The organism is Parabacteroides sp. AF17-28, assembly GCF_003479205.1.
Taxonomy (GTDB): Bacteria; Bacteroidota; Bacteroidia; order Bacteroidales; family Tannerellaceae; genus Parabacteroides; species Parabacteroides acidifaciens.
In genome coordinates, this window is sequence record NZ_QUGV01000006.1 from 115343 (window position 1) to 173013 (window position 57671).

Below are 57671 nucleotides of genomic sequence, written 5' to 3' on the forward strand. Positions count from 1 at the left end.
GTCGGCACCCAGGCACGCATCCTCTACCAGGATGCCGAGGGAAGACTGAATATCGCCCTCCGCTTCAACCGCATGGTGCGCGATGGGGAAGTGGGGCCGATTATGCTCGGACGCGACCATCATGATGTGAGCGGGACGGATTCGCCTTTCCGGGAAACGTCCAATATATACGACGGCAGCAACGTCATGGCCGATATGGCTGTACAATGCTTTGCCGGGAATGCGGCGCGAGGTATGAGCCTTGTTGCCCTTCATAACGGCGGCGGGGTTGGCATCGGAAAGGCGATAAACGGTGGTTTCGGTATGGTGCTCGACGGAAGCGGGCGGGTGGATGAAATACTCCGCTCCGCCATGATCTGGGATGTGATGGGAGGTGTGGCACGCCGTTCGTGGGCCCGTAATCCGAATGCCTTGTCCACCAGTGCCGCCTTTAATGAGAAGTATGACGGCGGTTATCATATCACCTTGCCTTTTATCCCGAAAGAAGATTTAATTCAACATATTGTACGTACCTCTTTAAAACACAAATCATGAGTACTTGGAGCAAAATAATGGAATGTGTCCCCAACTTCAGTGAGGGAAGAGATCTGGCGAAAATAGAGAAGATCGTAGACAAGTTTCGCGCCAAAGCCGGTGTAAAGCTATTGGATTATAGCAACGACGAAGATCACAACCGCTTGGTTGTGACAGTAGTCGGCGAGCCGGAAGCGTTGAAGGACGCCCTGTTGGAAGCAGTCGGGCAGGCTGTGGAACTGATAGACCTGACAAAACATTCAGGGCAGCATCCCCGGATGGGAGCGGTCGATGTCGTTCCTTTCATCCCGATCCGGGGCTGTACGATGGACGAAGCGATTGCGCTCTCTAAGGAAGTCGGCGAGAAGGTCGCCGCCCTCTATCATGTTCCTGTCTTCCTCTATGAGAAGTCCGCTTCGGCTCCCCACCGTGAGAACTTGGCGGCTATCCGTAAAGGGGAGTTCGAGGGAATGGAAGAGAAGATCAGGTTGCCGGAGTGGAAACCCGATTTTGGCCCTGCCGAACGGCATCCGACAGCCGGAACAGTTGCGATCGGCGCCCGTATGCCGTTAGTGGCTTACAACGTCAATTTAGGTACGGCAAATTTAGAAATAGCAAGCAGTATTGCAAAGAAGATACGTTTTATCGGCGGCGGCCTCCGCTATTGTAAGGCGATGGGAGTGGAGCTGAAGGAACGCGGCATTGTGCAGGTTTCGATCAACATGACCGACTATACCCGCACAGCCCTTTACCGTGCTTTCGAGCTGGTGCGCATCGAAGCTCGCCGTTACGGGGTTCCGGTTGTCGGAAGTGAGATTATCGGGCTGGTCCCGATGGAAGCGTTGATCGACACGGCTTCCTATTATTTGGGACTGGAAGACTTTTCAATGAATCAGGTGTTGGAAGCCAGAATAATGGAATAGGTATGGACGACGAAAAGATATTGATACGGAACGCCTCGCAGGTGGTGACCTGTTCCGGATTCGAGGCTAAGAAAGGCGCGGCCATGTCCGATGTCGGTGTGATTGAAGACGGGGCGGTAGCCGTCTCGGGTGGCCTGATCACGCATGTAGGGCCGACCGAAGAGGTCATGAAACAGATCGATGCGTCGGAGTATCTGGAGGTAGACGCTTCCGGACGTGCGCTGCTTCCCGGCTTTGTGGACAGCCATACGCATTTCGTTTTTGGCGGTTATCGCGAGGAAGAGTTCTCCTGGCGGATGAAAGGCGATAGCTATATGTCGATTATGGAACGGGGCGGCGGTATCGTCAATACGATGAATGCCACCAGACAGGCCAGTTACGACGACCTCTTCGGAGATGCGTACGACCGCCTCGACACGATGATGGATATGGGTGTTACCACCGTCGAAGGGAAGAGCGGATACGGGCTGGACCTGGCGACTGAGCTTATCCAGCTCCGGATCATGAAGGAACTGAACGACGAACATCCGCTGGATGTTGTCTCTACTTTTTTAGGGGCGCATGCTGTTCCTCCCGAATTTGCAGGACGCACGGATGCGTATGTCGATTACATAATAGAAGAAGTGTTGCCGCATATCCGCGAAGAACATTCCGTGACTTTCTGCGATGTCTTTTGCGAACAGGGCGTTTTCTCGATCGAGCAAAGCGAACGTCTGCTGAATGCAGCCCGTACACACCGTTTCAAACTGAAGCTCCATGCCGACGAGATCGTCTCTTTCGGAGGAGCCGAGCTGGCTGCCCGGTTGAAAGCCGTCAGTGCCGATCATCTGTTGCACATCTCTGATAACGGCATCAAGCGGTTGGCGCGTTCCGGCACGATTGCGACATTGTTGCCGCTTACCGCCTTCTCGCTGAACGAACCGTATGCCCCGGGACGGCAGATGATAGATGCCGGCTGTGCCGTTGCGTTGGCTTCCGACCTGAACCCCGGAAGCTGTTTCTCCTGTTCGATCCCGCTATTGTTCGCTCTGGCGTGTATCCAAATGAAGCTTTCTCCCGAAGAGGCCTTGACCGCACTTACGATTAACGGAGCGGCTGCTTTGGGACGGGCCAAGAAGATCGGTAGTATCGATGTGGGAAAGAAAGCGGATATGATTCTGCTGAAGTTCCCTTCTTATAAGTTTTTGCCTTATCATGTAGGCATGAACCTGGTAGATACAGTGATCAAAGACGGTGTTCTTTATATCGTATGATAGAATTGGTATTAAATCATCATTTACCAATGAAATGAAAATAGGATAAAATGTTTAATCTTAAATAAAAACACAATGCTTGCAGAATTGACAATTAAAGGATTCCTGGCCGAAACGGCAGGTAGCGCACCGGTTCCGGGTGGCGGAAGTATTTCAGCCCTTAACGGGGCAATCGCAGCCGCTTTGGCTGAGATGGTGGCAAACCTGACGATCGGCAAGAAGAAATATGCCGATGTGGAAGGCCAGATGAAGACAATAGCGACGGAAGCGGCCATTATCCGTGAACGCTTGATCCGTGATATCGATCGCGACAGCGAGGCTTATGATCGCGTGTTCGCCGCTTTCAAACTCCCGAAAGAGACGGAGGAAGAAAAGGCTGAACGCAGCCGGGTGATCCAGGATGCCACGAAAGAGGCCGCAATGGTTCCGATGCAAGTGGCAGAAGAGGTCGGATCGGTGATGGAAACGATTATATATGTAGCCCATAAAGGTAACCGGAATGCCGTGACAGACGCCTGTGTGGCGATGATGGCAGCGCGAACCTGCGTACTGGGTGCCTTGCTGAATGTCCGGATCAACCTTACATCTATTCAGGATGAAGAGTTTGTCAAACGGATGTCTGAGAAGGCCGACCATCTGGAAGCGGAGGCAATCCGGATCGAGAAGAAGTTGCTGGATTGGGTGAGGGAACAGTTGTAAGTTGAAAATTGAAAGTTAAAAGTTGAGAGTTATGGGAAATGTACATTATGTGGGAGCAGAGCCGCTGACGTTCGAACGTATCGAAGAGATACTGACCGGAAATATGAAGCTGGAACTGACCCCGGAAGTGAAGGAGCGCATCCAGCGTTGCCGCGATTATCTGGATAGGAAGATCGAGACGCAGCGCGAACCCTTGTACGGCATTACGACGGGTTTCGGTTCTCTGTGCAACAAAAACATTTCGCCCGACGAACTCAGCACCTTGCAGGAGAATCTGGTGAAGAGCCATGCTTGCAGTGTGGGAGACGAGGTGAGTCCGGTGATTGTCCGCCTGATGATGCTGTTGAAGGCACATGCCCTGTCGTTGGGGCATAGCGGCGTACAGGTGATAACGGTGCAGCGCATACTCGACTTCTTTAATAATGACGTGCTCCCGATCGTCTATGACCGGGGCTCGCTCGGTGCATCCGGCGACTTGGCTCCTTTGGCGAATCTATTCCTTCCGCTTATCGGAGTGGGGGATGTTTATTATAAAGGAAAGAAAAGGGAGGCGATCAGTGTCTTGGACGAGTTCGCCTGGAAACCGGTCAAATTGAAGAGTAAAGAGGGGTTAGCGTTGTTGAACGGCACGCAGTTTATGAGTGCCAACGGGGTGTTTGCCCTGATGCGTGCTTTTGCCGTGTCGAAGCGGGCGGATCTGATCGCCGCTTTGTCGCTCGAGGCTTTCGACGGACGGATCGATCCGTTTATGGATTGCATCCAGCAGATGCGTCCTCATCCGGGACAGATCGAGACGGGCGACGCTTTTCGTGAGATACTGGAGGGCAGCGAACTGATCGACCGACCGAAGGAGCATGTGCAGGACCCGTATTCGTTCCGTTGCATCCCGCAGGTACATGGGGCGACGAAAGATGCGATCCGTTATGTCTCCGGTGTGCTGCTGACCGAGATTAACTCCGTGACCGACAATCCGACAATCTTCCCGGAAGAGGACAAGATTATCTCCGGCGGTAACTTTCATGGCCAGCCGTTGGCTATCTCGTTCGATTTTCTGGCAATCGCACTTGCCGAGTTAGGAAATATCTCCGAACGCCGTGTGGCACAGTTGATCATGGGGCTTCGCGGCTTGCCCGAATTTTTGGTGGCGAATCCCGGTCTCAACTCCGGCTTTATGATCCCGCAGTATGCGGCTGCCAGCATGGTGAGCCAGAACAAGATGTACTGCTATGCCGCCAGCAGCGACTCGATCGTGTCGAGTAACGGACAGGAAGACCATGTGAGTATGGGAGCCAATGCCGCGACCAAGCTCTTTAAGATCATGGATAACCTGGATCATATCCTCGCTATCGAACTGATGAACGCCGCACAGGGCATCGAGTTCCGCCGCCCGGCACGCACATCCCCGATATTGGAAAAGTTCCTGAAGGCTTATCGCAAAGAAGTCCCGTTTATAGACGAGGATATTATCATGTATCCGGAGATACACCGGACTGTCGCCTTCCTCAGGCGCTACACTCTTTGAATTATGAATCATGAATTGTGAATTATGAATTATGAATTAATACCGCTTGTCGCCATAATTCATAATTCACAGTTCATAAATCCTTTCATTTCTTTGTCACAACCACCCGCTGTGTCGGGTCCAGATGTTCGTTGCGATAGTCGATTTGCTTGACAACGTTTTCTGCTAATTCCTGGAATGCTCTGCCCGTGATGCTGTCCGGGTTGAGGGCAACAGGCTTGCCGCTGTCGCCGCCTTCGCAGATGCTCTGTACGATAGGGATCTGTCCTAACAGCGGGATGTTTAGCTCTTCGGCTAAGCGTTTGCCGCCTTCCTTTCCGAACAGGTAATATTTGTTTTCCGGCAGTTCGGCAGGCGTGAACCAGGACATGTTTTCGACCAGGCCCAATACCGGCACGTTGATCTTTTCTCCCATAAACATGCTGATTCCTTTGCGGGCGTCTGCCAACGCGACTTCCTGCGGTGTACTGACTACGATGGCACCGGTGATCGCCAGTGTCTGTACCATTGTCAGATGTATATCGCTTGTTCCCGGCGGCAGGTCGATCAGGAAATAATCCAGGTCGCCCCAGTTGGCATCGCCGATCAACTGTTTCAGTGCATTGCTTGCCATTGCGCCGCGCCACAGAACGGCATCTTCCTTATTGACGAAGAAACCGATGGAGAGTAGCTTCACACCGTAGTTGGCGGCCGGCTCGATCAGTTCGCGGTTACCCACTTCCACCATATAGGGGCGGGCTTCTTCCACATTGAACATCTTAGGCTGTGAAGGACCGAAGATATCGGCATCCAACAACCCGACCTTATAGCCTTGCAGGGCCAATGCGACAGCCAGGTTTGCGGCAACCGTACTTTTGCCTACGCCTCCCTTGCCGGAAGATACGGCAATGATGTTCTTGACTTCCGGCAGCAGCTTGTCCGGTTCAGGACGTGCTAACTGTTTAGCCTCTACCGTGATATTGCCTTTGATCTCGACCTCTTCGCCTACATACGTGAGGATCGCTGTTTCGGCTGCTTTGACTACCGACTTGATAAACGGATCGTTCGGCTTCTCGAAAAGGAGCGAGAAGCTCACCTTGTTGCCGTCAATCCGTATGTTGTCTTCTACCATGCCCATTGAAACCAGGTCTTTCCCTGTTCCCGGGTAACGCACCTTTGCCAGTGCGTCCATGATTAGTTTGGGATATATTGCCATGTTGGGAATTATGAATTATGAGTTATGAATTATACTTTATTTGCCGGAGGCTAATGCGCTCCGCTTGCTGCGGTTGAAGCTGCGGTAGGGATCGTATTCGATCTCCACTTCCGGTTCGACCAGTTGCTCCCGTTCTTCACAAACAAACTTGATGTATTTGATGTTCAGGCCGCGGTCCAGCCATTGCTGTTCGTAATACGTTTTGATAGAGAGGATATCGTCTACCAGGTCCGAATGATAGAGGTCGTCGGTGCTGAACAGGACAGGATAGTGGTTCGCCTTTACCATTTCCGCGGTGTAGGTGTACATGAAGTTGCTGTCTGTTTTCAGGTGGACGATGCCGTCGCCGGCTAATATCTCGCGGTACATCTTCATAAAGCGGGTGGAAGTAAGGCGTTTGTTCACCTTTTTCATTTGCGGATCAGGGAAGGTCAGCCATATCTCAGCCACCTCTCCGGCTGCAAAAAAGCTGGCGATCAGTTCGATGCTGGTACGCAGGAACGCCACGTTCGTCATGCCTGCTTCAAGCGACTCTTTTGCTCCCGTCCACATACGTGCGCCTTTGATATCGACACCGATAAAGTTCTTCTCCGAAAACAATCTGCCGAGGCCGACCGTATATTCGCCTTTCCCGCAACCGAGTTCAAGCACGATCGGATTGTTATTCTTAAAGAACTGTTCATGCCAATGTCCCTTCAGCTCGAAACCCTTTTCCTGAAGAACGGCAAACGGATATTGAAATACATGGGGATAAGCCGCCATGTCGTCAAACTTTGCTAATTTATTCTTTCCCATGCTGCAAAGATAATACTTTATTTTTTCGGGATGACAAATCCTACAGGGTTGCGTGGTTTATCCAATTGTTTTTGTTTGGATGCCATTTCGTTTAATATATCATAGATATCAGCGATCTGAAGGTTCGTATCAAGCATAAACTGATCCAGTTGCTTTTTTATTTCCGCATAGCCTGTTGTCAGTTCGCGAAGCATGACAAAGGCCCGCATGATGCCGATATTGATTTCAATTGCTTTTTTGCTTTTTAGGATAGAAGACAACATCGCTACTCCCTGTTCGGTAAAAGCGAAAGGTAGACTACTCCCTAAATTGTAATTGGGGGGTATCACAGATTGTGATACCCCTATGTGTATCATTTCGTTAGCCTCTTTATTTGTTAACTGGAACATAAAATCCGGAGGAAACCGGTCCATATTTCGGCGAACAGCTTGTTTTAGAGCTCTGTTTTCAACTTCATATAGTTCGGCAAGATGAAAGTCTATCATCACTCTATATCCCCTGATCTCGAAAATCTTTTGTTGTATTAGTTGTAATTCCATAGCTAAGATTGTTTATTGTTAATGGATTGACAAATATAAGGAAATCTATCGGAAATCAAAGGAAGACTTATCACTTTTTATCCATCTTTGCGATGTACTCGCCGAAGAATATATCCCGGTAGTTGTTGTGAATAGGAGGGTGATAAGAATGAATAAAATTGTACGGAGCATAAGTATCTTTTTTATGATTATGCGGCGAAGATACGCTTGGAAAGAAACTCCTTTTCCTTTTATAGACGAAACCGCTTTTCCGGTAGATGGAATTATCTCTGCCGTCGACGAGTGTTCGGGAGGGGGCTTATTGTATAAAACGTATTTTCCCGGTTCGAAAGACATCTGAAACAAAACAAATGTTAATCCGCTTTTTTGACCTCAAAAAGGGACTTTTTCCTCTTTTTTGAGTGTTTTCCCAAATTACGACCGTCTTCTTTGCCATTACGACCGTGCTAATGTGTAGTGCACTCGGCACCTCGCGAAGATTAGCACGGTCGTAATGGCGATTTGGACGGTCGTAATTGAAAAGAGGCCCGTCTAAAGGCCAAAAAAGCACCTAAATTTCCTTGCGATATTTGGAACGCCGTCCGTTTTATTTTCAAATATTCGATTCTCCGGGAGTTAAGGTTTATCACTTTGACGGCGTTTCCGGTTTGCAATAATCAAATTGTATGCTTTTCGGAACGGGCTGCGCACCTCGTTTTTTCTATTGTCAGAAAGGGAAGTTTAAATCGTGAAAAGAGTCAATCCAAAATCGATCAAGATTTCGGACGAAATAGAAAAACGGCCGAAAAGGGGGTTATTGTCTTTTTCTTTATTTGTAGAAGGTTCAAAATTTGGCAGAACTGAACTATCCCGTTCCCGCGTCGGAGCGCGGGAACGGGATAGCTCACTTTTTCTTAGCTGTGAATGCTACCCCGTAACCTTTTGTGCGTATAAAATAAAAAAGAGATACTCTTGTGAAGTATCTCTCTTTTCTGCTCTTCCTCTTGGACTTGAACCAAGGACCCTCTGATTAACAGTCAGATGCTCTAACCAACTGAGCTAAGGAAGAATATGTCTTTTTCAGTCTTTCCCGATGTCTTTTCGCTCTTCCTCTTGGACTTGAACCAAGGACCCTCTGATTAACAGTCAGATGCTCTAACCAACTGAGCTAAGGAAGAAAATATGTCTTTTTCGGTCTTTCCCGATGTCTTTTGCTCTTCCTCTTGGACTTGAACCAAGGACCCTCTGATTAACAGTCAGATGCTCTAACCAACTGAGCTAAGGAAGAATTTATCCTTCATTTTCGGGCTTCTTATACCCCTTTCTGAAAATGCTCTGCAAAAGTAGAGGTTCTTTTTGAAATATGCAATATCTTTGCGAAAAAAAATAGAAAAAATGAATACGATTGGATTAGGAAATGCTTTGGTCGACGTACTGTTGAGGCTGAAGAACGACGATGTACTGGCAGAAGTCGGTATACAAAAAGGGGCAATGGATATGATTAATCAGGAACAGATGGTCAAAATCCGTAAATCACAGGAAGGGCTGGAGCGCAGCCAGGCGCCGGGCGGTTCGGTTTGTAACACGATGCGGGCGATGGCTATTCTCGGGGCGAAATCCGGATTTATCGGTAAAATCGGTTCCGATTCTGTCGGCGAATATTATGAAGAGGCTTTGAAGAAGGCGGGAGTTACCCCTTATTTTGCCAAGACGAACGGTATCTCCGGCAGTTGCACGGTCCTGATCTCACCCGACGGCGAGCGTACGATGGGTACATTCCTCGGCCCGGCTCCGACGATCACGCCCGATGAGATTACGGAAGAGATGCTGTCGGCCTACCAATGTATTTATATAGAAGGTTACCTGTTGGTGAACGAAGAACTGGTTCGTACGACTATGCAGAAGGCGAAGAAGTTAGGACTGAAAGTGGCGCTCGACCTATCCAACTTCAATATCGTGAATGCTTTTCGCGGATTGTTGGAAGATATTATTCCTAAATATGTAGATATTCTTTTCTCCAATGAGAGCGAAGCCGAAGCCTTTACCGGACTGAAAGCGCAGGAAGCGGTAAAGGTTCTTTCCGAACAGGTGGAAATTTCTTTAGTGACTTTAGGCAAAGAAGGTGCGCTGGTCGGTAGCAAAGGACAGATCATCGCTGTCCCGGCGGAAGGCGGAAAGCCTGTCGATACGACCGGGGCGGGCGACCATTTTGCCGCCGGATTCCTTTACGGGCAGTCTGTCGGTGCAACATTGGAACAATCCGCCCGTATCGGTTCGCTCCTGGCGGGCTATATAATTGATGTAATCGGTGCGCAGATTCCGGATGATAAATGGGGACAAATAAAGTTAAAAGTAAATAGTATATTGGCCTGACAAGCGTTTATTATATACATTTACGTCGTTAATTAACTAAATATTCTATGTGTAAACAACGAGAGAAAATAATAGCTCTTATCGCTTTTCTGTTTCTGTTTGGAGGGATGATCCCCGGACAGGCGCAGCAAGATAACCGTTTCGAGGTGAGTAAAAACCTGGATATCTTTAACGCTCTGGTGAAAGAGGTGGAAATGTTTTACGTGGATTCAGTCGACGTGGAGAAGACAGTGCGTCGCGGCATCGATGCCATGTTGGGAGGCTTGGACCCTTATACGGAATACTATCCCGAACAGGAAATGGATAAGCTGAAATTCATGACGACCGGCGAATACGGCGGTATCGGTTCCTATATCCGTGAACGGAAAGAGGGAGGTGTCTATATTATCGAACCGTTTGAAGGTATGCCGGCGGCTCTGGCCGGGTTGAAGGCGGGTGACCGCATTTTAGCTGTCGATACGGTAGACGTGACGAACAAATCGTCGGACGAGGTGAGCGCCCTGCTGAAAGGTGTTCCCAATACGAAGATGGTATTGAAGATACAAAGTCCTTACGATAAGAAACCCCGCCAGGTGGAACTGGTTCGCAAGCAGATTCTGGAAAACCAGGTTACTTACTATGGCGTCCGGGGAGATGGCGTAGGCTATATTTATCTGAAAGGATTTACCGATAAGAGCGCGCAGGAAGTAAAGAATGCGTTGGAGGATTTGAAAAAGAATCATCATATCAAGTCGCTCGTACTGGACTTGCGTAACAATGGCGGCGGCCTGTTGGAAAGTGCCACGCAGATTGTCGGAATGTTCGTCCCGAAAGGGAAAGAGGTCGTTTCGACAAAAGGCAAGATCAGCCAGTGGGATCGTACTTATCGTACGCCCAATGAACCGCTCGACACGGTTATGCCGATGGCTGTCCTGATTAACGGAGGTTCTGCCTCTGCCGCCGAGATCGTTTCGGGTTCTTTGCAGGATATGGACCGCGCCGTGTTGATCGGACAGCGTTCTTTTGGAAAGGGACTTGTGCAGTCGCCCCGCGAACTTCCGTACAACGGAAGCGTAAAGGTGACGATGAGTAAATACTACATCCCCAGCGGACGTTGCATCCAGCAGCTGGACTATACGCACCGGAATGCCGACGGAAGTGTCGGCGCTATCCCCGACAGCCTGACTTCGGTATTCTATACTTCCAAAGGACGCCCTGTACGCGACGGTGGCGGTATCACTCCCGATTTCAAGATCGAGGAACCGGAAACGCCGACGATGATGTATTATCTGGTCACCGACTTCGTGCTGACGGACTTTGTCGCGCATTGGTCGCAAAAGCATAAGACTATCGCCCCAGCCGAGGACTTTGAAGTGACCGACGAAGATTTCGAGGCTTTCAAACAATATGCCAAAGAAAAGAACTTCACTTATGACCGGCAGAGTGAAAAGCTGTTGAAGAATCTGAAGGAAGTGGCAAAGTTCGAAGGATATATGGACAGCGATTCAACGATCTTCGATACGTTGGATGCAAAACTCACTCCGGACCTGGAACGTGATTTCGACCGCAACAAGGAACAGATCAAGAAGCTCTTGGCTTCCGAGATCATGAAGCATTATTATTTCCAGAAAGGCGAGCTGATCCAAAGCCTGAAAAAGGATGAGGTACTGGATAAGGCACTGGAAGTATTGAGCAATCCGGAACTGTACAAGCAAACGCTTTCCGCACCCGAAAAGACTGAAGAACAGCCGGTCGCTCCCAAACCTAAATCCGGTAACGGAGGAGGTGATCTGGCTTACCGGTATAATCAGGGATTGGTGTAAGCTTTGGGGATGAAACATCTCATTCTATTTGTAATACTACTATTCTCCTCTTTCTGCCGGGGGCAGGATCTGGATGCTTATATGGCGGGGCGTAAACTGGTGGACGTCACTTCGATGGATACGACTTTACGCGTACAACTGGTCTATGCCTCGCCGGATAATTTTCTTGGAAAAGCTGTCTATTCGGGTATAACGCGTGCCTGGCTACATCCCGATGCGGCGCATAAGCTGCTTGCTGCCCATCTGCTGCTGAAAAAGGAGCATCCCGGATGGCGTTTCCTGATTTATGATGCCGCCCGTCCCATGTCGGTACAGCAAAAGATGTGGGCGATGGTCCGGGGAACCGACAAGACGAATTATGTCAGCAATCCCGCCAACGGAGGCGGCTTGCATAACTACGGGCTGGCCGTCGACCTGACTATTATAGATGAAAAAGGAGAACCCCTTCCAATGGGCACTCCTTTTGATTTTTTCGGGGAAGAGGCGCATACGACCAACGAAGAGGTCCTGTTGGACAACGGGCGGATAACACGTCCGGAATTTGAGAACCGCCGTCTGCTGCGCCGGTTGATGAAGCAGGCCGGCTTCCGCTCCATCCCTTATGAATGGTGGCATTTTAACGCCTGTACCCGTGCCGAAGCCCGGCAAAACTATCCGGTGATAGACTGATTTCTTCCCTTAAACGATGTTCTTTCCAAACGGGGCAAGGGCCAGAGCTGCCATCTTGAAATGTTGTCTGCCGAAAGGAATCCCGATAATCGTGATGCACAGCAATAGACCGAAGCCTAAATGAGTCAGGCAAATCCAGAATCCTCCGACAAATATCCAGATTACATTCATAATCAGGCAGAGGCAACCGCCGGAATTGCCGTTGTCCGTCACTTTGCTGCCGAAAGGCCACAGGGCGAGCATTCCTAACTTCAATGTTTGCACCCCGAAAGGAATCCCGATAATCGTCACCATCAGCACTAAACTGGAGATGAGATACTCCACGGCTGTGATCAGTCCGCCGCAGATAAGCCAGATGATATTTCCTAAAAACTTCATATCCTGAATATTTATTGATTAGTTTTTAATCTCATGCTGTCAAGCTCGGCCAATACCGCCTGTTTCACGACGGCAAAGCTGTCGCGCAATTCCGGCTTGACCGGCAGCGAAGGCGGAGCTTCCATCTGAAGCGGGTTGATCGGCTGTCCGTTCTTGTAGACGCGGAAGTCGAGATGCGGCCCGGTCGAAAGGCCGGTCGATCCGACGTATCCGATCACCTGTCCCTGCTGTACATGGCTGCCTACTTGTATCCCTTTGGCGTACTTGCTCAGGTGCATATAGGAAGTGGTGTAGACGGAGTTGTGTTTCACCTTTAACGTGTTTCCTCCGCCTCCCATATATCCTTTGGCGATGATGGTTCCGGCCCCGATACTCTTGACTTCTGTTCCGACAGGTGCGGCATAGTCTACGCCGTGATGGGCGCGATAGCGTTTCAGGATCGGATGGAAACGGGCGTTTGTAAAACGCGAAGTGATGCGGAAGAAGTCGAGCGGCGCTTTCAGGAATTCTTTGCGGAGGCTGTTCCCTTCCAGGTCGAAATATTCGAAAACGCTGTCCTGTGTAAACGGTATGGCGGTGAAGTCTTTACCCTGGTGGGTGAAAACGGCCCCTCCGATGGAGGTGATATTCAGGGCGGTCGTGTCGTCTATGTAAGCCACGTCGTATAAGACCCGGAACGAATCTCCTTCTTTCACGTCGAAGAAATCGATCTGCCAGGCGTAGACATCGGAAATCTTGATGGCTAACAACGGGTCGGCCCCGCTCGATTTGATGACATTCCAAAGGGAGGAGTTGAGCGTCCCTTCCGTATAATGGCGTTTGATGGTGATCGGCTTGTTAAATTCGTAAGCCAGAATCGAATCGCCGGTCAGGTCGATGACGGCATAGTCTACGAGCGATTTGGCAAAAGCGATATACCGGATGTCGGCCACACTGTCTTGCGTCGTGAACGTATAATAATGCATACCCGCACGCAGTTTTGTCGGGTCCAGGATATCTGTGGATGCTTTTGAGATGCTGTCCGCTTTCATAGCCGAGAAACCGAGGCCGGAAAAGATGGAGGCGGGGTTATCGCCATTCTTGATCTTGTATTCCGATACGTTCAGCGAGTCGATGCAAACGCCGTATTGGTAAACATGCTGCAGGCTGTCCAGCCATTCGCTGTCTACCTCTTTTTCGGGCTGTTGTTTCGTGTGGGTACAGGATAAGCAGGAGAGCAATCCTGCGAACAGTATATACAAGGCAAATCTCTTATTCATCATCGGCTTTCTTTTCGTTGCAACAAATATACAAAATTAATCTATATATAAATCGAAGAGGGGTTCCAGTCTGGTTACCCTTTCGGTCTGTTTGGAACTGTTCTTGTTAATATGAGTTAAATAATGACTGTCCGGGGAACATTTTGCCGTAAATTGGCGTCTTAATTTTACGAGAGATAATTATAAAAGAAAAAGTAAAAATGAAAAAAGCTATTTTGACACTATTGATGGTTCCCGCGTTTGTCGGGATGTTGTTTTCTTGCTCTGAAGCCAAAACGGATGCAAAGAAGTTGGAAGGTAAATGGAATATTGTAGAAGCGAAAGGGGAAAAGATACAGAAAGAGAATTTGCCCTATATGGAATTTGACATGAAAGATAAGAAGGTTCATGGCAATGCCGGATGCAATATCTTCAATTCGACAGTTGTATTGGACGACAAAGATATTTCTTCGATTACGATTAATCCGGCCGCTGCAACCATGATGGCTTGTCCGGATATGGAGACGGAAGGCGTGATCCTGCAATCGTTTGACGATGTGAAGGGGGTTAAGGCCGGACAGTCCGAAAACGAAATGTTGCTGGTCGATGGAAGCGGAAACGTTGTGCTCGTCTTGTCTAAAAACTAATTCAACGGAGATGAAGAAGTATATATATCTTTGCCTGGCTGTTTTAAGCATCGGTATCTTTGCTTCCTGTAAATCAAAGAAGGCGGTGGAAGCCACTTTCTCCGATTTGGATGGAAGCTGGAATATCGTCGAGTTGAACGGAAAGACGTTGAACCCGGCTGAGACGAAGCAGGTTATCGAATTCGACGCCGCCCGTCATACCCTTTCGGGGAAAGCCGGTTGCAACCGGATGATGGGGCAGATCGAATATAGCGATACGCGCAAGAATATCATCAAGTTCCCGCAGGTTGCAACCACGCGCATGGCTTGTCCGGATATGAGCGGCGAGCAGGAGTTGCTGAAAGCATTGGACAAGGTTGTCCGTTTTGAAGCGGAAGGTGATGTGAGACCTGTCGATAAGATCGCTTTCTACGGCACGGACAATACGAAGCTGATGGTGATTGAAAAGAAGTAATCCTATAAATAAAGCACTTGAAAGGCGGTTCCGGTAGCGGGCCGCTTTTTTTATTTCTGCTGGCAAGGCAATATCAGTGTGAAGCAACTGCCTTTTCCTTCTTCCGAAAAGAGGGTGATCCGTCCGTTCAAGCGTTCGGCGATGGTTTGGCAAATCGATAATCCAAGGCCCGTTCCCTGTACAAATTCATCGGCTTTATAGAAGCGTTCAAACACTTTCTTTTGTGCTTCTTCCGACATCCCTTTTCCGGTATCTTCAACGAAGATATGTACTTCATTGGTGCTTTTATCATACCGGTATCCCATCTTGATATATCCTTTCGTCGTGAACTTGACGGCATTGTTGATGAGATTCGTGATGACTTGTGTGAACCGGAAGCGGTCCACATGGAGGGTAATATCCATATCCGGAATCTTTTTCAGGAAAGAAATGCCGGCCGGCATAAGCAGATGGTGTGTCTGGTAGATTTCTTCCATCAGCTTGTTCAGTGAACAGTACTCGAAAGTGAACGACATGCGCCCCGACTCGATACGCGACAGTTCCAATATGTCGTTGATCAGTTTCAGCAACAGGTTACTGTTCTTATTGATTGTATCCCGGAACAATTCACGTTCTTCCTGCGTCAGGTCCGTTTCATCCTGCAGGAGGTTGGTAAAACCGACGATTGCGTTTAAAGGAGTCCGTATCTCGTGACTCATATTGGCCAAAAAGGCCGATTTCATCTTATTGGCTTCTTCCGCCCGCTCTTTCGCTTCGACCAACCGGAGCTGGGCAAGCTTTTTCCGCTCGCTCTCACGAAGATACATATAAACAAGGCGCATGATGGTATAAGTGACAGCTATCAGGAACAAGATGCCGGCGATGATCAAATAAGTCTTATAACGGATTTCGAACGGGAGGTTATAAATGATACTGCCTTCGGGCAGGTCTTCTATCTTTATGTTGAAGCGCTGCATTTCTTTCCAGTCGAAAGCATAGACTTTCGGGCTTACCGTAATGGGAATCTGGTCGGGTGATGTCCCTTTAAGAATATGGGTAGCCGTTTTAGCTACACAGTCGACTTGCAGCTGCAGGGTGGTGAAGTAGCCTCCGGTGATTCCCCTGTTGTCGTTGAATCCGTTATTAATGACCGTGAAGTTCGGGACGTTGGCCAGGCGGCCGATGGTCAATACGTTAAAATCCAGAATGATCTGCATGCAGGCCGTATATGGATTTTCTTCAAATACCCAGAGCAGTTGCCGTGCGGTCAAGCTGTCTGCCACTGTCATATACAAGGATGTTCCTCCGGGCTTTCCTGCTTGGATGACTCTGGGCTGACGTCTGGAACGTGCCGGGTATAATCCTTCATTGATCGCTATATCCTGTCCCTTAAGATCTTCCTGCAATACTTCAAAAGCTCTATTGCCGATAAAGACATTCGTTCTAAAAATCAGAATCTTGGAACTTCCGTATAGTTTCTCGACCAGTTTCAACGTTTTCAGGTACTCCGGCTTATCCCAGTAACCGGTGAAGTTCGGATGATGTTTCAGTAATTCCCAGTTGGGAAAGTTAACGCCGGAAAAAACGACAGGGGTGGATTTTCCCAGCGGATGGTTACAGGCCATCAAAGTATAAGTTGCCTGGTCGTCGTTTACAATAATAATATCCGGTTTGAAGCTTAGTGTGTCGAGATAAGAATACATACGTGCTTCTTCATCGTGGGCATTATAGCGTTCGCAGTCCAGGTAGAAAGTACGTATATTGGATGTTATGTGTCCTTTTTGCAGCTTTTCATGAAGCAGTTTATCAAATTTGCAGTAAGTCGTCAGAGTCTCATCGTATGACTGGATAATAAGAATGTCAAAACTTTTTTTGGCATGGGTGGGTACACTACTCCTTACTCCTTGTGGAAAGCAAAGGGCCAGCAATAATATTATTTTATACACATGTGCCTTAAAAAAAAAGAACTTATTTGTAACCACCCTAAATTTGATTTAAATAATCGGTCAAAGTTAGTGATAATCGGGATATAATAAATACTTATTTCTCAATTTTTTGTATTCATTCAGAGCCGGTTGCCAACTGGCGCGTATCTCGTCTTCACTCAAACCCCGGATTATCTGGAAGCGCAGTTCTTTTGTTCCGGCCAGCAGGTCGAACCATTGCGGGCGGGAAAAGAAAAAGGCCTGGTCTTTCCCTGCCAGGTTATAGAAATCGAGGAAAAACTTCAAGGTCAGTCCTCCGGGAAAAGGATATTCCCGTAAATCTATGCCGTAGCATTCTTTATCCATATGCAAAGGCTTTGTATCGAATCCCGGCAAGGAGGTCGGTGTAAAGGTGAAATCTCCGTATTTCGGATCCGGCGCACCGAGCATCTGGAACGGATAATAAGTGCCGCGCCCCACGCTGATATTCGTCCCTTCGAAGAAGCAGAGCGAAGGATAGAGGCGGATTGCCTGGTCGTTCGGCAGGTTGGGAGAGGGCTTGACCGGCAGCCAATAAGGGTCGCCGTGGCTCCAGTTTTCCATCTTTACGATATGCAGCTTGCAGGTATCGGGCGTGCTGTCGAGCCAGCCTTCCTTATTGATCATCCAGGCCAGTTCGCCTATGGTCAGGCCGTGAAGAATGGGCAGCGGATCCACGCCGACAAACGATTTGAGCTTCTCTTCGCGGACAGGGCCGTCTACAAAATCATTGGGATTAGGGCGGTCTAACACAATAAATTCGACTCCGTTTTCGGCACAGGCTTCCATTACATAATGCATAGTGCTTATGTATGTGTAGAAACGGGCACCGACGTCTTGAATGTCAAACACGATCACGTCCAACCCGGTCAGCTGTTCGGCTGTCGGTTTCTTGTTTTTACCGTATAAGGAAATGATGGGAACGCCGGTTTTCACGTCACGGCTGTCTTTTATTTCCGCACCGGCATCGGCTGTTCCCCGAAAACCATGTTCGGGAGCGAACACTTTCTTTACGCTGACACCTTCTTCCAGTAGGGCGTCTAACAGGTGCTTTTGCTGTTTTTCGAGAATGGAAGTCTGGTTCACGACTAATCCGACCTGCTTGTCTTTCAACAGGCGGGTAACGACGTCCATACGTTCGGCTCCTAACTTCAGCTGCCCCTTTTGCGGGGTGACGGCCTGGATATTGGACACGAGGAACAGGCTTAACAGCCAGAAGGCACACCTGATAACAGTTCTCATTGACACATTCCTATATGATTGTTTCTGCAAAAGTAACGAATCTTTTTGTTCTTTTGTTTTAGTTGTAAGAAAAAGTGAGCTATCCCGTTCCCGCGCTTGACGCGCGATCGCATTAAAACCGACCGTATAAACAACTGATTGATAAGGACTGTTCTATTGCGGCCCCGCGTCAAGCGCGGGGACAGGGCAGGTTTGACACATCCCTAAGCTCAAAAACCGGTCGTTGAAACGAAACGGCAAAAGAGAGCCTGCGGCGGAGGGCTTATTGTATAAAACGCGTTTTTCAGGGTAAAAACATCCGAAACCGAACAAATGCTAATCTACTTTTCTGCTATCAAAAAGGGGCTTTTTCCTATGATCCGGTACCTTATCGCCATGAAGAGGGACTTTATCGCTCTGACCCGGAACTTTGTTGCTCTGAAGGTTGACTTCATATAGCGCGAAGTCAACCTTCAGAGCGATGAAGCGTTACTTCAAGGGAATTTTCTGCGCACCTCACAGCAATAAGCCTCCAAAATTTCCTTGGGATATTTGGAACGCTGTCCGTCTTCGTTCGCAAATATTCGATTCTCCGGGAGTTAAGGTTTATCACATTGTCGGCGTTTTCATCTTTCGATAATCAAATTGTACACTTTTCGCAATGGACTCGGCACCACATTTTCTCTGTTGTCAGCCGAGCCGGTTAAAACCGTGAAACGAGTCAATCCAAAATCGATCAAGATTTCGGACGAAATAGAAAAATGGCTGAAATAGGGGTTAATGTATATTTTTCAATCTGTAGAAGGTCCAAAACTAAGAAATTTTGAACTAACGCATTCAGACTTTGCTCTGCGGGAAATCTATATTCGACGACCTCATAAATATTAATGACACTCTCGGAAATATTAATGAGGGCGTCAAAAACATTTATGACGTCTTCATAAACAAGTTTCCTGCAAACCAAATAACTTTCTTATCTTTGTTCGTTGAAATGCGTATAAGATGATTGTAGAAGAAAAATATATGGCCCGTTGCATCGAGCTGGCACGTGGCGGAGCGGGGAATACGACTCCTAATCCGATGGTCGGCGCTGTGATTGTGCATGACGGGAAGATTATCGGGGAAGGCTTTCATCGCAAATGCGGGGAAGCGCATGCCGAGGTCAATGCGGTGGCTTCCGTACAGGACGAAGCGTTGCTTCGGGAGTCTACTATTTATGTGAGCCTTGAACCTTGTTCCCATTATGGAAAAACGCCTCCCTGTGCGGAGTTGATTATCAAGAAAGGTATTCCGCGTGTCGTAGTCGGTTGTCTGGACCCGTTTCCGGCTGTTTCGGGATGTGGAGTGCGGATGTTGCGTGAAGCTGGCGTCGAAGTCGTGACCGGTGTTTTGGAAGAGGAAGCCCGTGCTTTGAATCCGGCTTTTATGACATTCCAACTTCTCGGGCGTCCTTACATTTATCTTAAATGGGCCCAGAGTGCGGACGGTTTTATGGACGTTGCACGGAAAGATGCAAGTGTGCGTCCGGTTGTCCTTTCATCGGCCGAAACTCTTCGCCGCGTTCACCGGCTTCGTGCGGAGGTTGCGGCTATCATGGTCGGGACGCGTACGGCTTTACTGGATAACCCGTCGTTGACGGTGCGGCATTGGGCCGGCAATTCGCCGGTCCGGATCGTGCTGGACCGGACATTGAAGTTGCCGGCAGGTTCGCCTTTGTTGGACGGCACGGTCCGTACGGTTATTTTTACGTCCGAAGAAGCCGTGAACCGTCCGAATGTGGAGTTCGTTCGGATTGATTTCAGCCGGGATGTGTTGTCTCAGGTCTTACATTATTTATATAATTGGAAGCTGGATTCGCTGATGGTCGAAGGAGGCGCCGCCTTGCTGAAAAGCTTTTTGGATGCCGGTTTGTGGGATGAAGCTTGGATTGAAACGGCTCCGGTGGTGCTGGGCGAGGGGGTAAAAGCGCCTGTCGTAGCCGGTGTTTTAAGCGGTTCGGAAGTGCGGGACGGGCATCTTTTAGAAACCTGGCGCCGACAAGTTTGAAAAGGACCTTATAATTCCGTAACGACACTAAAATATTATAAATATTCCCCTATATGAGGTATAAAGCAAAAAATGTTTCTACTTTTGTGCCTTTATATACAACAAACTAATTTTTTGATGAAAAATAGAATAGTACTGTTTATAGCTGGATGTTGTGCTTTGTTATTGTCTTCTTGCCTTGGTTCGGACGATAATGAATATGAGTTGAGTAGAGATTGTCAGATTCTATCTTTTTCTTTGTCGAACGATTCCATTCCGGAATTGTCGAATGTCGTATTTACAATCGACCAGATAAGCGGGCGCATCTTCAATATAGACTCCATGCCTTATGGAACAAAGCTGGATGAAAAAGTAATCTGCAAGGTCCGGCTGGCTTCAACTGTGTACACCTGTCAGGTTATGCAGGAAGCAATCGGTGATACGATTTTCTGGAATACGGAGGATTCGCTGGACTTCTCCAAGCCGGTGAAATTTGTCAATACTTTGTGGGATGGTGAGACGACAAAGACTTATCTTGCACAAGTCAATATCCATCAGGTTGTTCCGGATTCTATGGCTTGGGGCATATACAAGGAAGGCATTCCTGCCGCGGCCGTCAAAGAAGAGAAAGTGGTTGTATTCGGCGAAGGTGATAACGAATCATATTATATGTATGCACAACCTGTAAACGCAAGTGAAGGTTATCAGTTGTATCGTTCGGCAGTGTCGGACGGACGGAACTGGACGGAACTGACGGTTACGGGGCTTCCTGCCGGGGAAGTGCGTTTGTCGCAGATTACGGCTTATGAAGATGCGTTTTATGCGGTGACGACGAAGGGCGCCCTTTATCGCTCTGCTGATGGTCAGGCATGGACGCTAATGGAAAACACTCCGGTGGTCAAAGCTCTTTTAGGGGCGATCAAAACCAGTGACGATTATACGATTACAGGAAAACAGCCGTCTGCGCTTGCAACTGTTGTAGAGAAAAACGGTTCATTCATTTATGCCTCTATGGATAAGGAGATGGAATGGACGGATGGTACGCTTCTGAACGAAGGTTTCCCTTTGACCGGTTTCGGTAATCTTTCTTATAATTCGATGTATCGTGCCCGCCTGCTGGTGGTTGCCGGAAGAGATAAAGATAACAAGCTGACAAATGCAGCCTGGTCTACGGAAAATGGGCAGGTTTGGGCGATGCTGACGGATGAAGAGGCGACTCCTTTTGATAAACAGGAGGGTGTTGCTGTTACCGAATATGACGATAAATTCTTTATGTTGAGCGGTATCAATGAAGCGGGTAAGGCATCTTCCGATATTTACCTGTCACGCGACGGTGGTGTAACCTGGAATGTTTCGGATACGCTGGTGGTCATGCCGCCGGAATTTAAAGCAAGAGGATTCTCTTCCATCTATGTGGATGAGAACGATTATATGTATCTTTTCGGCGGAAAAGAAACTAACAATTCGGATGTATTGAACCAAATCTGGCGCGGCCGTATCAACCGCCTGGGTTTTAAACACTGAGAAAGTTCGTGAAGGGACGTATAATTTTATGAGCTATTTAGCGTTAGAAAAGAAGGTATAGATTATAACAATAACGTATTATGACTTCAACTTTCTTTCAGCGTATATTCATATTAGTCCTTTTGACCGGTTGTTTGACCGGGCTTCACGCACAAGAATATAAATACGAGATCGGCGGGATGGCCGGCGGGGCCTTTTATATGGGCGACGTCAATAAGAATGCTTTCTTTAAGGGGCTGAACCCTGCATTCGGAGCCGTCTTTCGCTATAATGCCAATTTCAGATGGGCGTTTAAGGCCAATATGATGTGGGGGCAGGTCTCGGGTACGACGGAAGGACAGAAAAATGTTTTTCCGGATAATGCACAGGCTTCTTTCAGCCGTAGCCTGATAGAGTTGGGCGGACAGATGGAATTTAACTTCTTTCCGTACAGCGATAAGTTCGCTTATGCGAATGCAAAACGTTTCACTCCTTATATTTTTATGGGATTGGGCGTAACGGTGGCACCGGGTAGCGGGAAGACTTTTGCAGGTCCAAACATACCGTTGGGCGTCGGTGCAAAGTATAAGATTAAAGAAAGGCTCAACTTAGGATGTGAGTTCTCGTTCCGTAAGTTGTTTGGCGACGGCCTGGACGTGACGGACGATAACAATGCGTTTCTGGATGATCCCTACCATATGAAAGGTAGTTTTTTAAAGAATAAAGATTGGTATTCTTTTTTATTGTTTACTGTAACCTGGGACTTCGGCCCTCGTTGTAAAACCTGTAACAATGCAAAGAATATAGATAATATACAGTAGTTACAGATGAAGACACTATGTCGTTGATTGAACAAATAGACAAAGAACGCTTGCCGCAGCATGTGGCGATTATTATGGACGGCAACGGACGCTGGGCCAAAGCAAAGGGAAAAGACCGCAGCTTTGGGCATCAGGAGGGCGTTGTCTCTGTTCGTAAAGTCGTGGAGGCTGCTACGACGGTGGGTTTGAAATATCTGACGATGTACACGTTTTCGACGGAAAACTGGAATCGTCCCGAGGCGGAAGTCCAGGCCTTGATGAGCCTGTTGGTTTCGGCTATTCACCGAGAAACTCCCGACTTGATGAAAAATAATGTCCGGTTGATGGCAATCGGCAATCTGGACCGCCTGCCGGCAGATGCACATGCCACCTTGCTGGACTGCATTGCACAGACTTCGGCCAATACAGGCACTACGCTTATATTGGCTTTAAGCTATTCGGCCCGTTGGGAAATTACCGAAGCAGTGAGACGTCTGGCGCAAGATGCTGTTGAGAAGAAAATAAACCCCAACGATATAACCGAGGCTGTCGTCTCGGAACACCTGACTACTAAAGGTATACCCGATCCGGATCTGTTGATCCGTACCGGAGGGGAACAACGCGTCAGCAACTTCCTGCTTTGGCAGTTGTCGTACGCCGAATTCTTTTTTACCGATGTGTATTGGCCGGATTTTAGAGAAGAAGAGTTGTATGGAGCTATATTGTATTACCAGCAGCGCGAACGGCGTTTCGGTAAGACAAGTGAGCAATTAATCTTATAAACAATAGCTGTTATATGTACAAAAGAATAGTGCTGTTTTTTATTTTTCTGGGATTTGCCTGCGGGGCATTCGCTCAGGAAACTGACACTACCAAGGTTGAAGAACCGGCAGATGTGCCGGTCATTTCTTATTCGTCACCTCCCAAGAAGTATATCATCGATAGTATTCGGGTGACGGGGATTAAGAATTATGATGATTTTGTGTTAATCGGTTTTTCCGGCTTGTCGAAGGGTGATGAGATCACTGTTCCCGGAGGAAGCGAAATCACAACAGCAGTAAAGCGTTTCTGGAAACACGGTTTGTTTTCCGACGTGAAAATCTTGGCGACTAAGATTACCGATGATAATAAAATCTGGTTGGAAATCCAGTTGAAGCAACGTCCGCGTGTTTCACAAGTGAACTATCACGGTATCAAGAAGGGGGAACGCGAAGATCTGGACGCCCGTCTGGGATTGCGTAAGGGCTATCAGATAACGCCGAACGTGATCGACCGTGCTACCACCCTGATCAAGAAATTCTTTGATGGAAAAGGTTTTAAGAATGTGGAAGTCGAAATTGTTCAGAAGGACGACTTGGCACATGAAGGTGAAGTTATCGTTGATATCAATATCGATAAGAACGAAAAGACTAAGATCCACCAGATTCATTTTGAAGGAAACAGTGCTTTGTCTGACCGCGACTTGAAGAAGGCGATGAAGAAGACGAACGAAAAGTTCAGTCTTTACAATGACTGGAAGAGCAGTATCCTGGAAGCCTTCAGCACTAAGAAGTTTACGTCGGAAGAATACGAAAACGATAAAAAACACATTATCGAGAAATATAACGAAAAGGGATATCGTGACGCCGTTCTGGTGGAAGACAGCGTTGTGAACTACAATGATAAACGTGTAGATATATTCCTGAAGGTTGAAGAAGGTGACAAGTATTATCTGAAAGATATATCTTTTGTCGGTAATACCAAGTACCCGGCGGAACAGTTGAATTATATATTGGGTATGAAACGGGGAGATGTTTATAACCAGAAAAAACTGAATGAACGGTTGACTACGGACGATGATGCCGTTTCTAACCTGTATTATAACAACGGTTATATCTTCTTTGGCGCCGATCCGGTGGAAGTGGATGTCGATAACGACTCTATTTCTTTGGAAATCCGTATCCAGGAAGGACCGCAGGCAACTATCAACCGCGTTATCATCAATGGTAACGACCGCTTGTATGAAGATATCGTTCGCCGTGAGCTTCGTACGAAACCGGGTATGTTGTTCAGCCGTGATGACTTGATGCGTTCAACCCGTGAAATTGCACAGATGGGACACTTCGACCCGGAAAACCTGGTACCGCAGCCACTGCCTGATCCTGACAATGGAACGGTGGATATCCAATATAACTTGGTATCCAAAGCAAACGACCAAATCGAGTTCTCTGCTGGTTGGGGACAAACGGGTGTGATCGGTAAACTGAGTTTGAAGTTTACGAACTTCTCCATGAAGAACCTGCTGAATCCAAGTACTTATAAAGGTATCATCCCGCAGGGTGAAGGACAGACGCTGACACTGAGCGGTCAGACCAACGGACGTTACTATCAGGCCTATAGTATTTCATTCATGGATCCCTGGTTTGGAGGTAAACGCCCGAATACCTTGTCTGTAAGTGCTTATTTCTCCAAACAGACCGATATCAGTAGTAATTATCTGAGTAATAATAGTGGTTATGGTGGTTACGGTGGCTACGGTGGTTATCCTTACTACGGAGGATATGGCGGATATGGTGGTTACGGTTACGGCGGTTATGGTTATGGCTATAATTATGGCAACTACGAGTTGGCATACGACCCGGATAAGTCGATTATGATGTTCGGACTTTCTGCCGGTTACGGTAAACGTTTGAACTGGCCGGATGACTACTTCCAGTTTATGGCTACATTGAACTATCAGTTGTATATGATGAAAGACTGGGATTACTTCCTTGTAAATAATGGAAATTGCCATAACATCAACTTGGAACTGAACTTGCAGCGTAATTCTATCGACAACCCGCTGTACACACGTAAAGGTTCTCAGTTCATGTTCTCGGTAGCGGCAACTCCGCCTTGGTCATTGTGGGATGGCAAGGATTATAAGAATATGAGCGATCAGGATGAAGCCAAGTTCCGCATGATCGAGTATCATAAATGGAAATTCAAAGCGAAGATATTCTCTCCGTTGGCTCCGTTGACAGTGAAACGTACGCCGGTATTGATGTCACGTGTTGAATATGGTTTCTTAGGGTCTTACAACAAGTATAAGAAATCTCCGTTTGAAACCTTCTATATGGGTGGTGACGGTATGAGCGGTTACTCCAGTACGTATGCAACCGAAACGATCGGTTTGAGAGGTTATGAAAACGGTAGTATTGCCGGTAATGGCGGATATAACTCTTACGGTTATGCTTATTCACGTCTGTCGATGGAGTTGCGCTATCCGTTCCTGTTGGAACCGTCGTCAACGATCTATGGTCTGGTCTTCGTGGAAGCCGGTAATGCATGGGTTGACCTGAAAGACTTCAATCCGTTCCAGTTGAAACGTTCTGCCGGTGTCGGTGTTCGTATCTTCCTCCCGATGATCGGTTTGATGGGTATTGACTGGGCTTACGGTTTCGATCGTCCTGACGGAAGTTCTCAGAGAGGCGGTAGCAACTTCCACTTTATTATCGGACAGGAATTTTAAAGAGTTAAAAGTTGAAAGTTGAGAGTTGAAAGTTAATAAGAAAAGGCAAGCGGGGTTGAATCCGGTTGCCTTTTCTTGTATTTGGGCTTTTCCTCTTTTGTTTTTCAAGTCTGTTAAATTGTTAATTGTCTCTTATTAATTTTCAATTTTCAATTCTCAATACTCAATTCTTTTATCTTTGCAGTCAGAAGGTAAAACTATAAATGACATGTGTATGAAAAAGATTATTGCCTTAAGCTGTTTGTTGTTCCTTTGCACATTTGCGGGACACGCACAAAAGTTTGCTTTAATAGATATGGAATATATCCTGAAAAACATTCCGGCTTATGAAATGACAAATGAGCAGTTGAGCCAAGTCTCCAAGAAATGGCAGAACGAAGTGGATGCGATTCAGCAGGAAGCGCAGAATATGTACAAGACTTATCAGAGTGATCTTGTCTTTCTCTCTGCCGAGATGAAGTCGAAACGGGAAGAAGATATTGTCAAGAAAGAACAGGAAGCTCAGGATTTGAAACGCAAATATTTCGGTCCGGAAGGCGAACTGTATAAGAAACGTGAAAGTCTGATGAAGCCGATACAGGATGAAATCTATAATGCCGTCAAGGAGATATCCGAAGACAAAGGATATCAGATGGTGATGGACCGTGCTTCGTCGATGAATATCATTTTTGCTTCTCCGAAGATCGATATAAGCAATGAAGTCCTGATAAAATTAGGATATTCAAAATAAATGCTTACATTTGTGCGCTTTAAAGACGTAAATGTGAATATGATTAATAACAAGTAATATTTTATAGGAAAATGAAGAAACTGATTATTTTTTTGTTGATGATGCTCCCCTTGAGTCTTTTCGCTCAAGAATCTAAGATCGCTGTTGTAAATACACAGGAAGTGATCCAGGCTATGCCGGAATTTGCTGATATGCAGAAAAAAATGACTGACTTAGAAGCAAAATATAAGAATGAAATGCAAGTTATGAATGAGGAATACAATAAGAAGTATGCTGATTTTATAGCCCAGCAAGATTCATTGACAGAAAATATCAAGATGAGAAGAATGCAGGAATTGGAAGATATGCAACAGCGTACTCAGAACTTCGTTCAGATCTCACAGCAGGATTATCAGAAGCAGCAGGGTGAATTGTTTGCTCCGATTCAGGAAAAACTGAAAAAAGCAATTGATGCGGTCGGGGCTGAAAAAGGATATACCTATATTCTGGATCCGCAGATTGTGCTTTTCAGCGGAAACTCTGCTATCGATGCAACTCAGTTTGTAAAAGCTAAGTTAGGTATTAACTAATTAAATAGCTACGATACATAACAAAGGATGCCTCTCTATGAAAGGCATCCTTTGTTGTCTCTTATAATTCATAATTTATAATTCACAATACCTTCCATGTTTTCATCAGCTCCAGGCCCAATAGGTATTTTCGACTCCGGTTACGGAGGGCTTACCATTTTCGACAAGATTCGGGAAGCAATGCCCGGATATGATTACATCTATCTGGGAGATAATGCCCGTACGCCATACGGACCGCGTTCGTTTGAGGTCGTCTACCGCTTCACGCGGCAAGCGGTAGAAAAGCTATTCGATGAAGGCTGCCAGCTTGTAATATTGGCTTGCAACACCGCATCGGCAAAGGCATTGCGTACGATCCAGCAGAAAGACTTGCCGCTGTGGGACCCGGACCGTCGTGTCTTGGGTGTCATACGGCCTACGGTGGAGCTGATAGATCAGATTAGCACAAGTAAACATATCGGCATTTTAGGAACGAATGGGACGATTTCTTCCGGTTCATATTCCATGGAAATAGAGAAGATGTTTCCGCATATCACGGTAACGGGAGAAGCCTGTCCGATGTGGGTGCCGCTGGTCGAGAATAACGAGTTTGATTCACTGGGAGCCGATTACTTCGTCAGGAAACACCTCGAACATATCCTGCATGTCGATCCGGAGATCGATACGCTGGTTTTGGGCTGTACTCACTATCCTTTGCTGATGAATAAGATCCGTGCTTTCCTGCCCTCTGGTATTACCCTGTTTGCACAAGGCGAATATGTGGCTGCGAGCCTGAAGGACTATCTGCGCCGCCATCCCGAAATGGACGCACGGTTGACGAAGCAAGGACAATGCCGCTTTCTGACAACCGAATCCGCCGCTAAGTTTTCAGATGCCGCCTCTGTCTTTCTCAGTCATTCGGTAGAGGTGGAACAGATCTCGATCGATTGAGTGGGTGGGGGATGGTTATTGAGCAAACTTGATATGCAGGACAACCATTTCCGAAACAGTCCCGACCCGATAAGGCGGTCCGGCTATCCCGATGCCGGAAGAGACGTAAAACTGCGTCGGCCCTTTTTTATGGTAACCGTACGGGCATTCGTAGATCAGCTTCATCAAGAGCGGATAAGGCCATAGCTGGCCGTTGTGCGTATGTCCGTGCAAACCTAAATCCACACCGTTCATCGCCATCTCGGCAAACGACCAGGGCTGGTGATCCAACACGATGATCGGTTTAGTCGTATTGAGTCCGGCCATTAGCGCGTGCAGCGGCTTTCTTTTTTTATTGATATAGTCATCGCGTCCGATCAGGTAGAATGAAGAATCCGGACTGGCGACAGAATCGATCAGAAGCGTTGCTCCCGTTTTCTTCAACCAGCGGTATTTGGCCATACGGTTGGCACGGTATTCGTGATTCCCATAAACGATGTAGACCCCCAACGGAGCTTTTAACTGCTTTAAATCGTCCTCTATATGGGCTTTTTCGGCAAAACGCGACTCGTAATCCATAATGTCTCCAACCAGGACGACCATATCGGGATGCTGTTCGTTGCTCATCTTCACATAGCGTTGTACCAGTTTTTTCCCGATAACCTCCCCGATATGCAGGTCGCTCATCATGACAATCTTCATGCTGTCGCGATCACTGTTCCCTTTTGGAAGGGTGATATATACGTTTTTGACTATCGGCCGGGTTACGACATGATAGGCATGGAACATCAATCCGGTGACAAATGCGATAATTACAAAAAACAGAGTCAGCTTCGTTTGCTTCCAGTGACTCGTGATCCAGCCGGGAAACCAGTGGAAAAAGCGGTTGCTAAGCCGGAGCACTTCCAACAGCAGCAGGGAAAGAGTGATGTAGAGGGAAGCAATATACCAAGTGTTGCAAATATACTGGATCGTGATCATGGTCTGGTCCGGCAGTACATTGCGGAATGCAAATCCGAAGAAGAAGAGTGATAATTCAAGGACAAAAAGCAAGATGTAAGGAATCCGCCAGCTCTTTTTAGGCGGAATAGCCTGATACCCTCTCCAGAAGATGTAGGGATTCAGTAATATCTGTGCAACTATCGATTGAATAAAAACTCTCATTTAGCAAACTATTTGCAGGTAATGTCGAATACGACCAGCTCACTATCGGTGCCGATCCGGAAAGGAGGCCCCCAAAGCGACAGTCCGGAGGAAACATAAATATGACTGTTTCCCCATTGGCGGTAACCATGACTCTGTTCGAATATGTGATCGGTGATCAGGCTGATCGGCCATATCTGTCCGCGATGCGTATGTCCGCTGAACTGGAGATCGACGCCGGCGTTTTCTGTTTCCGACAGGTTGTATGGTTGATGATCTAAAAGAATAACAGGTTTTGCCGGGTCAATGTTCTTCGTCAACTCTTGAAGGGATAACCGGGATTTGTTGCTGCGGTCGTCACGTCCGACTATTTGTACGCCGTTGGGCAACGTCACGACTTCGTCTTGCAACAGGCGGATCGGTGTCTCTTTTATGAACTGTACGCTTTTCCGTATGCCGCTGATATATTCGTGATTGCCCGGTACCATATAAATGCCCAGCGGGGCTTTCAGCTCTGCCAGCTCTTCCATCATCTTCTCTTCATACAGAGGTACGACGCTGTTGTCGATCAAGTCACCCCCGATTAAGATCAAGTCCGGTTTCTGTTCATTGATCATCCCGACATATCGTTTTAGTTCTTCCTTGTCTGTCCCGTAGCCCAAGTGGATATCGCTGACGGAAACCACTCTCAACGGTTGTTCGTTATTAACCGGTCGCTTGTTGATAACCATGTTGATAACTTCTGTTTTCGGATGTTGATAATTATAATATCCGTAGCTTAACAGGCTAAGTGTCAGGAAAAAGGAAATATAGAACCCGTATTTGCACGGGAAGTTGAAAAGCCGGAATATGTCGAATACCATTAGGAACAACACCATGTAAAGCGTGAAGACCAGCCAGCCGGTTCCGATTTCGTGTGATGTATGGGCCAGGACAACCGGAAGTTTTACATTCCGGGCCAGGAAACTGCCGAAGAAAGACAGTGCCCCACACCAAAAAAGTATGGCCAGCAAAACTTTAACACCGAAAGGCTGAGCTACCAAAGCCTGCGCCCCTCTTCTGAATATATATAAGTTTCCAGCAAGATAAATACTAATGAGGACAACGAAAAATGTCGGCATAGTTGTAAATTTTCGGCAAAAGTACGGAAACAATTTAAGTTATAAGACAAGTGGGGATTTAAAAAAATGTAAGCTGTTACTTTTGACTTGATCCAAAAGTAACCAAAAGATCAAGGCCGAACCTGCTTCGCTACTCCGTTCCCTTCGTTCGCTGTCGCGTCGTAAGGGTCGTTCGCGAACGACCCCTACAGCAGACGCTCCTGTCGCTCCCTGCGGTCTCTGCGCTTTACGCTCACCAGCTTAGGCCGGAAGTAGAGCCTGGCGGCTCTGTTGAGGATTGTGATACCGACAGTTCCTATGCGATCCCGCATCGAGTGCGGGAACGGGGGAATCATCCTTGTCCCTGTGCTTGACACGGGGCCGCATAAGAGCAGGCGGTATCGGCCATCCCAAGAGAAAGCGGAGCTTTCTAAGAAAGGCCTAAGCGGACGGGCGTAAAGCGGAGGGTAAAGGCGAAGCGCCCGGAGCCTGCGCTGTCTGAGCGAAGCGAGTTTCGCAGGCGACAGCGTAGCCTTTACCCGGAGTAGCCCGGCCGGTTAAGCCTTGACTTTTTGGTTACTTTTGGGTCAAGCCAAAAGTAACAGATAAATCATCATTTACATTTGTAAGTCGCCGCCTTAACATTCCAGCCCTTCACGACGAAGAGCGGTTCTGAAGGCATATCGGCCGTTGCCGTTTCGATGATGACCGTTTGGCTTTCTCCCGGCAAGAGCGAGAAGAAGTTATCGGTGTAGAAACTGGGGCGTACCGGCTTTTTATTCTGATCCAGCAATTGAAGCTGAGTAAAGAATGCGATCGTCGAAGAGGTATTCTTTATTTCTGCTTTTATAAAGTGCCGGTCAGCTTCCTGATAAGCCTTGTAAGTCGTTTTCAGCTGGACTTGTTTCAGCTTCGACAAATCCTCGAAACCGGATGAAGTCGGGCCGGTCAGTGTCTTACGGCCTTCATACTTGTCGTTGGAACGCCAGTAGAAGGTGTTCGCCACTTCCTTACCTTTTTCATTATACAGGCGTAGTTTGATGAAATGAACCTGTGTGATGTTCTGCGGGAAGTCGATCGTGAAAACGTCGTTTACAACACCGTCTTCCGGTATGTCGATAACCTGCGACTTATTCCATACTTTCTTGCTGTTGAGGTCATACACTTCAGCTGTGACCTTATAATTCTTGAAAGCCTGGTAGTAGTCGTTGCAGACAGAAACCGTATTTTTCAGATAATCGAATTGCGCATGAAGCGGTTCCAGTGCATTCTGTGTATGGTAAAGCGATGCTGTCGGCTCAAGCGAATAGTCCCACATACGGGCGCAGACCTGGCTTATGGGACAGTTATGATACCAGAACAAGAGTCCGGATGCATAGCGGTCGCCATATCCTAACTTGTTATAGTTCCATACTTCCCAGATCGATTTGGAGTTCATGGCACCAACGAACTGCCCTTTAGTCGCAAACTCTTCAATGGAAGAGGAAGCGCCGTAGTTATTGGTCAAGTCGGTGTACATGGTCGACATCAGGTGGAAGCCGCCGCCGTCATGATAGTCCCAGACCTCCTTGTTGATCGGCCAGAGATCCTTTTCGTCCATCACTTCCCGAAGGGTTTCGACAGTCGGGATCGTCGGTGCGCCATATTCCGGGTTGAACCCGTCGACACGGCTGCCGCGTTCCGAGGCGGTGTTTTCGTAATGCTGCATCGGATTAACCTGTTTGTATGGGCTGCCGTCGTGCACGCCGTCACATTCCGACTGCATCTGGTAGCCACGTGTGCCGTCCAGTGCCATAATCATGTCTTTCGCTCCCGGCATTTCCGTACTTTCGTTCGAGGAAACATAGTAGGCCAGCGAAGGATGATTGCGCAGGCGTTTGACGGTTGCTTCCACATTGCTCAGGTATAAATCTTTATCTTGCGGATGTTTGGTGTCGCCTGTCATCCAGAATTCCTGCCAGACAAGCAGTCCCATTTCGTCGCAGAGCTGGAAGAAATAGTCCGATTCGGCAATACCGCCGCCCCACATACGGATCAGGTTGACACCCGATTGTTTCGTGTAGCGGAGTTCTGCATACGTCCGTTCGTCCGAAGTGCGAAGCATGCCTTCCGGAATCCAGTTGGTTCCCCGGATGAACAGTTTCTTTCCGTTGACATAGAACTGGCGGGATTTATCCGGCGTGTTCTGGTCGGAAGTGATTTCGCGGATACCGAAACGTGTTTTTGTCTCGTCGGAAACCTTTCCGTCTACGGTTACGGTCAGCTTCAGTTCATACAGTTCCGGATTCCCTTTGAAGAGCGGCCACCACAGGCGGGGATTCTTGATCGTAAGCTGCGGGAACTCTTCGGGAGTGAAACTGACAGTCTGTGTCTCGCCTCTGAACAGATTCAATTCTTTGCTGAATGTGATGTTTTCACCGGCGATTTCACCTTTGACAGTGCATTTGACATTCCCTTGCGTCGGGTTCACAACCTCTACACTGACTGTTTCCTTTGCCAGGTCATATCCCGGTTTTGCCAGAGCCGATTTGATAAACGGATGACGGAGAACCGCTTTGTCTGTGGCGTAGAGGCTGATATTTTTCCAGATACCGGTGTTGCGGTCGCGGATACCGTCGTTGAACGTGAAGTCCCAGCCCACACTCATCAGCATGGTGGTGTTCAGTCCGATGTTCCCGTCTCCACCGTTGTGGAATTCGCCGACGGCTCCCCAGCGTTTCGGCTTGATCGTACCCGGCATATCGACCGGATAGACTTTGATAGCCAGTGCGTTCTTGCCCCCGATACGGGCGAAGTCGGTGATGTTGATATAGTCCGGTTTGAACATTCCGGACATATTGCCGAGCAGATAACCGTTCACCCAAATCTCGGCGCGGTAGTTGATGCCGTCAACCTGGAGCCATACGATTTTGTCCTTGTAACTTTCCGGTACGTCGAACTCTGTCCGGAACCAATAGGTGTAGAAATCGCGTCCGGCCTTTGCCAGGTCCGGGATGATGTTCTGATCCAGTTTGTTGTTCATCCCGTAATAGGGCTCCGGATAAACCTTGTTGTGGACGAGCGAGTTCAGTACCGTACCGGGCACGATTGCCGGCATCCAATCTCCGGTCTGGTAACCCGGTTGTGAGATTTTCTCCGCCGGATCTTTGGCTTCTCCGGCTTTATACATCTGCCAGTTGAAGCCTCCGTTATGTCCGTCTTTCGAGTCCAGATAGATTTTTTCCGGACTGCGATAATAATTGGGTGTCTGAGCCTGCACAAAGCAGACAGACAGAAGTAAGAATATTCCTGTAATAATGCTTTTCATGATTTACTTATTTAATTCGGAATCGGATCTCCTGGTGTTTTCTTTGCCGGGTCATAAACGGCTACGCTCACCTGTGAGTCTGCACATCCGTAATAGAGATACCATTTGTTTTTAAAAAAGACCAAACCTTCGATAAAGACTGTCCCGTCGACATACTGCCCGCTCTTTTCAAACGACTCCATCGGACGGAAGAAAGGGACGTCAAGGCGTTGCAGCACTTTCATCGGTTCTTTCGGATCTGTCAGTATCTGGCCGGCACAATAAGCGCCTGCCGTGAAACGTTTGTCGCGCTTGCTGTCGTTATTCTGGTTTTTACCGTTGTAAAGCAACAGGATGCCTTTGTCTGTCAGGACTGCGGGAGGGCCGCATTCCGTCAGGGCGCTGTCGAAGAACTGCGGACGTGGTCTGATGACGGCTGCCAGTTCGTTCTTCTCGTCCAATATCGGAGTCCAGTTCACAAGGTCGTCTGAAGTAGCTGCTGCGACCATATGTTCTCCCCAATACATGAAATATTTCCCGTTTATTTTAGCTAATACCTGCTTGCCGTCCTTTATTTGTGTTACCATCGAGCCGGATTTGCAGGCCATGTCTTTGAAACGTCCGTTGTAGGCTTTTGCAAAAGCCGGTCCGTGTTTTTCCCATTTGACCAGATCGCGGGATGTGGCGATGCACAGGCGCGGCACTTTCCGGTTCCAGGCAGTATAAGCCATCACATACAGGCCGTCTTCCGTCATCGTGACGCGCGGATCTTCACATCCTCCCGGCCATTCGAATTCTTTCGCATTATCATTATCCGGATACATGACTGGCGTTTTCCGGCGTTGTACATGAATGCCGTCTTTAGACTCAGCCAGGCCGATGCGGGAAGTCCTTTTTCCGATACCTGTGGCCGAATTGTCTTCCGCCCGGTAAAGGACATAGATCTTGCCGTCCTTGACGGTTGCTGCCGGGTTAAACACATCACTTTCTTCCCAGTTCATTTTTTTACCCTGCATGGGGCAATCGAATTGGCTTGCCGGGTTCGGTGTGATAATCGGATTGACTTTTTCAGGTCTGACAAACCCGCCTAAAGCCCAGTCCGGTAAATCATTTTGGCTGTACCCGAGTAGAGGTAAAACTGCCAGACTGATGAGTAAGATACTTCTTTTCATGTTCTAAAGAATAAAAAGGGCACAAACATCCGGTTAAAACCGGATATCTGTGCCTTAGGTTATTTATTGTACAGTTGTTTCGATGATGGTACTATAGTTGATCGCATTTTCGGTCTTGGCACCGACGCGCACATATATTTTATTACCATTTCCCTGTATCTTGTACAGATTGTCCTGATAATTCTTATCGTTCTCCAGATCGAAGACGATAGTACCTTCGTTTCCGCTGACCGTTTGCTTGCCGGCCTGGTTTGCACTTCCGTTATCGACACCCGGTGCAAAGTTCCAGTAGCCGTACACTTCGGATACGTTAAAGCTGCTGTTGGTCGGAGTCACCTTGTAAGTGATGGTGATCTTTTTGCCGGAAGCCTGTGCCGAAGCTGTGATTCTGGCATAAGGCGTTGCCTTCAGATCCAGGGTTGTCTGTCCTTTTACCGTGATAAACTCTTCGCACGGAGAAACGAACGGACCGTTTACGATAATCTTATAATCGCAGTTGAACAGCTTTGAGTTTTCATATGTCCCATCCAGCTTTGCATAGAAATCGACAGACTGTGTCGCATCCGTATTCTGCTCGAACATATTAATAATAACGCCGGTAGAACCCTGAACCGGCAGTGGTATCGGTTCGTTGGTCTCTGCATCCAGGATTTTTCCTTTGATACCTCCGTTTGGAGCATCATAATTATCCAGATCACTCAAACAGCTTGTGAAGCATAATGAGCAAACGGCCATCAATAATAAACTTATCTTTTTCATATCAAATTTCTAATTTAGATGATTAATTAGTAAAGCCCGGATTCTGAATCAGATTCGGATTTGAATTCATATCGTCCTGATTAATCTTGGTATAATAGTTCTTTTCAAGGAAAATACGCAATTGCTTGGGTGAATTATAACCTCTTTCAAATACATATTTATCGTCACGAATATCACGCCAAGGATACAGGGCAGTACCTCTGAATCCATTCAATCCGCCTTGCTTTGCATCCAGATGAGCAATTCTCCAGCGTTTCATATCCCAGAAACGATGACCTTCGAATGCCAATTCCACTCTGCGTTCGTGGCGTACCTTTTCCATATTGATGCTTGACAATAAGGCGATACCGGCACGTTCGCGGATTTTGTTGACAGCTTCCAGCGCTTCCGAAGAATTGTTCAGCTCCATCGCAGCTTCCGCCAAATTTAGGTAAAATTCTCCTAAACGGAAAACCGGCCAGGGAGTTTCTGATTTACCCATGTTCATATCAGTCAACGTTTCGTCCCAGAATTTCTTCTGATAGAAGCCTGTTTTGGAAGCGTCACCTGCATCAGCGCCACCGTCTTTTCCGGATGTGCTGTATGTTACACCGTTAACTTCTACTGTGTTACCGCCGTCAGGCTGGCTTGTTGCCGGATATCTTTCGTTATCGGAAACGATAATACCTCTCATCCATTCGATCTCGGTAGTCTGGCAGGGTGAACCTGGCATATAAACAGAGGCGAAGAGGCGGGGATCTTTGTTCGTAAAGACATCATAAGGCTTGTCATAACGGACCGGTTTGCCATTTTCTTCCAGTTTCAATGTACCTTCGGAACCATCTATATATTCGTAAGTTTCAACCATTTCTAAGGTCGGAGCGATACCGCAACCCCAACCACCTGCACGATAAGAGAACGGTGCGTTACGTTTGTCCCAGTCATGTCCTTTGCCACCGGCAACATTATACTGTTTCTGGAAAATATATTCTCCGTTGTCTCCATTGCCTTTCAGGAACATATCGCAATAGTTCTGCGCTTTGTTATCCGGCTTTTTGTTGTACAATGTATATTGGCCGGAATTGATGATCGCTTTGGAAGCATCGTAAGATATTTGGAAAAAGCGGTCTGCTTCGGAAGAAGGGATTCCTACGAGGCCATCCAGCTGTACCGTCCCGTAACGGGCGATTGAACCAGCATATAAGGCTGCACGCGAACACAATGCCAACGCTACATATTTATTGGCACGGTATTTAGCATCAGCACCTCTTGTTTCGGGAAGATCCTGTGCGGCTTCCTGGCTTTCTTTCACAATGAAGTTGTAGATATCCACTTCCTTGTCGCGCGGAACCATTAATGCCTCCAGGTTATTCGGATCATACACCTGCGGTTCTGTGATCAGAGGAACACCGCCATAACGTTTTACCATTGTGAAATAATGGAAAGCACGAATGAAGCGGGATTCTGCCAAAAGTAACTTCTTTTCTGAATCGGATAATGACGTCGCTTCTTCCAACTGGCTGATAAAGTCGTTGCAGTTTCGTATGAATTTATAACGATCGGAGAATTTCTGTTCAAACAGGGCATCTTCATACGTGTATGTCGCATTCCCATTATCGAACATCGGGTCTTTCTGGAAAGAACCCTGTGCTTCGTCAGACATGGAAGAGGCGTTTTGCAGACGCCATGCGTCACGCTGCCAGTAATTGAAATCTTCCAGGTTCATGTTGTCGTACAGGTTTACCATTACGCCGTTGATCAATTTAGGATCTTTCCAAACCTGTTCAGGAGTGATGATGTCGAAAGCCTCTTTTTCAAGATAGTCAGCACAAGCTGTCGCTCCTAACAAAAGTAATCCGCATCCAATGTTTCTTATAATTGTTGTATTCATTGTTTCTTCTTTTAGAATGTTAGATTAACACCGAAATTAAATGTTTTCATTTGAGGATAGTAACGGAACATACCTTCTTTGTTTTCCGGGTCCATATACTTCATCATGCCGGTACGACCGGTAAAAGTCGCCGTATTGAAGCTGTTCACATATACGCGCAATTTTTCGATCCCGGCTCTTTGCATCCATCTTTTCGGGAAGGTGTAACCGATCTCGACAGTCTTCAGACGCAAATAGTTCGCTTTCTGCTTTGTCCAGGTGTTGTTTCCGGAATTGGAAGAGAAACCGGTCGGGCGAAGTGCCGGCATAAAGCCCGGGATCCATTCGCTGAACATATCCGACGGATCTTCTCTATGCCAACGGTCCAACCAAATTGTGCTACCGTTACCAAGACCTTGCTGGATAAACGGAGACATAAAGTCACCGGATGTGAATACTTCATGTCCTGCTCCACCCTGGAAGAAGAGGGTTACATCGAAACCTTTATATTCTCCATACAGGTTCAAGCCGTAATAGATACGGGGAGTATTTCCGTGTCCGATCGGCTGGTCGTCTTTTCCGTCGATGATACCGTCGTGGTTCCAGTCTTCAAACTTCAAGTCACCCGGCATCAATGATTTATTACCATTGTTATCCTGGATCGGTGAGTTCAGGATCTCTTCATAACTCTGGAACTGCCCGACACAAACTTTACCCCACTGGATGTCTTTATAACGGTCATTGCTGTTATTTCTCCAGTCATCATACATGTTGGCGGAAGCAGCACGTTCTACATGTTCGTTATAAATACGGGTAGTAGAGAAGTTCCCCTTTACATCATAGGTAAAGTCACCTATTTTATGACGGTGCCCGATTACAACTTCAAATCCCTGGTTTTTGTCCGAGTTCAGGTTTTCAACCGGAAGTTCCTGGCCGAATGTTGTCGGCAATGTGAGCTGGCGCTTTGTCAAAAGGCCGGAACGTTTACGAACGAAATAATCAAATTCGACATTGATCAAGCCCGAAAGAATGGATGCTTCGAATCCGACGTTGGCAGTCTTGGATTCATACCAGGTCAGATCCAGGTTAGGCATACCTCTGTCTTTCGCCCCGTTTGTCAATCCGCCTGAACCCAGAACATAGTTTCCGGATGGATAGCGGTAACCTTGCAAATATTGGTAAGCTCTGTATTTGCCGTCTTTTTCATCATCATCAGTGTATCCGGTCACACCTTCGTCACCGACTTTACCGTATGATCCTCTGATCTTGAAGTTGTCGACCATCGGTAACGCTTCCTTGAAGAACGCTTCTTCGGAAACACGCCATCCCAAAGATACAGCCGGGAAGAATCCCCAACGGTTATCCGGTGCAAATTTGTAAGAACCATCGTAACGGAAACTTACTTCTGCCAGGTACTTATTGTCGTATGCGTAGTTGACACGGCCGACTAAACCGGCATGGGATGAAACACGGGCTGTACCGCCATTGTTCATGTTCGTCTTGTCTCCGGCATCGATTTGGTCGATGGCGCCCACCGTGAATTGGCGGTATGCACTTAATATGTCTGTACGGTCATTGTAGAATTCCCATAAAGCCAATGCTCCGATATCATGTTTACCGAATGAGTTATGGTAATTCAATGATATTTGCCCGTTCGGTCTGAAATAGTTGTCATTCTGAGTTGTCAACTCCGAAATGGTATGGCTACCGGACGCATTATATACATCGTTGATCGCATCGTAGGTATATTCATAATATTCTTTATACCATTTGCGGCTGTACTTGTTGTTATAGTCGTATGAGAATAAGGCCTTTGCAGATAAACCTTTTACCCAAGGCAGTTCCCAGTTCAAGGCGATAGACCCGTTAAACTCGCGGCGGTCCCGTCTGTCGTAACCTACATTGTCTATGTCGGATAGATGGACTGGGTTTCCTTTATCGCCCGGGTTAGACCAATAATCCGGATTTCCGTTTGCATAGATAGGAAATACCGGTTTTGCCATCTGGATACTACGACTTAGCGGTTCAGCTTCGTACGGTTTCATACGTGTGTCCAGACGTCCGCTCAATTGCAGGTCAACGGTGAAACCTTTTACGATTTCAGCACTGATATTGGAACGAACGTTGTACTTCTTGAAGTTGAACGCTTTAGATTTGTAAATACCTTCCTGGTCTGTCAAACCTAATGAGAAGAAGTATTTTACTTTTTCAGCACCACCGGAAACACTCAGGTTGTGGTAGGTTGTCGGAGCCGTTTTACGGATCACTTCGTCATACCAGTCGGTTGTCCCGATACCTTGTTTAAACTTTGCCAGGTCGTCATCCGAATAAGGAGCCGGGATACCGATGTTTTGCTGTGCCTCGTTGTACAAGGTCGCATATTCGTATCCGTTATAATACTCCGGATAACGGGTGATGTTCTGTATGCCGACATATCCGTTGTAAGTGATTTTCGGTTTACCCAATTCACCTTTTTTTGTCGTGACAAGGATTACACCGTTCGCTCCCTTGAAACCGTAAACGGCTGCAGAAGCATCCTTCAAAATACTGATCGACTCGATATCGTTTGCGTCGATCTGCTTAAAATCACGTTCCACACCGTCGACGATTACCAATGCATTACCGTAACCACGAATATCGATGCTTGCATCGTCGTCACCCGGAGCACCGCTTCTCTGTACGGCACGAAGTCCCGGAAGCTTACCGGCAAGAGCATTACTAACGTTCGGTGTTTTGACAGAGGCAATGTCTTTCGATTGCAGTGAAGCCACTGATCCTGTTACGGATGCACGTTTCTGGACGCCGTAGCCGACAACGACAACTTCATCCAACGCTTGTGAATCTTCAGCTAATTTTACGTTAATTGTAGTTTTGTTGTTCACCGGTAACTCTTGGTCTTTATAGCCGATGTATGAAACAACCAACACTGCATTGGGAGCTACGTCCAATGAGAAATTACCGTTCATATCGGTAATCGTTCCGTTTGTAGTGCCTTTTTCTACAACATTGGCACCGGCAATAGGACCTAATTCATCTTCTACTACACCCTTTACCGTGTGTTTTGCTTGTTGTGGGCTTCCAGTCGTTCCGGCCGGTGAGAGGACAATGTACGATCCTTCGATTTTGAAAGAGACATTGTTGTCAAACAGGTTTTGCAATACTTCCTGTAAAGAAGTATTTTCGGCTTTCACTGAGACTTTTCGGTTAACATTTACGTTCTTGTTGTAAATGAACAGTAAATTAGTCTGGCTTTCAATGTCATTCAGGATGTTTTCCAGCCGGACGTTGTTTTTGTTGAGAGTGACACGTATGCTCTGCGAGCTTACTGTTTCCGCCTGTACGCACATGGCGCAGGAAAGGAAAAACAGGGATGTCATCTTCAAAATACGAGATACACAAATGATTCTTTTTTTCATATTTGTGATAGTTTGATAAATGATATTAGATTAATACTTCGTTTTTCACATTGGACATAATTTGCCCTTCACTTCTGATTCTTAACTACTCATAGGCTATTATTGATTTTATATAATTTATTGAATACGAATTTCATTTTTATTTTCTCGCTCAAATGTGAAATGAGCATCTTGTTGCAAGGCTCTCAACACCTCTTCAATCCCGTCGGATATGCGGAACTTTCCACTGCAGGCATAATTATCGAGCTTGTGATTGTCGATAATGATGCGGATGCCGTAATTCTTTTCGAGTTCCTTCATCAGATCCTTGAATTTGATATCCTTAAACGTGATAAGTCCCTCCTTCCAAGTGTAGGGATTGAAGTCGGTGATGGGAGTGACAGTCAGCTTGCCATTACTTAGCCTGACTGCATTATTTGGTTCTAACACAACTGATTCGTTTGGTTGGGATTTGTCGGTGACTTTTACACTTCCCCGGATGAGGGAGGTCGTGAATTCATTTTCACTGTAAGCTTCTACATTAAACTGCGTCCCTAATACTTCAACTTCGCAACGTCCGGTATTGACAATAAACTTTTTGTTTTTGTTTTTTGCCACGTCAAAAAAAGCTTCCCCTTTTAGGTGTACTTCTCTCCGGTCGCCATTGAACGAAGCCGGATAGGAGAACTCGGACCGGGCGTTGAGCCAGATATGGGTTCCGTCTGCCAGAGTCAGTTCAACCCGTTGTCCGGCAGGTACTTTTATCGTGTTGAGTGCTATTTCCTGCCGGGTGTTCTTATTTAACAGCACCGGTACATTATATAACAGGAACAGAGCCATGATAGCGGCTGCAACACCTCCTGTCCATTTCCAGAGGGAGACGGATCGTTTGCGGGCCTGTTTTTTTGTTGTTTGCAAATCGTTCAGCTGAAGTGCGTCAAATAGTGTACGTTCCTTATAGAATAGCTTTCTGTTTTCAGCCGATTCACTCACCCATTGGCGGATCACGGTCAGTTCCTTATCTGTAGCCTGTCCGCCAAACATTTTATGTAGTAACTTTTGTTCCATTTTTTTCCGTTTCTGTTATTAAGGGCGAACGGGAAAGGAAATACCCTAAAGGAATGAATGATTTTTTTTAATATCTATAAAATAATGTGCCAATGAGAGAGTGTGCCAATATGCCAATGAGAAGAAAAACTGGACCTTCTGCAAAAAAAAATATTACAATAACCCCCTTTTTGACCGTTTTTCTATTTCGTCCGAAATCTTGATCGATTTTGGATTGACTCTTTTCACGGTTTTAATCTTCTTTACTGACAACAGATGGAGTGTGGTGCGCAGGCAGTCTGAAAAACCGTGCAATTAGATTGCCGGAAACCGGAAACGCCGACAAAGTGATAAACCTTAACTCCCGGAGAATCGAATATTTGAAAACAAAACGGACGGCGTTCCGAATATCCCAAGGAAATTCAGGTGCTTTTTTGCCCTTTAGACGGTCCTCTTTCCAATTACGACCGTCCAAATCGCCATTACGACCGTGCTAATCTTCGCGAGCTGCCGAGTGCACTACACATTAGCACGGTCGTAATGGCAAAGAGGACGGTCGTAATTGTTGGAAACGTTCAAAAAAGCGGGAAAAGTCCCTTTTTGAGGTCAAAAAAGCGGATTAACATTTGTTTTGTTTCGGATGTCTTTCGGAACAGAAAAATACGTTTTATACAATAAGTCCCCCAGGATAGTTGAAAGTTAAGAGTTGAAAATTGAAAGTTATAGGAGGGAGTATTTGGTAAGAAAAGATTTACTTGCAAGAAAAACTGAACCACTCCAAACAATCATTCATAGAAGAAATCAAAGAGGAGCAGGAGGTAGGGGAGGTAGTCTTTTAGTTCTTTGCGTAATACATTTAGCGCCTTACTGATATGGAACTCGACGCTTTTCACGGAAAGATTGGTTTCCTGAGCAATTGTTTGGTAGTTTTTTCCTTCGTAGCGGCTCATGATGAATATCCGGCTGGATTTTTCCGGTAACTTGGCAAGGGCTTGGTTAATAAGATCTTGTATTTCATTGCTAAGTAATGTTTCCGGTTCGCATGCTTCCAAACTGGAGATACGCATCTGTAACTCCCATTCTTTGTTGGATAATAAATTTTCTGCAATATTGTTCCAGGTGCGTTCGCGTTGAAGATAGTCCAGGCATTTGTTTTTTAGAGTGACTAATATATATAAAGGAATATCTTTGACATCTTGTAATCGGTTCCGGTTTTCCCAATAATATATCAGGCTTTCGGTAACCAAGTCTTCTGCTGCTTCACGATTATATGTATAAGAATAGGCAAACCGAATATAGCGTTCACGGTGAGTGATAAAAATGTTATTGAATAATTTTATGTCTGTATTCTCATCCATGATATACTGTTAGAATGGGTATAGTCCTAAGAGAACTATGGACTTCAAATGTATGAATTTATTCTCAAATAGCTTAAATAAGCTATCAAAAATTGATTATTTAGCGACAATGAAGCACTTTAGGCGATAAAGAAACAAAAAATTATTGTTATTCCAATTTTGTAAGCATTTTACCTCTATATTGACGACTGAAATAATTCGCTGATTATCATTCAGATATGAATATGTGGCCATAGTTCTCTTAGAACTATGGCTTTTTTTATGATGACTGTATAAGCTGTTTTTCAACCGCTTTACGATTTGCGGATTACTTCTTCGGGTACCCTACCGGATTGTTCATAATCGGTAATTGACTTTCAGTTAATTTTAGGATTTGTTTTAATGCCGCTTGGTCCATAGAGGCACGCGGGACAGTTGCTAACCCGGTGGCTGCACAGAAGATGTTGATATTCTGGCAAACTGTGCCTGCATCGACTGCTGCCATCAGTTTTACCTGATCTGTTACGCTGCCGAAACGGGAAAGGTCGGATACCAGAACCAGGCTGACCGGGGCTGATTTGACAAAATCTTGTCCGCCTGCGACCGCTGCACGGTGATCGCCTGCCGCAACAGGTTGAAGGCTGTTATCTTTGGCATCATACAGGTAAGCGCCCTCTTTCATGATAACATAGACATCGATATCCTGTTTGTTCAGGGCAGAAGGAGCCGTACGTTTGCCGTCCGGACGGTTGATACCGTTTGCCGCCCATAATAAATCGGATAAATCCTGTAGGCTGAGTTCTTTAACTGCAAATTCGCGGTCGGAGTGACGATCGGATAATGCTTTCATGACAGATGTTCCCCGGGCTTTGTCCGGCGTGTTTAATTTAACTGCTTTCATATTTTGTGCATACATGGTGACAAGCAGCAGTGATGCTGCAATTGTGAATAATAATTTTCTCATAAACTTGTTCTTTTTATTAATGGTTTCTACAAAAATAAGTGAAATTCGCAAGAATCGAACACCAAAATACATCTTTTACAATTCTTTAAAGCGTAAAAGTACGAGTGGTTCGTAGATAAAGTTACATTTGCAACTGTTTTTAATTTGTTTAAATCGATAATATCTAAATTCTCAAGTTTAATGAAAGAAAAACTACTCTACTTTGTGTTGATACTATTTGTGTCTACATCTGTGTTTGCGCAAAACAATAGTGGATCAACCGCCTCTTTTACGATAAAAGGGCAAGTAGTCGACTCTTTATCAAACGAGTCCGTTCCTTATGCCACATTGAGGATTGCGTTAGCTTCCGCTCCGCAAAATCCTGTAAAATTGTTGGCTTGTGATGATGATGGTAAGTTCAATGCAACGATGAACAAACCGGGTAAGTATATTATGACGATGGAGTCGTTAGGCAAACTCCCTGCCCAAAAAGCGTTTACATTGTCGGAAAATAAGAAAGTCCTTGATTTTGGGAAACTGTTCATGCATGACAACACGCAGCAACTGAACGAGGTTACCGTAACAGCCCAAAAGCCGTTGGTCAAGGTCGAAGTAGACAAACTGACTTATAGCCTGGAAGACGACCCGGAGGCAAAGACCAGCAATGCGCTGGAAATGTTCCGTAAGGTCCCGATGGTTACGGTCGACGGTGAAGATAAAATCCAGCTGAAAGGTTCTTCCAATTATAAAATCTATATGAATGGCAAACCTTCAAACCTGTTGAGTGGAGAAAACGCATCCGACGTATTGAAGAGTATGCCGGCAAGTTCGATCAAGAACATCGAGGTAATTACTGACCCCGGATCTAAATATGATGCGGAAGGTGTCGGCGGTATCATTAATATCATTACGACAAAGAATGCTTTGCAAGGATATACGGGTACGGTTCGTGCCAATGCCAGTACGATGGGCAGCTTCGGTGGTGGCGCATACATCTCGATGAAAGCCGGAAAATTTGGTGTTACTGCTAATTATGGTTATAATCATCGTAATTCTCCTTGGAATGATACTTATTCGGTACGGGACGAACAAGAAATGCAATATCAGCAAGGTGAACAGACCTTTACCCGGCCGTCTTCCTTGTTAAATGAACATGGACGGAGCAAAAACAAAGGGCCGTTCCAGTACGGTTATCTGGAAGGCAGTTACGAGATCGATACATTGAACTTGTTGAGTGTTGGGATCAATCTCTTTCGTGGAAATTCCAATAATCTTTCCGAGCTGGAAGCAGACAAGATAAACCGGACGGATTTGATGCCCGATGGAACGCCTTCGCAGATGTATTCCTATAAACGTTATTCAGATTCGGAGGGTACGTTCGGTTCGACGGACGTTAATGTGGATTATCAGCATTCAACCAGTAAGAAAGACGAATTGCTGACTTTGTCGTACCGCTTCAGCCAGTCGCCCAACGACAGTGAGGGAAATTCCCGGTTGGAGAATTTAGTTGGCGACTATGAGGTGGCTTACCGTTATCCGAATAGAAATACGAATGATGCTTCGACAACCGAACATACCGGGCAAGTCGACTATACGACTCCTTTGTTTAAAGACCAGACTTTTGAAGCCGGTGTGAAATATATCAACCGGCAGAGTAAGAGTAATACGGTCGAAGAGGTTTTACGGAATAACGAGTGGGTCGACATTTCGCAAAATAATAGCGACTTCCAGCATACCCAGCATATTTACTCTGCTTACTTAGGTTATCTGATTAAGTTGAATAAGTTTGGATTCAAAGCAGGAGTACGTGGTGAAGGCACAAGCCTGAGTGCGAAGTTCAAGAAGGTTCCGGATGAAAATTTCAGTACAAACTATTTTGATGTCGTACCGAATGCCACATTGACCTATCAGTTGGATATGTCTTCCCAGCTGCGTTTAGGGTATAATATGCGTATCCAGCGTCCGGGAATCTGGTATCTGAATCCGTATTTGAATAATATAGACCCGCAGCGTATTTCTCAGGGTAATCCGAATCTGGAATCGGAAAAGAGTAATAATGTAAACTTGAACTTCAGCAAGTTCGCACAGAAATTCAGCATTAATGCAAGTATAAGCTATACATTCGTCAATAATGCGATTGAAAGATATACGATAATCGCTAACTTCCCGGAATCAAATCCGCTTTCCCAATATAACGGAGCTTCTTATAGCACCTATGGGAATATGGGTAAACGCCAGCAAGTAGGATTATTTTTATATGGAAGCTGGAATCCTGTACCCTTGTTCCGAATCTATATGAATGGCGGATTCGACTATACGAATATCGACAGTAAGAAGGCTTTAGGATTGACAAAGGAAGGTGTAGCCGGACGAATCTTTGCCGGAACACAGTTTAATTTGCCAAAAGATTTCCGCATTAATTTGAATGGTGGTTATTTTAGCCCGTGGATTCAGTTGCAGAGTAAACAGTCTCCTTTCTATTTTGCCGGCTTGAATGTCAGTAAAGATTTCTTGAAGAAAAAGCTTTCTGTTTCACTTGGCGCACAAAACCCGTTCTGGAAAACCATGAAGATGGAATCAACGACGAAGGGTGAAGGTTTCCACGATGTTTCCACAACTTGGCGTCACGCCCGTGAGTTCCGTTTGAGCGTTTCTTACCGTTTCGGTACGATGAAAGGCCAGATTAAGAAAGTTCGTCGCGGTATCAGTAATGACGATACGAAGAGCGGTGAAGGCAATTCAGGTGGTGGAGAACAAGCGATGTAATTTTTAAAACATTATCTGTATCAAAGAACCAGCGGGGTGTCCTCGCTGGTTTTTTTATTTAAAATTGCGGTTTCGGACAAATATACCCATCTAATTAGACAAATAGTGCCGGTATCAATACACGTAAACATTTACTTTTGAGCCATAAATCAAGAATTTTATTGACATGAAACACACGATCTTTAGTCTGATACTTCTTTTTATCAGTACTTCTGTATTTGCAGCTCGTAAGGAAATCCTGCTGAATGAGAACTGGATGTTCCGGTTTTCCCATCAGGTACAGTTTAAAAGCGAAGAACGGGTAAACTTGCCGCATACCTGGAACAGCGGGGATGCCCTTTCCGGAAAACAGGATTACTATCGCGGGATGGGTAACTATACGAAAACGCTTTTTGTAAAACCGGAATGGAAAGGCAAACGTCTTTTCCTGCGTTTCGAAGGGGTCAATACGGTTGCCAACGTCTTTATTAATGATGTCCATATCGGTGAACATCGTGGCGGATATGGCGCATTTGTCTTTGAAATCACGGATAAGGTAAAATATGATGCCGACAACCGGATTCTTGTAAAAGTGAATAACGCGTTGCAGCAGGATATTATGCCGCTGGTCGGCGACTTTAACTTTTATGGGGGTATCTACCGGGATGTAAATCTGATTATTACCGATCCGGTTAATATCTCATTGACAGACTATGCTTCTCCCGGTGTCTATCTGATCCAGAATAAAGTGACAAAGGAACAGGCCGATGTTCGGGCCAAAGTGCTCGTGTCCAACGGTAGCGCGACAGCTCAGCCTGTGCAGGTCGATGTGAAAATCTGGGAAGGCGATAAAATGGTTCAGCAGCAGGATATAAAGGTGACTGTGGATGCCAACGACTGGACAACGACGGGTATGGATCTGACCATCCGGAATCCTCGTTTGTGGAATGGCCGTCAGGATCCGTTTATCTATAAAGCTGAAATTTCTCTCTTGTCCGGCGGAAAGGTAATCGACCGGATTGTCCAGCCATTGGGTTTGCGTTTCTATCACGTGGATGCGGAAAAAGGTTTCTTCCTGAATGGCGAACATCTGAAACTGAAGGGCGTATGCCGCCATCAGGATCGCGCGGAAAGAGGAAATGCTCTTTATAAGATGCATCACGATGAAGACGCAGCTATCATGGCTGAGATGGGAACGAATGCCGTCCGTCTGGCTCACTATCCGCAAGCTACTTATTTTTATGATTTGATGGATAAATACGGTATCGTGACCTGGGCGGAGATACCGCAGATCGGACCGGGCGGATACCAGGACCAGGGCTATATCAACCAACCTTCTTTCCGCGAAAACGGCAAGGAGCAGCTGAAGGAATTGATCCGGCAGCATTATAACCATCCGTCTATCTGTTTCTGGGGATTGTTCAATGAACTGAAAACAATCGGCGATAACCCGACTGAATATATCGAAGAACTGAATGAGCTGGCACATAAGGAAGATCCGACCCGCCTGACTACATCGGCCAGCTTCCTTTCTTATGATGATGCGATCAGTAAAGTGACCGACGTGATTGCCTGGAACCAGTATTTCGGCTGGTATGGCGGTTCACCGTCCGACATGGGAAAATGGTTGGATGCCAACCATAAGGCCCATCCGGAATATAAAATAGCGATCAGTGAATATGGTGCGGGTGCAAGCATCTATCACCAGCAGGACTCTGTAAAGAGGGGCATTGCAGCCGGTTGGTGGCATCCGGAAAACTACCAGACTTATTATCATATCGGAAACTGGAAGGCTTTGGCCGAACGTCCGTTTGTCTGGGGATCTTTCATCTGGAACCTGTTTGATTTTGGTGCGGCCCATCGTACGGAAGGCGATCGTCCCGGAATCAATGATAAGGGATTAGTCACTTTCGACCGTAAAGTGAAAAAGGATGCTTTCTATTTCTATAAAGCGAACTGGAATAAGGAGGACGCGTTTGTCTATATTACCAACCGCCGCCATCGCGACCGCTCTCTGGCTGTAACGGATATTATGATTTTCTCCAATCAGCCGGAAGTCGAGTTGTTTGTAAACGGAAAAAGTATTGGCAAACAAAAACCGGATGATTATGCAACATTCGAATGGAAAGGCGTCAACCTGCAGGAAGGCGTCAACATCATAGAAGCGCGTTCAACACAAAAGAAGAACAGCGTAAGCGATCAAGTAACCTGGACCGTAAAATAATAATAGTTAGAATTTGGGAAGAGGATGCTTTTGGCATCCTCTTTTTTTGTCCTCCTAATAAGGAATCAGGTCATTCAGTATCTTTTCTCTATACCATGGATCGTCCGCTTCTTTCAAAAGGGGAACTATCAGCCGGCTTAATTCTGCTACGGTTTCTTTATTTTCCTGCCAGGGAAGGTTGTGCATCTGATACGGATCTTTTTCGTCATCAAACAACTGGACTTCTTTTAGCTCTTTTGTTTGACGGTCAATCGTGAGAGACATCGTGTACCGGTGTGTCTTGATCCCTCTGGCAACCGGGAAGTAAGAAATGACTTTTCCGTCAGCATCTTTATCTCCATCTACATTTTTAATATACAAGGCACCTTCTCGCAATGGAACGGACAGGTCCTCCCCTGTAAAACGTCCTGCGTAGTTCCGCCCTTCCACCTCTGCCGGAATTTGTTTTGCCAGGCCGCAAAGCCCGAGGATAGTCGGCATAATATCGGGAGAGGACAGCAGGAGTTCGCTTTCGATCCGAGGCGTAACTTTCCCCTGAAAACGAACCATGAACGGAACATTCATGCTTTCTGCATAAGGAGAATTTTTCGGATCGTCCGTATTCTGGCTGCACATCGTTTCTCCGTGATCGGAAGAGAAGATGACAATCGTATTTTCATCTAATCCCTGCTTTTTGAGTTCTTCCAATATGCGTCCGAAAGCACGGTCCACACCTGTAACCGAAGCGAAATAATAACGGACGGAGGGTGCTTTTTTCATTTCCCGGTTGGCGTTCGGCCGGATCAGCAGACTGTCTAAAGGCTGGTCTTTATACAAGTTATAGTCTTCTTCCATGCAATCTTCCAATGACGCATACGGACTATGGGGAGGATTGAAGCTGACCATCATAAAGAACGGCTTTTTAGGGTCCCTGACATTTCCTTCATTCCGGAGGTATGCGATCGCTTTGTCCGCCTCGTGCTGGGGCGACCATTCGTTGATCTCATGCTTTACGCCCTCGGTATCCCAATAGTGCGGGTGTTTATGTACATCGTATGTCCCGTACGAATACCAATAGTCGAAGCCGTGTCGCCGTTCTGCCGGTGTATAAGCATCCCATGCCGGGACGCGGTCTTCTACAAATTTTCCGGGACGTTCCGGGTCATTAGGTGTCGGACAGTCAACATGCAGTTTACCGATATAGGCGCAACTATACCCCGCTTGTCTAAACACATCGCCGATGCAGGTTGCATCTTCGCGCAAGGAACTGATCGGCCGGTTGGAATTGCAGTTTAACGGCACACCGCTATGCTCCGGGTACATACCCGTCAACAAGATTCCCCGGTGAGGGCTGCTAAGCGGGCAATTACTCATTGCCGAAGTGAGCACGACCGCTTCTCTGGCAAACCTGTTCAGGTTGGGCGTGTGCACCGGGTCTCCCTCAAAATTCACCGCTTCCCTGAATCCCGTCTCCCGCCAGAACCCCATCGCATGGTTACGCATCTGGTCGGGGAAGATGTAGATGACGTTGGGAGCTGTTGATACTCCTGTTGATGCTGGAGAGTTGCATCCTGTAAGAAATAGTCCCAGTAGGTAGCAGGAATAGATATTTGTTTTCATGTGTTTATCAAAGAAGATATTCATAAGCGCTAATGATGATTTGTTTGGATAATTTGCCGGGAAGATATGAAATAAAAAAGGACGGACATGTTTTGTCCGTCCTTTTATAAAATATGGTTTTTTACCAACCTGGATTTTGATTCGTTTTTAAAGCGTCATTCTTACTTGTTTCGGAATAAGGAATCGGCCATAAATAATCACGTTCTCTAATAACCCGGTCGTAGTATTTTTTACCAGTGCAGCCTTTTACGGGGCCTGCAACTGTTTCCAATAATCCCCAACGGCGCAGGTCGCTGAAACTATGTCCTTCTGCTGCTAACTCGACTTCACGTTCGTGCTTGATACGCTTGAATACTTCGTCTTTTGAATTTGCTTGCAGATAAGATGGACCACTATTAATGCCCGGCATTCCGACACGAGCACGAATCTGATTAATCAGTTCGACAGCCTTAGGCTGGTTATCCATCTCATTGTAGCATTCTGCTAACATCAATAATACATCTGCATAACGGATAAGCGGGAAATTGATAGGAGTATCTGCTCTATTGTTAATAGCACCATCCATATCATATTCGGCTACAAATTTTCTCCACAAGTAACATTCATAGTTACCGTTTGCACGAATAAATCCATTTGCTTCCTGTGCCATACCTGCGTTAGCAATTACATACTCACTATCTTTTTTCTTGTTTGAATACCAGCCTTTATATTCAGAGAACGGAAGAATGATTGTAACTTCCATACGTGGGTCACGTTTTCCATACATCTCCATTACTTTTTCTCTGTCTTTCGGGTAAGCAATAACTTTTGTTTTGTCATCGGAAAGTGTTGTCCGGAATGTAGCATCTTTGATTTTGTCGTCAGTAGTGAAGCCAGGGATTACTTCTTCCCAGTCAAAAGGACGCCCGTCAGCCCATTCGTAAGAATCAACAAAGTCTGTAGATGCCATGACGTTATTCCAGCAACTTCCGTAAGAAGAGCGGCTGCCCATATAGAATGTCATAGGCATACCATAATCGGTTCCGACACCTCCCATGTTTTGGATTGCAAAAATCATTTCAGAGCTTTCGTCTCCTCCGGGTTTGAAAAGGTTCTCGTAGCTTGAATACAGCGCGTATTGGCCACTGCCGATTACATTTTCGAAGCATGTTGCAGCTTCTGTATATTTTTTTGCATATAAAAGGACTTTACCTTTTAATGCCATTGCTGCACCGGATGTGGCGCGTCCTTTATAAGATGCATCCCAATTAGCAGGTAAAGAAGAGATCGCTGTATCCAGATCTTTTAGAATGAATTCACGAGTGTCTTCAGCAGAACTTCTTGGCTTCATCATATTTGAGAAGTCTTCTGCGACAATTGTTGTTTCGTCGTACAAAGGCACTCCACCGTAGATGTCAAGTAGGCTGAAATAGAATAATGCGCGCATAAAACGGGCTTCACCTGCATATTGCGTTTTCAGTTCTTCGCTGATCTCACAATTTCCTATATTTTGCAAAATGATATTGGCACGGCTGATACCTTCATAGGTGTGTTTCCATTTATTGGTCACTTGTCCGTTGTCTGTGGCATAAGTCCCACGTGCAATTTGTGGAAATGAAGGATTGTCGTATCCCATACCGACAGAGCCTAAGCAATCGAAACCAAATTGGATACCGAAGACATTCTCTCTCTGCATGACATTATAGACAGCCATCATTGCCTGGTCTGCGTGATCTTGTGTCTTAAAGAATGTGCCAGAACTTAATTGGTCTGTCGGGTACCGATCCAGATCATAGCATCCACTCAGCAGTAAGAGTGATGCTGCACATGATAAAAATAATTTATACTTGTTCATAATTCTTGTTCATTTAAAAGGTCACATTAATACCTAATACCGCTTCTTTCATTGACGGATATTTCATACCACTGATTTCAGGGTCAAAACCTCTGTAATTAGTGAAGGTGAAGAAGTTCTCCAAACTACCATAGATACGAATACGTTCAATCTGGATTTTACTCATCCATGCTTTAGGTAATGAATATCCCAATTGTATGTTCCGGATTTTCAAATAGGCTTTGTTTTCCAAATAGAAATCACTCTTCTGTGTATTGACTGTTGCCGATTGATTGAATAACAAACGTGGATAAGTAGCATCCGTACGACCTTCGTACCATCTTCCATCTGCAACTTCCTTATTGATCTGGTAACCGTAGCGTACGATAGGAGCATTGTAGTTATCCCCCATCCAGTATTCTTTTACACCGGCGACACCTTGAAATAATACCGATAAGTCGATGCCTTTGTATTCGGCAGTCAGATTCAAGCCGAACTGGAATTTAGGGTTAGGTCCGTCGCTGACAATTTTTTTATCTTCATTATCGATGATACCGTTACCGTCAAGGTCTTTGTAGAGTAAATCACCTTTTTGCGGTGTTCCGAATGCTGCGAATGGATTCACTTTTTTACCATCTACGACAGGAGCATTATCTATCATGTCCTGAACAATTTTCATGTCTTCATCTGTCTGAAGGATACGGTCTACACACAATAAATATTGTGAATTGATCGAATGTCCTTCCCAAATTAAATTGGCACCGTCCAAAGTCCAGTCACCTGGCTTGGATCCCTTGAATTTGTTGACTTTGTTTTTGACATAAGTGAAGTTGCCGTTAACACCATAAGAGAAATCTCCTACTTTATCCTGCCAGCCCAAAGTCATTTCAAAACCTTGATTTGTAACTGTTGCGCTATTTTGTTTAGGAATGCTTGCCGTTCCATGAACATCGGGTGAAGGCAGATTGATCAAAATATCTGTTGTCCGTTTGTTGAAATAATCTAATGTACCGGTCAGTCGGTTGTTCATGACGCCGAAGTCAAGGCCGATGTTTGCCATATGGGTGGATTCCCAAGTTAAATTCGGGTTGGCTATGGCCGCTTGTGCCAGACCCAAAACCAGAGCATTATTTAATACATAGTTGAATGCACCGTCATCATTCTTGTTGGCATAAGTAGCAATCGCATCATAGTTACCTACTGCATTATTCCCTAATGAACCGTAAGATGCGCGAACCTTAAAATTGCTTAAACCTTTGCTTACCCAATCTTCCATGAATGCTTCCTGATCCATACGCCAAGCGGCAGAGAAAGATGGGAAATAACCCCAGCGATTGTTTGATAAGAAACGGGAAGAGGCATCTGCACGCAGATTTAATTCAAGTAAATACTTGTTGTCCCAATCTAAATTCACACGGCCGAAGAAAGAACGCATAGCCCATTCCGTACTGGAACCGCTGGCCGTTGCATCGCCAATGGCAGCGTTGATAACATTTAGGCTCAAGTCGATCATATCATATTTTGTAGCAGAGAAATTGCGGCTACGATACATTTCTTGGCTACCACCGACCATTGCATTTAAGCCCAGCCGATCATTCAATAAGCGTTTTTCATAGCGCAAAACAACGTCACCGAAGAAACGTTCAACTTTACCGTCGTAATTCATGATATTCGTTTTACCCCGGTTTGTCCAGCCAATCGTTTCATCACGGAAATTCCATTGATCAATAAATATTGGTTTTTTTTCGCGCTGTTCATCAACAAATTCATAGGAGTAAGAAGCTGTTGCGGAGAAACCTTCAAAAGGCTTGATTGTTCCGACAAAGCGTGAGCGCATATTGGTTTTACGGATATTACCGGCTACACGATTCAGACGTGCCAACGGGTTATTGTTTGCGGCTTGTGAATCGTCTTCTCCATTATTCATTGCTCCATATCGCCCGTCTGGTGCCCGGAATACCATACCGGGAGTCGTTGCAGAGGCGAAGGTGAATACATCGTCAACAGCGGTATCTTTTTTATCATTTGCCGTATATTTGGCAGCTGGATCCATATTTGAAACATATCCACTGACTTGTGCTCCCAAATTTAACCAGGGTCTGATGTCTGCCGAAACATTTACGCGTCCGTTGTATTTCTCAAAACCGGTATTTTCCATAACACCCGGATTATTTGAGTAGCCAAATGAAGAATAGAATCGGATTTTTTCACTACCTCCACTCATGGATATGACATGATTTGTGGCAGTGGCTGGGCGGAACGTTTCTTCGATCCAGTTGGTATTCGGGTATTTTAGCGGATCGTTACCGTTACGCCATTCGTCAATGACTGGTTGACTGAAGGGAGCTTTCTGATTTGCATTCAGATAACCTTCATTTACCAACTCCATGTAATCAGCATAATTAGAGACAGGAGTTACTGTGTTACGGATTGATTCGAAAGATACATATCCGTTATATTCGAGCTTTATAGAGCCTGCTTTACCTTGCTTTGTCGTAATTAAGATAACACCGTTGGCGGCACGAGAACCGTAAATAGAAGCAGATGCCGCATCTTTCAATACAGACATAGATTCAATATCCTGAGGATTGACAGTGTTAATACCTGCTTCAACTCCATCAATGATTATTAAAGGAGAAGAGTCATTTAAAGTACCTTGACCACGAACTTTGATTGAAGCATTATCATTACCCGGCTGGTTACTAGAGGAAGCAACTTGTACGCCGGCAGCCAAACCTGCTAAAGCATGAGATACGTTGGTGATAGGGCGGCTTTCTGCTAATTCACTGACATTAATAGATGATACAGATCCGGAAAGGTTCACCTTTTTCTGCGTACCATAACCTACAACTACCACTTCTTCCAAAGCCTGTGAGTCTTCGACCAGCTTAATGTTGAATGAGGACTGATTGTTTACGGGGATTTCCTGATCCTTGTAACCAATATAAGAAACAACAAGAATCGAATTGGAAGATACTTCCAATGTGAAATTACCGTCCATATCGGTAATCGTACCATTAGTTGTCCCTTTTTCTACTACATTGGCACCGGCGATGGGACCCAGTGCATCTTCAATTACACCCTTAATACTGTGTTTTGCTTGTTGCGGAGAAGCAACGATCGGAGTAGGTTCTACAGAACCTAATGTACCGATAGATGGATTTGCAGATGCCATCCCGATAGATGCCAGAAACATTGAAGCTCCTAAGAACATCGCTCTCGATACATAAAAGCGTTTAAAATCTTTTGTCATAATAACACCAGATTGATTAATAAATTGATAATAATTCACGTTTCTCTGAATTGGCACTTTGTGTTTTTCATAAATTGTGTCTTTCACAAAAGTGTTTTTTGTTCATAGTCCTTCAGGAACTACGATCAGAACACTGCAAATGTAGATGTTAATAATGTGCAGGAATGTATAAATTTATCCATTTGATATGCACTTATTATCCAGTATTGAGTTTTTAGCATAAATATAAACAGTTGTATTACATTACTTTATGTGTATATTATTTTATACAACATACTATGGCGTTTAAAATAAAAAAGCTTCGTTTAGATTTCAAACAAAAAAAGCTTGGAGAGACAGTTGAAGAATTATGATTTACTTTTCTAAATCTTTCTAAGTAAAATAAACTTTCTCTTATTCTCTTTTTTATAAAAGAGGATTTATATTTTTTAATTGATGCGCATTCATTCGATCTATATATATTTCAAATGGTAGACTGACTCCGTAGAAACTTTCTATGAATTGACAAATCGCTATTATATTCGTGGTACGACACTCAAAATGATAGGTAAAAAATACAACTCGCGTAAGTAATGATCTTTTCTGCGGTACTAATATGGATTATCGGCAATAGTAGTCTCATTTTGATAGTTAGCAGGTAGACTATAAAAACTATCTATTAGTCCTTTTTGGGAGCTGATGATTTTTTCTGAATAGCCGTAGTTCCTGAAGGACTCTGATTCGGAATGCACTTTTGTGAAAAACACTTTTAATGAAAAACGCAAAGTGATAAATAGTGAAAGTGAATTATTAATTTATTAAATCAATCTGGTGTTATTATGACAAAAGATTTTAAACGCTTTTATGTATCGAGAGCGATGTTTTTAGGAGCATCCATGTTCTTGGCTTCTATTGGAATGGCATCTGCTAATCCGTCAGTCGATGCATTAGGTTCTGTAGAACCTGCACCTGTTGTAGCTTCGCCACAACAGGCTAAATACACTATTAAGGGTGTGGTTGAAGATGCACTTGGCCCTATCGCTGGTGCCAATGTTGTAGAAAAGGGAACTACTAATGGTACGATTACCGATATGGATGGTAATTTTACGTTAGAAGTTGCTTCTAATGCTATTTTAGTTGTTTCCTATATCGGATATCAAAATCAAGAGGTGCCGGTTAATGGAAAGAAAGATTTTAAGATCAGCTTGAAAGAGGATTCTCAGGCATTGGAAGAGGTTGTGGTTGTCGGTTATGGAACGCAGAAGAAAGTAAACCTGACCGGTTCTGTCTCTTCTGTTGACTTTGAAGAACAAGCCTTGTCTCGTCCTATTACGAATGTATCCAATGCGTTGGCCGGTATCAGTGCCGGTGTGCAGGTTATGCAGAATTCCGGTCAGCCGGGTAGTGACGGTTCTACAATCCGTATTCGTGGTATCGGAACTTTGAATAACCAGGAACCTTTAGTTTTGATCGACGGTGTGGAAGGTTCGATGGACTTGGTTAACCCGCAGGATATTGAGAATATCTCTGTATTGAAAGATGCTGCCGCATCTTCTATTTACGGTTCCCGTGCTGCCAATGGTGTAATCTTGATTACAACAAAAAAGGGAAAAGCCGGAAAGTTGTCAGTGGCTTATACGGGTCGTGTTTCTTATGCGCAACCGACTAATTTGATCGATCAGATTACGGATTATGCCGATTATATGACATGGCTTAATGAATCATTCGAGAATATCGGTCAGCCGAATCACTTCTCACAGAGCACAATTGATCTTTGGCGTGAAAAATCAAAAGATCCGAATGGCTTGAATGAAAATGGCGTACCTAATTATGTCGCTTATCCGAATACGAACTGGCA

Annotated in this window: 41 protein-coding genes and 3 tRNA genes (2 of these 44 running past the window's edge); 21 read left to right on the forward strand and 23 right to left on the reverse strand. The window is 45.9% G+C overall.

The window, feature by feature from the left end; all coding sequences use genetic code 11:
* The 5 genes from DWW90_RS06070 to hutH all read left to right on the forward strand — a co-directional run.
* Nucleotides 1-534 carry the end of a urocanate hydratase gene (locus DWW90_RS06070; protein ID WP_122344350.1) on the forward strand. The gene continues 1470 nt to the left of window position 1, outside the view, so 534 of the gene's 2004 nt are visible here — the last part of the coding sequence; the start codon falls outside the window, past its left edge; it ends in the stop codon at nucleotides 532-534.
* Nucleotides 531-1436 (forward strand): glutamate formimidoyltransferase, encoded by a 906-nt coding sequence (gene ftcD, locus DWW90_RS06075; RefSeq protein WP_122344351.1) that lies wholly within the window; start codon nucleotides 531-533, stop codon nucleotides 1434-1436. Before DWW90_RS06070 ends, ftcD begins: the two co-directional genes overlap by 4 nt.
* A gap of 2 nt (nucleotides 1437-1438) precedes the next feature.
* Nucleotides 1439-2689, forward strand: coding sequence for an imidazolonepropionase (gene hutI / locus DWW90_RS06080; RefSeq protein WP_122344352.1), 1251 nt, complete (start codon nucleotides 1439-1441; stop codon nucleotides 2687-2689).
* 75 nt (nucleotides 2690-2764) lie between these two features.
* The gene (locus DWW90_RS06085) at nucleotides 2765-3388 is read left to right on the forward strand and encodes a cyclodeaminase/cyclohydrolase family protein (protein ID WP_122344353.1); all 624 of its coding nucleotides are present in this window, start codon (nucleotides 2765-2767) and stop codon (nucleotides 3386-3388) included.
* Between the two features lie 31 nt (nucleotides 3389-3419).
* Nucleotides 3420-4910 (forward strand): histidine ammonia-lyase, encoded by a 1491-nt coding sequence (hutH, locus tag DWW90_RS06090; protein ID WP_122344354.1) that lies wholly within the window; start codon nucleotides 3420-3422, stop codon nucleotides 4908-4910.
* Between the two features lie 85 nt (nucleotides 4911-4995).
* Here the strand turns inward: hutH and DWW90_RS06095 are convergent, their stop codons facing one another.
* From DWW90_RS06095 to DWW90_RS06120, 6 genes are all read right to left on the reverse strand, one after another.
* Entirely contained in the window at nucleotides 4996-6105 is a 1110-nt protein-coding gene (locus tag DWW90_RS06095) for an Mrp/NBP35 family ATP-binding protein (protein ID WP_122344355.1), read from the reverse strand.
* Between the two features lie 36 nt (nucleotides 6106-6141).
* On the reverse strand, nucleotides 6142-6900 hold the full coding sequence (trmB, locus tag DWW90_RS06100) for a tRNA (guanosine(46)-N7)-methyltransferase TrmB (RefSeq protein ID WP_122344356.1): 759 nt from the start codon (nucleotides 6898-6900) through the stop codon (nucleotides 6142-6144).
* Between the two features lie 17 nt (nucleotides 6901-6917).
* Entirely contained in the window at nucleotides 6918-7439 is a 522-nt protein-coding gene (locus tag DWW90_RS06105) for an ORF6N domain-containing protein (RefSeq protein WP_115499192.1), read from the reverse strand.
* A 974-nt stretch (nucleotides 7440-8413) separates the two neighbouring features.
* Nucleotides 8414-8487 (reverse strand) — tRNA-Asn (locus tag DWW90_RS06110).
* A gap of 35 nt (nucleotides 8488-8522) precedes the next feature.
* Nucleotides 8523-8596 (reverse strand) — tRNA-Asn (locus DWW90_RS06115).
* 36 nt (nucleotides 8597-8632) lie between these two features.
* Nucleotides 8633-8706 (reverse strand) — tRNA-Asn (locus DWW90_RS06120).
* 107 nt (nucleotides 8707-8813) lie between these two features.
* Here DWW90_RS06120 and DWW90_RS06125 point away from each other — a divergent pair.
* The 3 genes from DWW90_RS06125 to DWW90_RS06135 are packed head-to-tail and all read left to right on the forward strand — an operon-like array spanning nucleotide 8814 to nucleotide 12262.
* Nucleotides 8814-9791, forward strand: a complete 978-nt coding sequence (locus DWW90_RS06125; RefSeq protein ID WP_122344357.1) for an adenosine kinase — start codon at nucleotides 8814-8816, stop codon at nucleotides 9789-9791.
* 47 nt (nucleotides 9792-9838) lie between these two features.
* A complete protein-coding gene (locus tag DWW90_RS06130; RefSeq protein ID WP_122344358.1) occupies nucleotides 9839-11593 on the forward strand; it encodes a S41 family peptidase in 1755 nt (584 codons plus the stop codon).
* Between the two features lie 9 nt (nucleotides 11594-11602).
* Complete coding sequence (locus tag DWW90_RS06135) at nucleotides 11603-12262, forward strand: M15 family metallopeptidase (protein ID WP_122344359.1); 660 nt, start codon at nucleotides 11603-11605, stop codon at nucleotides 12260-12262.
* Nucleotides 12263-12271: 9 nt separating this feature from the next.
* On the opposite strand, the gene DWW90_RS06140 is transcribed toward DWW90_RS06135, so the two are convergent.
* Both DWW90_RS06140 and DWW90_RS06145 read right to left on the reverse strand, forming a co-directional pair.
* Entirely contained in the window at nucleotides 12272-12640 is a 369-nt protein-coding gene (locus DWW90_RS06140; RefSeq protein ID WP_115501357.1) for a YccF domain-containing protein, read from the reverse strand.
* 11 nt (nucleotides 12641-12651) lie between these two features.
* Nucleotides 12652-13899 (reverse strand): M23 family metallopeptidase, encoded by a 1248-nt coding sequence (locus tag DWW90_RS06145; protein WP_122344397.1) that lies wholly within the window; start codon nucleotides 13897-13899, stop codon nucleotides 12652-12654.
* Nucleotides 13900-14099: 200 nt separating this feature from the next.
* Between DWW90_RS06145 and DWW90_RS06150 the strand changes: the two genes are divergently transcribed.
* Both DWW90_RS06150 and DWW90_RS06155 read left to right on the forward strand, forming a co-directional pair.
* Nucleotides 14100-14525: an META domain-containing protein gene (locus DWW90_RS06150; RefSeq protein WP_115501358.1), complete on the forward strand. Its 426-nt coding sequence runs from the start codon at nucleotides 14100-14102 to the stop codon at nucleotides 14523-14525.
* Nucleotides 14526-14535: 10 nt separating this feature from the next.
* A complete protein-coding gene (locus DWW90_RS06155; RefSeq protein ID WP_115501359.1) occupies nucleotides 14536-14979 on the forward strand; it encodes an META domain-containing protein in 444 nt (147 codons plus the stop codon).
* A 50-nt stretch (nucleotides 14980-15029) separates the two neighbouring features.
* Here DWW90_RS06155 and DWW90_RS06160 read toward each other — a convergent pair whose 3' ends face one another.
* Nucleotides 15030-16904 (reverse strand): ATP-binding protein, encoded by a 1875-nt coding sequence (locus DWW90_RS06160; RefSeq protein WP_233547652.1) that lies wholly within the window; start codon nucleotides 16902-16904, stop codon nucleotides 15030-15032.
* A 66-nt stretch (nucleotides 16905-16970) separates the two neighbouring features.
* The gene (locus tag DWW90_RS06165) at nucleotides 16971-18164 is read right to left on the reverse strand and encodes an exo-beta-N-acetylmuramidase NamZ domain-containing protein (RefSeq protein WP_115501360.1); all 1194 of its coding nucleotides are present in this window, start codon (nucleotides 18162-18164) and stop codon (nucleotides 16971-16973) included.
* A gap of 981 nt (nucleotides 18165-19145) precedes the next feature.
* Between DWW90_RS06165 and ribD the strand changes: the two genes are divergently transcribed.
* The 8 genes from ribD (at nucleotide 19146) to murI (ending at nucleotide 28190) form a co-directional block, all read left to right on the forward strand.
* Complete coding sequence (gene ribD / locus DWW90_RS06170) at nucleotides 19146-20189, forward strand: bifunctional diaminohydroxyphosphoribosylaminopyrimidine deaminase/5-amino-6-(5-phosphoribosylamino)uracil reductase RibD (protein WP_122344360.1); 1044 nt, start codon at nucleotides 19146-19148, stop codon at nucleotides 20187-20189.
* Nucleotides 20190-20306: 117 nt separating this feature from the next.
* Nucleotides 20307-21692, forward strand: coding sequence for a DUF6242 domain-containing protein (locus tag DWW90_RS06175; protein ID WP_233547654.1), 1386 nt, complete (start codon nucleotides 20307-20309; stop codon nucleotides 21690-21692).
* 80 nt (nucleotides 21693-21772) lie between these two features.
* Nucleotides 21773-22492 (forward strand): DUF6089 family protein, encoded by a 720-nt coding sequence (locus tag DWW90_RS06180; RefSeq protein ID WP_115501107.1) that lies wholly within the window; start codon nucleotides 21773-21775, stop codon nucleotides 22490-22492.
* A 17-nt stretch (nucleotides 22493-22509) separates the two neighbouring features.
* Nucleotides 22510-23253, forward strand: coding sequence for an isoprenyl transferase (locus DWW90_RS06185; protein WP_122344362.1), 744 nt, complete (start codon nucleotides 22510-22512; stop codon nucleotides 23251-23253).
* Between the two features lie 14 nt (nucleotides 23254-23267).
* A complete protein-coding gene (locus DWW90_RS06190; protein WP_122344363.1) occupies nucleotides 23268-25961 on the forward strand; it encodes an outer membrane protein assembly factor in 2694 nt (897 codons plus the stop codon).
* A 214-nt stretch (nucleotides 25962-26175) separates the two neighbouring features.
* The gene (locus DWW90_RS06195; RefSeq protein ID WP_115501110.1) at nucleotides 26176-26691 is read left to right on the forward strand and encodes an OmpH family outer membrane protein; all 516 of its coding nucleotides are present in this window, start codon (nucleotides 26176-26178) and stop codon (nucleotides 26689-26691) included.
* Between the two features lie 71 nt (nucleotides 26692-26762).
* Nucleotides 26763-27260 carry an OmpH family outer membrane protein gene (locus DWW90_RS06200; protein WP_115501111.1) on the forward strand — a complete coding sequence of 166 codons (498 nt, stop codon included), beginning with the start codon at nucleotides 26763-26765 and terminating at the stop codon, nucleotides 27258-27260.
* A gap of 96 nt (nucleotides 27261-27356) precedes the next feature.
* A complete protein-coding gene (gene murI, locus DWW90_RS06205; RefSeq protein ID WP_122344364.1) occupies nucleotides 27357-28190 on the forward strand; it encodes a glutamate racemase in 834 nt (277 codons plus the stop codon).
* A gap of 15 nt (nucleotides 28191-28205) precedes the next feature.
* Here the strand turns inward: murI and DWW90_RS06210 are convergent, their stop codons facing one another.
* The 10 genes from DWW90_RS06210 to DWW90_RS06255 form a co-directional block, all read right to left on the reverse strand.
* Nucleotides 28206-29333 (reverse strand): metallophosphoesterase, encoded by a 1128-nt coding sequence (locus DWW90_RS06210; RefSeq protein ID WP_122344365.1) that lies wholly within the window; start codon nucleotides 29331-29333, stop codon nucleotides 28206-28208.
* Between the two features lie 8 nt (nucleotides 29334-29341).
* Complete coding sequence (locus DWW90_RS06215; RefSeq protein ID WP_122344366.1) at nucleotides 29342-30433, reverse strand: metallophosphoesterase; 1092 nt, start codon at nucleotides 30431-30433, stop codon at nucleotides 29342-29344.
* A 592-nt stretch (nucleotides 30434-31025) separates the two neighbouring features.
* Nucleotides 31026-33719 carry a sugar-binding domain-containing protein gene (locus tag DWW90_RS06220; RefSeq protein WP_122344367.1) on the reverse strand — a complete coding sequence of 898 codons (2694 nt, stop codon included), beginning with the start codon at nucleotides 33717-33719 and terminating at the stop codon, nucleotides 31026-31028.
* Nucleotides 33720-33730: 11 nt separating this feature from the next.
* Nucleotides 33731-34870: a glycoside hydrolase family 130 protein gene (locus tag DWW90_RS06225; RefSeq protein WP_122344368.1), complete on the reverse strand. Its 1140-nt coding sequence runs from the start codon at nucleotides 34868-34870 to the stop codon at nucleotides 33731-33733.
* Between the two features lie 63 nt (nucleotides 34871-34933).
* Nucleotides 34934-35605 (reverse strand): DUF3823 domain-containing protein, encoded by a 672-nt coding sequence (locus DWW90_RS06230; RefSeq protein ID WP_122332494.1) that lies wholly within the window; start codon nucleotides 35603-35605, stop codon nucleotides 34934-34936.
* A gap of 46 nt (nucleotides 35606-35651) precedes the next feature.
* Complete coding sequence (locus DWW90_RS06235; protein ID WP_122344369.1) at nucleotides 35652-37499, reverse strand: RagB/SusD family nutrient uptake outer membrane protein; 1848 nt, start codon at nucleotides 37497-37499, stop codon at nucleotides 35652-35654.
* Between the two features lie 11 nt (nucleotides 37500-37510).
* On the reverse strand, nucleotides 37511-40894 hold the full coding sequence (locus tag DWW90_RS06240) for a TonB-dependent receptor (protein WP_122332492.1): 3384 nt from the start codon (nucleotides 40892-40894) through the stop codon (nucleotides 37511-37513).
* 117 nt (nucleotides 40895-41011) lie between these two features.
* Nucleotides 41012-41941, reverse strand: coding sequence for a FecR family protein (locus DWW90_RS06245; protein ID WP_115501120.1), 930 nt, complete (start codon nucleotides 41939-41941; stop codon nucleotides 41012-41014).
* Between the two features lie 764 nt (nucleotides 41942-42705).
* Complete coding sequence (locus tag DWW90_RS06250) at nucleotides 42706-43278, reverse strand: RNA polymerase sigma-70 factor (RefSeq protein WP_122344370.1); 573 nt, start codon at nucleotides 43276-43278, stop codon at nucleotides 42706-42708.
* A gap of 307 nt (nucleotides 43279-43585) precedes the next feature.
* Nucleotides 43586-44221, reverse strand: a complete 636-nt coding sequence (locus DWW90_RS06255) for a SagB/ThcOx family dehydrogenase (RefSeq protein WP_122344371.1) — start codon at nucleotides 44219-44221, stop codon at nucleotides 43586-43588.
* Between the two features lie 180 nt (nucleotides 44222-44401).
* Here DWW90_RS06255 and DWW90_RS06260 point away from each other — a divergent pair, with 180 nt between their 5' ends.
* Both DWW90_RS06260 and DWW90_RS06265 read left to right on the forward strand, forming a co-directional pair.
* Nucleotides 44402-46966, forward strand: a complete 2565-nt coding sequence (locus DWW90_RS06260; RefSeq protein ID WP_122344372.1) for an outer membrane beta-barrel family protein — start codon at nucleotides 44402-44404, stop codon at nucleotides 46964-46966.
* A gap of 166 nt (nucleotides 46967-47132) precedes the next feature.
* The gene (locus DWW90_RS06265; protein WP_122344373.1) at nucleotides 47133-49169 is read left to right on the forward strand and encodes a glycoside hydrolase family 2 TIM barrel-domain containing protein; all 2037 of its coding nucleotides are present in this window, start codon (nucleotides 47133-47135) and stop codon (nucleotides 49167-49169) included.
* 54 nt (nucleotides 49170-49223) lie between these two features.
* Here the strand turns inward: DWW90_RS06265 and DWW90_RS06270 are convergent, their stop codons facing one another.
* The 3 genes from DWW90_RS06270 to DWW90_RS06280 form a co-directional block, all read right to left on the reverse strand.
* The gene (locus DWW90_RS06270; RefSeq protein ID WP_122344399.1) at nucleotides 49224-50768 is read right to left on the reverse strand and encodes a sulfatase; all 1545 of its coding nucleotides are present in this window, start codon (nucleotides 50766-50768) and stop codon (nucleotides 49224-49226) included.
* 121 nt (nucleotides 50769-50889) lie between these two features.
* Nucleotides 50890-52602, reverse strand: a complete 1713-nt coding sequence (locus tag DWW90_RS06275) for a RagB/SusD family nutrient uptake outer membrane protein (RefSeq protein ID WP_122344374.1) — start codon at nucleotides 52600-52602, stop codon at nucleotides 50890-50892.
* 13 nt (nucleotides 52603-52615) lie between these two features.
* Nucleotides 52616-55834 (reverse strand): TonB-dependent receptor, encoded by a 3219-nt coding sequence (locus tag DWW90_RS06280; protein WP_122344375.1) that lies wholly within the window; start codon nucleotides 55832-55834, stop codon nucleotides 52616-52618.
* Nucleotides 55835-56652: 818 nt separating this feature from the next.
* On the opposite strand from DWW90_RS06280, the gene DWW90_RS06285 reads away from it, so the two are divergent.
* On the forward strand, nucleotides 56653-57671 hold the 5' portion of the coding sequence (locus DWW90_RS06285) for a TonB-dependent receptor (protein WP_122344376.1). 2320 nt of this gene lie beyond the right edge of the window; the window shows 1019 of its 3339 coding nt (coding positions 1-1019); the start codon lies at nucleotides 56653-56655; its stop codon lies off the right edge, out of view.

What these genes read in the sequence shown, in the direction of transcription:
- ftcD (WP_122344351.1), top strand. Translation starts at nt 531, where the DNA reads ATGAGTACTTGGAGCAAAATAATGGAATGTGTCCCCAACTTCAGTGAG.
- hutI (WP_122344352.1), top strand. Translation starts at nt 1,439, where the DNA reads ATGGACGACGAAAAGATATTGATACGGAACGCCTCGCAGGTGGTGACC.
- DWW90_RS06085 (WP_122344353.1), top strand. Translation starts at nt 2,765, where the DNA reads ATGCTTGCAGAATTGACAATTAAAGGATTCCTGGCCGAAACGGCAGGT.
- hutH (WP_122344354.1), top strand. Translation starts at nt 3,420, where the DNA reads ATGGGAAATGTACATTATGTGGGAGCAGAGCCGCTGACGTTCGAACGT.
- DWW90_RS06095 (WP_122344355.1), bottom strand. Translation starts at nt 6,105, where the DNA reads ATGGCAATATATCCCAAACTAATCATGGACGCACTGGCAAAGGTGCGT.
- trmB (WP_122344356.1), bottom strand. Translation starts at nt 6,900, where the DNA reads ATGGGAAAGAATAAATTAGCAAAGTTTGACGACATGGCGGCTTATCCC.
- DWW90_RS06105 (WP_115499192.1), bottom strand. Translation starts at nt 7,439, where the DNA reads ATGGAATTACAACTAATACAACAAAAGATTTTCGAGATCAGGGGATAT.
- DWW90_RS06125 (WP_122344357.1), top strand. Translation starts at nt 8,814, where the DNA reads ATGAATACGATTGGATTAGGAAATGCTTTGGTCGACGTACTGTTGAGG.
- DWW90_RS06130 (WP_122344358.1), top strand. Translation starts at nt 9,839, where the DNA reads ATGTGTAAACAACGAGAGAAAATAATAGCTCTTATCGCTTTTCTGTTT.
- DWW90_RS06135 (WP_122344359.1), top strand. Translation starts at nt 11,603, where the DNA reads ATGAAACATCTCATTCTATTTGTAATACTACTATTCTCCTCTTTCTGC.
- DWW90_RS06140 (WP_115501357.1), bottom strand. Translation starts at nt 12,640, where the DNA reads ATGAAGTTTTTAGGAAATATCATCTGGCTTATCTGCGGCGGACTGATC.
- DWW90_RS06145 (WP_122344397.1), bottom strand. Translation starts at nt 13,899, where the DNA reads ATGAATAAGAGATTTGCCTTGTATATACTGTTCGCAGGATTGCTCTCC.
- DWW90_RS06150 (WP_115501358.1), top strand. Translation starts at nt 14,100, where the DNA reads ATGAAAAAAGCTATTTTGACACTATTGATGGTTCCCGCGTTTGTCGGG.
- DWW90_RS06155 (WP_115501359.1), top strand. Translation starts at nt 14,536, where the DNA reads ATGAAGAAGTATATATATCTTTGCCTGGCTGTTTTAAGCATCGGTATC.
- DWW90_RS06165 (WP_115501360.1), bottom strand. Translation starts at nt 18,164, where the DNA reads ATGAGAACTGTTATCAGGTGTGCCTTCTGGCTGTTAAGCCTGTTCCTC.
- ribD (WP_122344360.1), top strand. Translation starts at nt 19,146, where the DNA reads ATGATTGTAGAAGAAAAATATATGGCCCGTTGCATCGAGCTGGCACGT.
- DWW90_RS06175 (WP_233547654.1), top strand. Translation starts at nt 20,307, where the DNA reads ATGAAAAATAGAATAGTACTGTTTATAGCTGGATGTTGTGCTTTGTTA.
- DWW90_RS06180 (WP_115501107.1), top strand. Translation starts at nt 21,773, where the DNA reads ATGACTTCAACTTTCTTTCAGCGTATATTCATATTAGTCCTTTTGACC.
- DWW90_RS06185 (WP_122344362.1), top strand. Translation starts at nt 22,510, where the DNA reads ATGTCGTTGATTGAACAAATAGACAAAGAACGCTTGCCGCAGCATGTG.
- DWW90_RS06190 (WP_122344363.1), top strand. Translation starts at nt 23,268, where the DNA reads ATGTACAAAAGAATAGTGCTGTTTTTTATTTTTCTGGGATTTGCCTGC.
- DWW90_RS06195 (WP_115501110.1), top strand. Translation starts at nt 26,176, where the DNA reads ATGAAAAAGATTATTGCCTTAAGCTGTTTGTTGTTCCTTTGCACATTT.
- DWW90_RS06200 (WP_115501111.1), top strand. Translation starts at nt 26,763, where the DNA reads ATGAAGAAACTGATTATTTTTTTGTTGATGATGCTCCCCTTGAGTCTT.
- murI (WP_122344364.1), top strand. Translation starts at nt 27,357, where the DNA reads ATGTTTTCATCAGCTCCAGGCCCAATAGGTATTTTCGACTCCGGTTAC.
- DWW90_RS06210 (WP_122344365.1), bottom strand. Translation starts at nt 29,333, where the DNA reads ATGAGAGTTTTTATTCAATCGATAGTTGCACAGATATTACTGAATCCC.
- DWW90_RS06215 (WP_122344366.1), bottom strand. Translation starts at nt 30,433, where the DNA reads ATGCCGACATTTTTCGTTGTCCTCATTAGTATTTATCTTGCTGGAAAC.
- DWW90_RS06220 (WP_122344367.1), bottom strand. Translation starts at nt 33,719, where the DNA reads ATGAAAAGCATTATTACAGGAATATTCTTACTTCTGTCTGTCTGCTTT.
- DWW90_RS06225 (WP_122344368.1), bottom strand. Translation starts at nt 34,870, where the DNA reads ATGAAAAGAAGTATCTTACTCATCAGTCTGGCAGTTTTACCTCTACTC.
- DWW90_RS06230 (WP_122332494.1), bottom strand. Translation starts at nt 35,605, where the DNA reads ATGGCCGTTTGCTCATTATGCTTCACAAGCTGTTTGAGTGATCTGGAT.
- DWW90_RS06235 (WP_122344369.1), bottom strand. Translation starts at nt 37,499, where the DNA reads ATGAATACAACAATTATAAGAAACATTGGATGCGGATTACTTTTGTTA.
- DWW90_RS06240 (WP_122332492.1), bottom strand. Translation starts at nt 40,894, where the DNA reads ATGAAAAAAAGAATCATTTGTGTATCTCGTATTTTGAAGATGACATCC.
- DWW90_RS06245 (WP_115501120.1), bottom strand. Translation starts at nt 41,941, where the DNA reads ATGGAACAAAAGTTACTACATAAAATGTTTGGCGGACAGGCTACAGAT.
- DWW90_RS06250 (WP_122344370.1), bottom strand. Translation starts at nt 43,278, where the DNA reads ATGGATGAGAATACAGACATAAAATTATTCAATAACATTTTTATCACT.
- DWW90_RS06255 (WP_122344371.1), bottom strand. Translation starts at nt 44,221, where the DNA reads ATGAGAAAATTATTATTCACAATTGCAGCATCACTGCTGCTTGTCACC.
- DWW90_RS06260 (WP_122344372.1), top strand. Translation starts at nt 44,402, where the DNA reads ATGAAAGAAAAACTACTCTACTTTGTGTTGATACTATTTGTGTCTACA.
- DWW90_RS06265 (WP_122344373.1), top strand. Translation starts at nt 47,133, where the DNA reads ATGAAACACACGATCTTTAGTCTGATACTTCTTTTTATCAGTACTTCT.
- DWW90_RS06270 (WP_122344399.1), bottom strand. Translation starts at nt 50,768, where the DNA reads ATGAAAACAAATATCTATTCCTGCTACCTACTGGGACTATTTCTTACA.
- DWW90_RS06275 (WP_122344374.1), bottom strand. Translation starts at nt 52,602, where the DNA reads ATGAACAAGTATAAATTATTTTTATCATGTGCAGCATCACTCTTACTG.
- DWW90_RS06280 (WP_122344375.1), bottom strand. Translation starts at nt 55,834, where the DNA reads ATGACAAAAGATTTTAAACGCTTTTATGTATCGAGAGCGATGTTCTTA.